The sequence below is a fragment of the Rhodococcus sp. H29-C3 genome, assembly GCF_030063405.1.
Classification (GTDB): Bacteria; Actinomycetota; Actinomycetes; order Mycobacteriales; family Mycobacteriaceae; genus Rhodococcoides.
This window is the reverse complement of record NZ_JASITC010000006.1, coordinates 57672-115208: the sequence shown is the minus strand read 5'-3', so window position 1 is coordinate 115208 and position 57537 is coordinate 57672. Positions and strand designations below refer to the sequence as shown.

Annotated in this window: 56 protein-coding genes (1 of these 56 cut by a window edge); 28 read left to right on the top strand and 28 right to left on the bottom strand. The window is 62.7% G+C overall.

Annotated elements, in window-relative coordinates:
• Positions 1–170: the 5' portion of a type VII secretion target gene (locus QMK32_RS15730; RefSeq protein WP_283475990.1), read on the bottom strand. The gene continues 130 nt to the left of window position 1, outside the view; 170 of the gene's 300 nt are visible here — the first part of the coding sequence; the start codon lies at positions 168–170; the stop codon falls past the left edge of the window.
• A gap of 97 nt (positions 171–267) precedes the next feature.
• Here QMK32_RS15730 and upp point away from each other — a divergent pair, with 97 nt between their 5' ends.
• Entirely contained in the window at positions 268–891 is a 624-nt protein-coding gene (upp, locus tag QMK32_RS15725) for a uracil phosphoribosyltransferase (RefSeq protein WP_269303131.1), read from the top strand.
• 92 nt (positions 892–983) lie between these two features.
• A complete protein-coding gene (locus QMK32_RS15720) occupies positions 984–1790 on the top strand; it encodes a DUF2797 domain-containing protein (protein ID WP_283475987.1) in 807 nt (268 codons plus the stop codon).
• Positions 1791–1797: 7 nt separating this feature from the next.
• Here QMK32_RS15720 and QMK32_RS15715 read toward each other — a convergent pair whose 3' ends face one another.
• A complete protein-coding gene (locus QMK32_RS15715) occupies positions 1798–3387 on the bottom strand; it encodes a phospho-sugar mutase (protein ID WP_502943644.1) in 1590 nt (529 codons plus the stop codon).
• Positions 3388–3395: 8 nt separating this feature from the next.
• The gene (locus QMK32_RS15710) at positions 3396–4223 is read right to left on the bottom strand and encodes a purine-nucleoside phosphorylase (protein ID WP_283475985.1); all 828 of its coding nucleotides are present in this window, start codon (positions 4221–4223) and stop codon (positions 3396–3398) included.
• A gap of 130 nt (positions 4224–4353) precedes the next feature.
• On the opposite strand from QMK32_RS15710, the gene QMK32_RS15705 reads away from it, so the two are divergent.
• Genes QMK32_RS15705 through QMK32_RS15695 form a run of 3 tightly spaced genes read left to right on the top strand, consistent with a single transcriptional unit; the run spans position 4354 to position 7440 of the window.
• Positions 4354–5070, top strand: coding sequence for an enoyl-CoA hydratase/isomerase family protein (locus tag QMK32_RS15705; protein ID WP_283475984.1), 717 nt, complete (start codon positions 4354–4356; stop codon positions 5068–5070).
• A gap of 37 nt (positions 5071–5107) precedes the next feature.
• On the top strand, positions 5108–6280 hold the full coding sequence (locus QMK32_RS15700) for a M20 family metallopeptidase (RefSeq protein WP_283475983.1): 1173 nt from the start codon (positions 5108–5110) through the stop codon (positions 6278–6280).
• Between the two features lie 5 nt (positions 6281–6285).
• Entirely contained in the window at positions 6286–7440 is a 1155-nt protein-coding gene (locus tag QMK32_RS15695; protein ID WP_283476140.1) for a M20 family metallopeptidase, read from the top strand.
• A gap of 3 nt (positions 7441–7443) precedes the next feature.
• Here the strand turns inward: QMK32_RS15695 and QMK32_RS15690 are convergent, their stop codons facing one another.
• Positions 7444–7908, bottom strand: coding sequence for a gamma-glutamylcyclotransferase family protein (locus QMK32_RS15690; protein ID WP_269303140.1), 465 nt, complete (start codon positions 7906–7908; stop codon positions 7444–7446).
• A 172-nt stretch (positions 7909–8080) separates the two neighbouring features.
• Between QMK32_RS15690 and QMK32_RS15685 the strand changes: the two genes are divergently transcribed.
• Entirely contained in the window at positions 8081–9484 is a 1404-nt protein-coding gene (locus tag QMK32_RS15685; RefSeq protein ID WP_084346808.1) for an NAD(P)H-quinone dehydrogenase, read from the top strand.
• A 161-nt stretch (positions 9485–9645) separates the two neighbouring features.
• Positions 9646–10827 carry an aminotransferase-like domain-containing protein gene (locus QMK32_RS15680; protein WP_283475981.1) on the top strand — a complete coding sequence of 394 codons (1182 nt, stop codon included), beginning with the start codon at positions 9646–9648 and terminating at the stop codon, positions 10825–10827.
• Here QMK32_RS15680 and glpK read toward each other — a convergent pair.
• Positions 10812–12317, bottom strand: coding sequence for a glycerol kinase GlpK (gene glpK, locus QMK32_RS15675; RefSeq protein WP_283476139.1), 1506 nt, complete (start codon positions 12315–12317; stop codon positions 10812–10814). The two genes, QMK32_RS15680 and glpK, sit on opposite strands and share 16 nt — an antisense overlap.
• A 98-nt stretch (positions 12318–12415) precedes the next feature.
• Here glpK and glpD point away from each other — a divergent pair, with 98 nt between their 5' ends.
• The gene (gene glpD, locus QMK32_RS15670) at positions 12416–14173 is read left to right on the top strand and encodes a glycerol-3-phosphate dehydrogenase (RefSeq protein WP_283475980.1); all 1758 of its coding nucleotides are present in this window, start codon (positions 12416–12418) and stop codon (positions 14171–14173) included.
• A 43-nt stretch (positions 14174–14216) separates the two neighbouring features.
• Here glpD and QMK32_RS15665 read toward each other — a convergent pair whose 3' ends face one another.
• The 5 genes from QMK32_RS15665 to QMK32_RS15645 all read right to left on the bottom strand — a co-directional run bounded on the left by QMK32_RS15665 (position 14217) and on the right by QMK32_RS15645 (position 23019).
• On the bottom strand, positions 14217–15461 hold the full coding sequence (locus tag QMK32_RS15665; protein WP_283475978.1) for a cytochrome P450: 1245 nt from the start codon (positions 15459–15461) through the stop codon (positions 14217–14219).
• Between the two features lie 64 nt (positions 15462–15525).
• Entirely contained in the window at positions 15526–16803 is a 1278-nt protein-coding gene (locus tag QMK32_RS15660) for a helix-turn-helix domain-containing protein (RefSeq protein WP_283475977.1), read from the bottom strand.
• Positions 16804–17017: 214 nt separating this feature from the next.
• On the bottom strand, positions 17018–17560 hold the full coding sequence (locus QMK32_RS15655; RefSeq protein ID WP_283475976.1) for a hypothetical protein: 543 nt from the start codon (positions 17558–17560) through the stop codon (positions 17018–17020).
• A gap of 118 nt (positions 17561–17678) precedes the next feature.
• On the bottom strand, positions 17679–18461 hold the full coding sequence (locus tag QMK32_RS15650) for a DNA-formamidopyrimidine glycosylase family protein (protein ID WP_283475975.1): 783 nt from the start codon (positions 18459–18461) through the stop codon (positions 17679–17681).
• Positions 18454–23019, bottom strand: a complete 4566-nt coding sequence (locus QMK32_RS15645; RefSeq protein WP_283475974.1) for an ATP-dependent helicase — start codon at positions 23017–23019, stop codon at positions 18454–18456. Before QMK32_RS15645 ends, QMK32_RS15650 begins: the two co-directional genes overlap by 8 nt.
• A 64-nt stretch (positions 23020–23083) precedes the next feature.
• Here QMK32_RS15645 and QMK32_RS15640 point away from each other — a divergent pair, with 64 nt between their 5' ends.
• A complete protein-coding gene (locus QMK32_RS15640; protein ID WP_269303154.1) occupies positions 23084–23368 on the top strand; it encodes a modification methylase HgiDII in 285 nt (94 codons plus the stop codon).
• Positions 23369–23426: 58 nt separating this feature from the next.
• Here QMK32_RS15640 and QMK32_RS15635 read toward each other — a convergent pair whose 3' ends face one another.
• Positions 23427–24032 carry a ribulose 1,5-bisphosphate carboxylase large subunit gene (locus QMK32_RS15635; RefSeq protein WP_283475973.1) on the bottom strand — a complete coding sequence of 202 codons (606 nt, stop codon included), beginning with the start codon at positions 24030–24032 and terminating at the stop codon, positions 23427–23429.
• Positions 24033–24109: 77 nt separating this feature from the next.
• Here QMK32_RS15635 and QMK32_RS15630 point away from each other — a divergent pair, with 77 nt between their 5' ends.
• The 7 genes from QMK32_RS15630 (at position 24110) to QMK32_RS15600 (ending at position 29488) form a co-directional block, all read left to right on the top strand.
• Complete coding sequence (locus tag QMK32_RS15630) at positions 24110–25294, top strand: NAD(P)H-binding protein (RefSeq protein ID WP_283475972.1); 1185 nt, start codon at positions 24110–24112, stop codon at positions 25292–25294.
• Positions 25294–26004 carry a CPBP family intramembrane glutamic endopeptidase gene (locus tag QMK32_RS15625; RefSeq protein WP_269303160.1) on the top strand — a complete coding sequence of 237 codons (711 nt, stop codon included), beginning with the start codon at positions 25294–25296 and terminating at the stop codon, positions 26002–26004. The genes QMK32_RS15630 and QMK32_RS15625 overlap by 1 nt, the downstream gene beginning before the upstream one ends.
• Positions 26005–26087: 83 nt before the next feature.
• Positions 26088–26525: an Lrp/AsnC family transcriptional regulator gene (locus QMK32_RS15620; RefSeq protein ID WP_084346818.1), complete on the top strand. Its 438-nt coding sequence runs from the start codon at positions 26088–26090 to the stop codon at positions 26523–26525.
• Positions 26522–27595 carry a lysylphosphatidylglycerol synthase transmembrane domain-containing protein gene (locus tag QMK32_RS15615; protein WP_283475970.1) on the top strand — a complete coding sequence of 358 codons (1074 nt, stop codon included), beginning with the start codon at positions 26522–26524 and terminating at the stop codon, positions 27593–27595. The genes QMK32_RS15620 and QMK32_RS15615 overlap by 4 nt, the downstream gene beginning before the upstream one ends.
• A gap of 34 nt (positions 27596–27629) precedes the next feature.
• Positions 27630–28259, top strand: a complete 630-nt coding sequence (locus tag QMK32_RS15610; RefSeq protein WP_283475969.1) for a DUF2461 domain-containing protein — start codon at positions 27630–27632, stop codon at positions 28257–28259.
• Positions 28260–28268: 9 nt separating this feature from the next.
• Positions 28269–28808: a nucleotidyltransferase family protein gene (locus QMK32_RS15605; RefSeq protein WP_283476138.1), complete on the top strand. Its 540-nt coding sequence runs from the start codon at positions 28269–28271 to the stop codon at positions 28806–28808.
• Between the two features lie 41 nt (positions 28809–28849).
• Positions 28850–29488, top strand: coding sequence for a class I SAM-dependent DNA methyltransferase (locus tag QMK32_RS15600; RefSeq protein ID WP_283475968.1), 639 nt, complete (start codon positions 28850–28852; stop codon positions 29486–29488).
• 66 nt (positions 29489–29554) lie between these two features.
• On the opposite strand, the gene QMK32_RS15595 is transcribed toward QMK32_RS15600, so the two are convergent.
• A complete protein-coding gene (locus tag QMK32_RS15595; RefSeq protein WP_269303168.1) occupies positions 29555–30595 on the bottom strand; it encodes a baeRF11 domain-containing protein in 1041 nt (346 codons plus the stop codon).
• Positions 30596–31132: 537 nt separating this feature from the next.
• On the opposite strand from QMK32_RS15595, the gene QMK32_RS15590 reads away from it, so the two are divergent.
• On the top strand, positions 31133–32110 hold the full coding sequence (locus QMK32_RS15590; RefSeq protein WP_283475967.1) for a TIGR00341 family protein: 978 nt from the start codon (positions 31133–31135) through the stop codon (positions 32108–32110).
• A 39-nt stretch (positions 32111–32149) separates the two neighbouring features.
• Here QMK32_RS15590 and QMK32_RS15585 read toward each other — a convergent pair whose 3' ends face one another.
• The 10 genes from QMK32_RS15585 to QMK32_RS15540 all read right to left on the bottom strand — a co-directional run bounded on the left by QMK32_RS15585 (position 32150) and on the right by QMK32_RS15540 (position 41088).
• A complete protein-coding gene (locus tag QMK32_RS15585; protein ID WP_283475966.1) occupies positions 32150–32854 on the bottom strand; it encodes a haloacid dehalogenase type II in 705 nt (234 codons plus the stop codon).
• Positions 32851–33279 (bottom strand): DUF1707 SHOCT-like domain-containing protein, encoded by a 429-nt coding sequence (locus QMK32_RS15580; RefSeq protein ID WP_283475965.1) that lies wholly within the window; start codon positions 33277–33279, stop codon positions 32851–32853. Before QMK32_RS15580 ends, QMK32_RS15585 begins: the two co-directional genes overlap by 4 nt.
• 36 nt (positions 33280–33315) lie before the next feature.
• The gene (locus QMK32_RS15575; RefSeq protein ID WP_283475964.1) at positions 33316–35109 is read right to left on the bottom strand and encodes an acetyl/propionyl/methylcrotonyl-CoA carboxylase subunit alpha; all 1794 of its coding nucleotides are present in this window, start codon (positions 35107–35109) and stop codon (positions 33316–33318) included.
• A 147-nt stretch (positions 35110–35256) separates the two neighbouring features.
• A complete protein-coding gene (locus QMK32_RS15570; protein ID WP_283475963.1) occupies positions 35257–36732 on the bottom strand; it encodes a condensation domain-containing protein in 1476 nt (491 codons plus the stop codon).
• 165 nt (positions 36733–36897) lie between these two features.
• Positions 36898–37311 carry a SufE family protein gene (locus tag QMK32_RS15565; RefSeq protein WP_283475962.1) on the bottom strand — a complete coding sequence of 138 codons (414 nt, stop codon included), beginning with the start codon at positions 37309–37311 and terminating at the stop codon, positions 36898–36900.
• A gap of 2 nt (positions 37312–37313) precedes the next feature.
• Positions 37314–38210, bottom strand: coding sequence for a sulfurtransferase (locus QMK32_RS15560; RefSeq protein WP_283475961.1), 897 nt, complete (start codon positions 38208–38210; stop codon positions 37314–37316).
• Positions 38211–38258: 48 nt separating this feature from the next.
• Complete coding sequence (locus tag QMK32_RS15555; protein ID WP_283475960.1) at positions 38259–38432, bottom strand: hypothetical protein; 174 nt, start codon at positions 38430–38432, stop codon at positions 38259–38261.
• Positions 38433–38529: 97 nt separating this feature from the next.
• On the bottom strand, positions 38530–39156 hold the full coding sequence (locus tag QMK32_RS15550) for a Maf family protein (RefSeq protein WP_283475959.1): 627 nt from the start codon (positions 39154–39156) through the stop codon (positions 38530–38532).
• A gap of 1 nt (position 39157) precedes the next feature.
• A complete protein-coding gene (locus QMK32_RS15545; RefSeq protein WP_269303187.1) occupies positions 39158–39451 on the bottom strand; it encodes an acyl-CoA carboxylase subunit epsilon in 294 nt (97 codons plus the stop codon).
• Complete coding sequence (locus QMK32_RS15540) at positions 39448–41088, bottom strand: acyl-CoA carboxylase subunit beta (protein WP_269303189.1); 1641 nt, start codon at positions 41086–41088, stop codon at positions 39448–39450. Before QMK32_RS15540 ends, QMK32_RS15545 begins: the two co-directional genes overlap by 4 nt.
• Positions 41089–41215: 127 nt before the next feature.
• Here QMK32_RS15540 and QMK32_RS15535 point away from each other — a divergent pair, with 127 nt between their 5' ends.
• From QMK32_RS15535 to QMK32_RS15515, 5 genes are all read left to right on the top strand, one after another.
• Entirely contained in the window at positions 41216–42040 is an 825-nt protein-coding gene (locus tag QMK32_RS15535) for a biotin--[acetyl-CoA-carboxylase] ligase (RefSeq protein ID WP_283475958.1), read from the top strand.
• A 93-nt stretch (positions 42041–42133) separates the two neighbouring features.
• The gene (locus QMK32_RS15530) at positions 42134–43363 is read left to right on the top strand and encodes an AI-2E family transporter (protein WP_269303193.1); all 1230 of its coding nucleotides are present in this window, start codon (positions 42134–42136) and stop codon (positions 43361–43363) included.
• A gap of 5 nt (positions 43364–43368) precedes the next feature.
• A complete protein-coding gene (locus QMK32_RS15525; protein WP_283475957.1) occupies positions 43369–43965 on the top strand; it encodes a PH domain-containing protein in 597 nt (198 codons plus the stop codon).
• A gap of 40 nt (positions 43966–44005) precedes the next feature.
• Entirely contained in the window at positions 44006–44686 is a 681-nt protein-coding gene (locus QMK32_RS15520) for a response regulator transcription factor (RefSeq protein WP_269303196.1), read from the top strand.
• A 3-nt stretch (positions 44687–44689) separates the two neighbouring features.
• Complete coding sequence (locus QMK32_RS15515; protein ID WP_283475956.1) at positions 44690–46015, top strand: sensor histidine kinase; 1326 nt, start codon at positions 44690–44692, stop codon at positions 46013–46015.
• 13 nt (positions 46016–46028) lie between these two features.
• On the opposite strand, the gene QMK32_RS15510 is transcribed toward QMK32_RS15515, so the two are convergent.
• The gene (locus QMK32_RS15510; protein ID WP_283475955.1) at positions 46029–46592 is read right to left on the bottom strand and encodes a GtrA family protein; all 564 of its coding nucleotides are present in this window, start codon (positions 46590–46592) and stop codon (positions 46029–46031) included.
• Between the two features lie 164 nt (positions 46593–46756).
• Between QMK32_RS15510 and QMK32_RS15505 the strand changes: the two genes are divergently transcribed.
• Genes QMK32_RS15505 through QMK32_RS15495 form a run of 3 tightly spaced genes read left to right on the top strand, consistent with a single transcriptional unit; the run spans position 46757 to position 48926 of the window.
• Positions 46757–48025, top strand: coding sequence for a 5-(carboxyamino)imidazole ribonucleotide synthase (locus tag QMK32_RS15505; RefSeq protein WP_283475953.1), 1269 nt, complete (start codon positions 46757–46759; stop codon positions 48023–48025).
• Positions 48022–48531: a 5-(carboxyamino)imidazole ribonucleotide mutase gene (gene purE, locus QMK32_RS15500; protein WP_283475952.1), complete on the top strand. Its 510-nt coding sequence runs from the start codon at positions 48022–48024 to the stop codon at positions 48529–48531. Before QMK32_RS15505 ends, purE begins: the two co-directional genes overlap by 4 nt.
• Before the next feature lie 14 nt (positions 48532–48545).
• On the top strand, positions 48546–48926 hold the full coding sequence (locus tag QMK32_RS15495) for a hypothetical protein (protein WP_502943643.1): 381 nt from the start codon (positions 48546–48548) through the stop codon (positions 48924–48926).
• Here the strand turns inward: QMK32_RS15495 and QMK32_RS15490 are convergent.
• Both QMK32_RS15490 and QMK32_RS15485 read right to left on the bottom strand, forming a co-directional pair.
• Positions 48923–49630: a TIGR03089 family protein gene (locus tag QMK32_RS15490; protein WP_283475950.1), complete on the bottom strand. Its 708-nt coding sequence runs from the start codon at positions 49628–49630 to the stop codon at positions 48923–48925. The genes QMK32_RS15495 and QMK32_RS15490 overlap by 4 nt on opposite strands.
• Before the next feature lie 20 nt (positions 49631–49650).
• Positions 49651–51102: an LCP family protein gene (locus tag QMK32_RS15485; protein ID WP_283476136.1), complete on the bottom strand. Its 1452-nt coding sequence runs from the start codon at positions 51100–51102 to the stop codon at positions 49651–49653.
• Positions 51103–51399: 297 nt separating this feature from the next.
• On the opposite strand from QMK32_RS15485, the gene rfbD reads away from it, so the two are divergent.
• Genes rfbD through manB form a run of 3 tightly spaced genes read left to right on the top strand, consistent with a single transcriptional unit; the run spans position 51400 to position 54278 of the window.
• Positions 51400–52272, top strand: coding sequence for a dTDP-4-dehydrorhamnose reductase (gene rfbD / locus QMK32_RS15480; protein WP_283475949.1), 873 nt, complete (start codon positions 51400–51402; stop codon positions 52270–52272).
• Positions 52273–52306: 34 nt separating this feature from the next.
• On the top strand, positions 52307–53203 hold the full coding sequence (locus tag QMK32_RS15475) for a glycosyltransferase family 2 protein (RefSeq protein ID WP_283475948.1): 897 nt from the start codon (positions 52307–52309) through the stop codon (positions 53201–53203).
• Positions 53193–54278: a mannose-1-phosphate guanylyltransferase gene (gene manB / locus QMK32_RS15470; RefSeq protein ID WP_283475947.1), complete on the top strand. Its 1086-nt coding sequence runs from the start codon at positions 53193–53195 to the stop codon at positions 54276–54278. Before QMK32_RS15475 ends, manB begins: the two co-directional genes overlap by 11 nt.
• Before the next feature lie 5 nt (positions 54279–54283).
• On the opposite strand, the gene QMK32_RS15465 is transcribed toward manB, so the two are convergent.
• The 3 genes from QMK32_RS15465 to cofD are packed head-to-tail and all read right to left on the bottom strand — an operon-like array spanning position 54284 to position 57154.
• Positions 54284–54832 (bottom strand): NUDIX hydrolase, encoded by a 549-nt coding sequence (locus QMK32_RS15465; protein WP_283475945.1) that lies wholly within the window; start codon positions 54830–54832, stop codon positions 54284–54286.
• Between the two features lies 1 nt (position 54833).
• Positions 54834–56189 carry a coenzyme F420-0:L-glutamate ligase gene (locus QMK32_RS15460; protein WP_283475944.1) on the bottom strand — a complete coding sequence of 452 codons (1356 nt, stop codon included), beginning with the start codon at positions 56187–56189 and terminating at the stop codon, positions 54834–54836.
• Positions 56186–57154: a 2-phospho-L-lactate transferase gene (gene cofD, locus QMK32_RS15455; protein ID WP_283475942.1), complete on the bottom strand. Its 969-nt coding sequence runs from the start codon at positions 57152–57154 to the stop codon at positions 56186–56188. Before cofD ends, QMK32_RS15460 begins: the two co-directional genes overlap by 4 nt.
• Between the last annotated feature and the right edge of the window lie 383 nt (positions 57155–57537).

Sequence of the window (57537 nt, the reverse complement as noted above, 5' to 3'; positions counted from 1 at the left end):
CCGGTGAATGCGGCGAGGAACTCGGTACCGATCGCCCCGAACACCGGCGTCAGGACGGCTGGACCGCAGGCTGTGGCCGCTGCGGCGGCGCTCGTCACGTGCGCGGACATCGTCCCGGCCGTCGCGGAATACGCGAGTATTCCAGCCGCTGTTGCCGATACTTCTGCCATCGGTGTTCCCCTCGGGACTGTTCTGCATCTGAAATGGATCTACACAGGTTTTGACGCAAGTGAGGCCCGATCGGTTCCCGCACTTATCCTTCTTCTCATGGATACACATGTCGTCGAACATCCCTTGGCTGCTGCCCTACTGACGACGATGCGCGACGAGCGCAGCGACAACGCAACTTTTCGGTCGGCGCTGCGCCAGCTCACCCACATGTTGGTGTACGAGGCCACCAGGGACGCCGCGATCACCACGTTCGAGGTGAAGACGCCGGTCGCTCTCACGCAGGGCACCCGTCTGGCGCGGCCGCCGCTGCTCGTGCCGGTCCTGCGTGCCGGGCTCGGCATGGTCGAGAAGGCGAGCGGCTTGATTCCTCAGTCCCGCGTCGGCTTCGTCGGAATGGCGCGCGACGAGAAGACCCATGAGCCGGTGCCGTACATGGAGTCGCTGCCCGAGGATCTCTCCAGCACCCCGGTCTACGTTCTCGATCCGATGCTCGCCACGGGTGGGTCGATGGTGCGCACCATCGAGTTATTGGTGGAGCGAGGCGCGGCAGATGTCACTGCAATTTGCGTGGTGGTTGCCCCCGAGGGGGTCACTGCACTCGAGAACTCGGGCCTACCGGTTCGGCTCGTCACCGCCAGTATCGACGATCGACTCAACGACGATGCCTTCATCGTTCCGGGTCTCGGTGATGCGGGCGACCGCCAGTTCGGTCCGCGCTGAGCACGTCACTCGTCCTCGGCGTCACTTGGCCGGCCAGTGAAGGCGACCCGCGATTACGCGTCGTAGATGTCCTCTCGCGTGAGGTCGATTACGTGGAACTGCGCGGCGGTCGTGTCGGGTTCGAGGCACTCGGGCCGCAGCGGTGGTGCACGGGACGGATCGCATTCCGTAAAGGGGCGCCCTCCGAGTACGTTCCGTGCCCCGAGCAGTTGCCGGTCGAGACAGGTTCGCAGTGCGAAGGGTGCGAGTCGAAGGACTCGTTTCGCTTCGTCCACATGATCCATCGCGGAGGCTTCGTCTCCCGTGAGCTCGAAGCCCATGTGATGCAGCCACATTGGTTGTACATCGCGACCTTTGCGAACGGGGTGCACAAGGTCGGCACTGCGGCCGACGCCCGCAAATGGGGCAGGCTTGCCGAACAAGGGGCAATGTGCGCTCGCTATGTCGCGTGGGCAGCGGACGGAAAGGTAGTTCGGGTCCTCGAAGATCGGGTGACCGAGCAACTACAGGTGCGGCAGTCCGTGCGATCCTCGGTCAAAGCTGCGGCCCTCGCACTGCCCGTCGACACCGCCCGTCTCGACGCTGCGACGGCAGCTCTGGCCGATCGAGTGCGGGACTCCATTGCGCCGCCGATCGGTGACGACACCTATCGCACGGTGGACGAATCATGGCGGGTAGCCGGATTCCGTGAGCTCGCGACAGGCAACCGCGTCTCCTATCCGGCCGATCTCACGATCGGCTCGCACGGCTTCATGGTGCGCGCGTGCATCGGACAAGCTGCGGTGGTGGACGTCGACGGCGCTTCCTACGTGGTGGACCTGCACGAGTTGAAGGGGCGTCGGGTTCGGTTCGGTGATTACAGATCCACGTTGCCTGCGGTTCAGTCCGCACTGTTCTAGGTCAGGGTCACAGGCTGGTCGCGAACTTTCGCAACGTGGCGAGCACAGCGTCGGCTTCGGCGCGCACGGCCGACAAGTCTGCGCGGTCGTGGACCGGGAGCACGACCTCGAGGTACGCCTTGACCTTCGGTTCGGTTCCCGAGGGACGAACGATGACGCGGATGCCATCTCCTGCCAATTCGACGGCATCGGTCCGCAGCGGACCTGCCTCGGCGAGTAGGTCGGTGACCGTGATGGAGGTGCCCGCCAGTTCGGTAGGTGGCTCCGCGCGGAGTCGTTCCATCATGGTCGCGATCTCGGCGAGATCATCCACTCGGGTGGAGACCTGCGCTCCGGCGTGAACACCGAATTCGAGCGCCAGGTCGTCGAGGACATCGCCCAGTGTGCGGTTCTCGGCCGCGAGCAGGGCAACGAGGTCTGCGAGGACGACAGCTGCCGAGATCCCGTCCTTGTCGTTGACGAACGACGGGTCGACGCAGTGGCCGATTGCTTCCTCGTAGGCATAGACCAGACCTCGGCCGGCGCGAACCAGCCACTTGAATCCGGTCAACGTACGCGCGTAGCGCGCGCCACGAGCAGGGGCGAGGACGGAGAGGAGTCGAGAGGAAACGATGGTGTTCGCAACCAGCGAGTTCGGTGGCGCGGTGTGGAGTATGTGGTTGGCCAGCAGTGCTCCGGTTTCGTCTCCGCTGAGCATTCGCCACCCCGACGGCCCCGGCACGCCTATCGCGCATCGATCTGCGTCGGGATCGAGTGCAATCGCGAGATCTGCCGTCACCTCCGCGGCAAGGGACAACAGTTTTTCCGCTGCACCGGGCTCTTCCGGGTTGGGAAAGGTGACGGTCGGAAACTCCGGATCGGGCTCGAATTGGTCGGCCACAACATGGACGTCTCGGAATCCGAGGCCGCGTAGCGCAGTGAGCGCGACGTCGCCCCCGACGCCGTGCAGGGGCGTCATAGCAATCCGAATGTTCCGCTTCTGTGAACGGACCAGCGCGGGAAGTCGGTCCAGATATTGTGCGGTGACGCTCGATCCACCCGGTGAGACGAAGGTACGAGGCACGTCCACTGCAGGACCGACCGCGGCGATCTCGGCCTCGATTTCTTTGTCGACCGGCGGGATGATTTGTGCACCACTGCGGAGGTAAACCTTGTAACCGTTGTCGGCAGCAGGGTTGTGCGAGGCGGTGATCTGGACACCGAGGTCGGCATCGAGCGAGCGGACCGCGAATGCCAGTACCGGCGTAGGGAGTGGTCGAGGTAGTAGAACTACAGAAAAATCCTGTGCAGCAAAGGTTTCCGCGGCTGCAGTGGCGAAGGCGTCCGATCCGTGCCGTGCATCACGACCCACGACGACGGTCGATCCGCCCAGACCCTGCTTCTGCAGCCACGCGGCAATCCCCATCGAGGTGCGCACCACGACGGCGACATTCATCCCGTTGGGACCGGCTCGAACCTCGCCGCGCAGACCCGCCGTGCCGAAGCTCAACGGAGCGCGAAACCTCTCGCGTAGTTCGTCTTCCGGCAGTGAAGCCAATTCCGCACGCGTCGACGGGTCGGGATCACCTGTGATCCAATCCGCGACCTGATGCGCCAACTCGGCCGTCACAGCGTCGACACCAGCTGGTGCAAAAATTCACCCATGCGCGAAGCTGCTGTCTTCCCTGCTGCGAGCACCTCTTTGTGGTCGAGGTGGTCACCGGTTATTCCTGCGGCAAGATTGGTGACGAGAGACAGCCCGAGAACCCTCGCTCCGAGGGCCCGCGCTGCGATCGTCTCGTGGACGGTGGACATACCGACCAGATCGGCACCCATGGTGCGCAACATTCGAATCTCGGCGGGCGTTTCGTAATGTGGCCCTGGCAGCCCCGCGTACACGCCCTCTTTCAGCGAAGAATCGATGCGGCGCGCCAGTGCGCGAAGTTCCGGAGAGTAGGCGTCGACCAGGTCGACGAACTCGGCACCCGTCAACGGCGAGCGTGCGGTGAGATTGAGATGGTCGGAGATGAGAACCGGTTGGCCGACGTGCATTCCATCTCGGATTCCACCCGCGGCGTTGGTGAGAACGACCGTGGTAGCTCCGGCCGCAATGGCCGTCCGCACGGGATGCACGACTCGGGCCAAGTCGTGCCCTTCGTATGCGTGAGTACGCCCCTGCAACAGCAGCGTATGTGTGCCGTCGACGCTCACCGAGGTGACGGTTCCAGAGTGTCCGGATGCGGAGGGGGGAGTGAAGCCCGGAAGGTCGGCCATGGCGATGGTCGCAGTCGGGGAACCGAAACGATCCGCTGCGGCCTGCCAGCCGGATCCCAGCACGATCGCCACCGCATGAGAGGCGACGCCGGTGGCCTCCGCGATCGCTGCTGCAGCGCGTGCCGCGGCGCCCTGAGGATCGAGGGTCGGATCTGCTGCATCGCTGTTCGTTGTTCCCACGGGGAGCAACCCTAGGAGATGTGCGACCGTTTCTGCAGCAGGCCATGCATTGCCGTCGCCGGCGGCTCGGGATCGAGCTCGGTCGGGCAGACCTTCACCGGCTGAAGTTACCGCCGGGTAGTATCTGGCCATGCCTTATCTCGAACATGACGGTGACGTGCACATCCTGTACCTCGGTGCTCAGGACTCAGCTCAGAACCCGGAGAATCGGTTTCATCCGGACTGGATCGAGGGCGTGCACGCTCTTCTCGACGAGGTCGAATCGATATCCGGACCAGGCGCACTCGTGACTACCGCGACCGGAAAATTCTTCACCAACGGTCTCGACACCGACTGGCTATTCGCCAACCTCGACAAGATCACCGGCTACCTCGACCGGGTACACACGCTCTACACCCGGCTGCTCACGTTCCCGATGGCGACGGTTGCAGCTGTGCAAGGCCACGCATTCGGCGCGGGTGCCATGTTCGCGACGGCTCACGATTTCCGGGTCGTCCGCGTCGACCGCGGCTTCTACTGCCTGCCCGAGGTGAACCTGAACATGCCGTTCACCGTAGGCATGTCATCCCTGATCACCAGCAGGCTCCCCAAGCAGACGGCCGTCGAGGCAATGACCACGGGTCGACGCTTCGGCGGAGCAGACGCCGTCGCAGCCGGCATCGCCGACGTCGCTGTCGCCGAGGACTCCGTGTTGTCCTCGGCTGTCGAGCGGGCCACGGCGTTGACGAGCACGCGCGGTGACAACCTCGCAGGAATCAAGCGCGCTATCCACGGCGATCTTCTTGCCGCGCTGAACACCCCGACCGAAGAGAGTAATTTCGCCTTCGGTAGTAATCGGCCGCGCTGAATTCAGCTGCGGAGAGCACTAGTGACAGACTGAGCCGGTGATCGCCGAGACCGATGCTGGTGTGCAGCGTGCTGCACCCGACCTGCTTGCGTTGTCGCACTCGATTCACTCCGAGCCGGAACTCGCGTTCGAAGAGCACCGCAGTGCAGCGAAGGTATGCGACCTTCTTCGCGATCGTGGCTTCGCCGTCACCACCGGCGTCGCTGACCTGCCGACCGCATTCACCGCGACATACGGCAGTGGCGAGCTGGTCATCGTCCTCTGCGCTGAATACGACGCATTGCCGGAGATCGGCCACGCCTGCGGTCACAACATCATCGCCGCATCCGCAGCCGGCGCGGCGATAGCGTTGGCACCGCTCGCCGAGCGGCTCGGCATCACCATTCGAGTACTCGGAACTCCCGCCGAGGAAAGCGGTGGGGGAAAAGTGCTGATGCTCGAACGCGGCATCTTCGACGGTGTGGGCGCGGCGCTGATGGTCCACCCCGGGCCGATCGACATCGTGGACGCAACGTCACTCGCGTTGTCCGACATAGCCGTATCGTTCACCGGCCGCGCCGCACACGCATCTGCGGCCCCCGAATGGGGAATCAATGCCGGTGATGCGGTCACCGTCAGTCAAGTAGCAATCGGCCTGCTGCGTCAGCATCTGGCGCCGGGGCAGCAGTTGCACGGGATCGTGACCGCGGGTGGTCTCGCGCCCAACATCGTGCCCGGGTACGCCGAACTTGCCTACTACCTGCGGGCGAACACCTCGGAATCATTGGCTGCGTTGACGTCCAAGGCGCATGCGTGTTTCCAGGCCGGTGCGATCGCTACCGGTTGCACCCATCAGATTCGCACGGTATCTCCGATCTACACCGAGCTGACACCCGATCCGTGGCTCACCGCCACCTATCGAGATGAGGTCGAGTCGATCGGCCGCACACCCCTGGCACCCGAGTTGGAAGGATTCCGCCCTCTGGGCAGCACCGATATGGGAAATGTGACGAAGGTTCTGCCCGGGATCCACCCGGTGATCGGTCTCGACTCGGGCGGCGCAGTCACGCACCAACCGGAGTTCGCCGCAGCGTGCATCACCGAGTCGGCGGACACCGCCGTACTCGACGGCGCCCGATTGCTTGCACGAACGGTGGTCCGTACGGCCCTCGACGCAGACACGCGGGGCCGGTTGCTCGAAGGCGTCGAAGCACGGATGACGGCTCGATGACCGATCTGCATGCCGCGGTCGACGCCTGGATTCTCGACCACACCGCCGAATTGTCGTTGTGGCGACGCCACATTCACGCGCATCCAGAGTTGGCACGTCAGGAATTCGCAACAACTGCGTTCGTCGTCGGGCACTTGGAGGCCGCCGGGCTGTCGCCGAAGCTTCTCCCCGGTGGAACAGGTTTGACCTGTGATATCGGACCGAGCGGACCACGGGTGGGTTTGCGGGCGGACATGGATGCGCTCCCGTTGCAAGAATTCACCGGTGCAACCTATGGCTCGACCGTTCCCGGGGTTTCCCATGCATGCGGCCACGACGCTCACACGACGGTGCTGCTCGGAACTGCGTTGGCCTTGGCGTCGCTGCCCGATCTGCCGTTCGGTGTTCGGTTGATCTTTCAGCCGGCCGAGGAGGTCATGCCGGGTGGGGCTTTGGATGTCGTGGCGGCCGGTGCGCTCGAGGGCGTATCGAAGATCTTCGCCCTGCATTGCGATCCTCGGCTCGAGGTGGGCAAGGTCGGTGTGCGGGTAGGTGCCATCACGTCGGCGGCCGACACCGTCGAACTTCGTCTGGACTCACCCGGTGGCCATACTTCGCGACCGCACCTGACCACCGACCTCGTCTATGCACTCGGCACGGTCATCACCGGCCTGCCTGGAATGCTCAGCCGCCGAATCGATCCGCGGACGAGCACAGTGATGGTGTGGGGTGCAGTCGTGGCAGGTCAGGCGCCCAACGCTATTCCGCAGAGCGGCATGCTCACCGGCACCGTACGCACCGGTGATCACGAGACCTGGGCTTTGCTCGAGCCCCTGGTCGGCGAGATCGTGGCTGGTCTACTTGCACCGACAGGGGTGCGTTACGAATTGCACTACAAACGTGGGGTGCCGCCCGTGGTCAACGACCCGGCGGTGACGCGGACATTCGAGAACGCTATTCGACGCGTCGGACCGGCGGCGTTGGCCGATACCGCTCAGTCCGGTGGTGGCGAGGACTTCTCGTGGTATCTCGAAGACATTCCGGGAGCGATGGCTCGGCTCGGCGTGTGGTCCGGTACTGGCCCGCAGCTCGATATTCACCAGGCCACGTTCGATCTCGACGAGCGAGCGCTCGCCGTCGGTGTGAAGGTGATGACCGGCATCGCACTCGAACCGAACTGAAGTTCAGCTGGAAGTGCCGGGCCCTACGTTGCGACTGTTCCGTGTGCGCAGTCCACGGACGTACTCCGCGGGAGCACCGGCGATTTCGGCTGCTTCGGCCATGACTCCCAGGTAGCGCGCCGACGGCAAGCCGCCCTCGTAGGCGTCGAGTACGTAAAGCCAAGCCAGTACCGGGCCGTCCACGGTATCGATGCGCAGTCGGACCTTGCGATGTATGCCGAGTTCGGACCCCTCCCAGCGGTCGAGCCTCTCCTCGTCCTCTTCCGAGACGTCGTACAGCACCACGAACACCTTCGAATCGGCGTCGGGTGCGACCGTTGCCAGTGCACCTTCCCAGCCGATGTCACCGCCGCCGAAGGTCAATCGCCAGGCGTGTAGCCAGCCCGTTCCCGACGACGGGGAATGGGGGCAGCGCTGAAGCATTTGCTCCGGATGCATGTTCGACCCGTAGGCGGCATAGATTGGCACGTCGGCAAGCCTAAACCGTCCGGTGAATCGGCGGGGCGGCGGAAGGCCCGAGCGGCATGTTTCAGCAGGTGATGCAGATGTTAACTAAACCTTACCGATGCAAGGGGATGCCGACTGGAATAGCGTTGATTCATAACTGTGCACTTTTTGCGACCAATGTGGAAGAGGACAAATGACCCGGATCGTGATCATCGGTGGCGGACCCGCAGGGTATGAAGCAGCACTGGTGGCAGCACAGCACGGGGGGACTGTGACCTTGGTCGATTCGGACGGCATCGGGGGTGCCTGCGTTCTGTGGGACTGCGTACCGTCGAAGACGTTCATTGCCTCGACAGGTATCAGGACCGAGATGCGACGAGCGAACGATCTGGGCATCGCGATGGATCCATCGCAGGCGACGGTCGCACTGCCGCAGATCCACGAGCGCGTCAAAGCGCTGGCGCAGGCGCAGTCCTCCGATATTGCAGCGCGGGTGCGCTCGGTCGGCGTCGAGCTGATCTCCGGCCGCGCCGAAATGATCGATTCGCATGTCGGTATGGCTGCGCATCAGATTCGAGCGACTTCGGCGGACGGTTCGGAGCGTGTACTCGACGCGGATGTCGTCCTGGTGGCGACCGGCGCGAGCCCACGGATCCTTCCGGGTGCGGAGCCCGACGGTGACCGCATCTTGAATTGGCGTCAGCTCTACGATCTCGAGGCGCTTCCCGAGCATCTGATCGTGGTCGGGTCCGGTGTGACCGGCGCCGAGTTCGTCTCGGCCTACACCGAGATGGGCGTCAAGGTGACAGCGGTCTCCAGCCGTGACCGTGTGCTGCCGCACGAGGACGAGGATGCCGCGCTCGTGCTCGAGGATGCGTTCAACGAGAGAGGCGTCACTCTGGTCAAGCATGCGCGAGCAGAATCCGTCCAGCGGACCGAGAGTGGCGTGATCGTCCGCCTCGCCGACGGACGTACCGTCGAAGGTTCTCACGCGCTGATGACTGTCGGTTCCATTCCCAACACCTCCGGGCTCGGACTCGAAAAGGTAGGAATCGAACTGGATCGTGGCGGCTACCTACGCGTCGATCGAGTATCGCGGACCTCGGTTTCGGGCATTTATGCCGCGGGTGACTGCACGGGTCTGCTGCCTCTCGCTTCCGTCGCTGCGATGCAGGGACGTATCGCGATGTACCACGCTCTCGGCGAAGGCGTCACCCCGATCAAGCTGAAAACTGTTGCCTCAGCGGTGTTCACGCGTCCCGAGATCGCGTCGGTCGGGGTGAGCCAGTCGGCCATCGACAACGGCGACGTGCCGGCACGTACCGTCATGTTGCCCCTTGCCACCAACCCGCGAGCAAAGATGTCGGGCCTCAAGCGCGGTTTCGTGAAGATCTTCTGCCGACCGGCGACCGGCGTCGTGATCGGTGGCGTGGTTGTCGCTCCGACGGCGTCCGAGTTGATTCTGCCCATCGCCATGGCGGTGCAGAACAACCTGTCGGTCAATGATCTGGCAGCGACGTTCTCGATCTACCCATCGCTGACGGGATCGATCACCGAGGCGGCACGGCAACTGATGCGCCACGACGATCTGGACTGATACGCAGGGTCAGTGTCAAATTTCTCATGATGTGAGAACTGAGTGTCATTCCTCGAGCTGGAGTGGCACAGTGAAGTGAGCCGACCACCACCCGGCTCACTTCATGCCCCAGCGGATCCTCGGGTACTTCGCAATCCGTACTCGATCCTTGGGGAAAATCAATGACTTCCGCTCTGCCCTCGTTTGCCCGGCGTCTCGATTCGTTGCAGAGTTCTGCGATTCGAGACCTGCTCGCTCTGACTGCGCGAGAGGACGTGATAAGTCTTGCCGGCGGTCTTCCGGCGACGGAGCTGATTCCCGCGCACCGCATTCGGCAAGCAGCGGAGGCAGTGCTGAGGACACCGTCCTCGGTGCAGTACGGCGAAACCTCCGGTTGGCGCCCGCTCCGTGAGATCATCGCAACCCGTGAATCATGCTCGGTAGCAAGAGAAGTCACCTCCGGCGAGGTGGTAGTCACGCACGGTTCGCAGCAAGCGCTCACCCTCCTCGCTCAGGCACTGCTCGATCCCGGTGCCGTGGTCGTCGTCGATGAGCCTGCCTATGCCGGTGCGCTGCAGGTTTTCTCGATAGCAGGGGCCGATATCCACGCAATCCCAATCGGTGATGCGGGAATGGACATCGATGAACTGGCTCGCAGGTTGGAGGCCGGCCTTCGGCCCGCACTCGTCCACACCGTGAGCAACTTTCACAATCCGCGCGGCGTGACGATGTCGGATCTCGGCCGCAAAGAGCTTGCCGCGCTCGCCGATCGCTACGGGTTCTGGGTCCTCGAGGACGACCCGTATGGCGAGTTGTGGTTCGGTGTGCAACCCCCGAAGTCCATAGCCACATACTCCGACCGCGTGGTTCGGCTCTCCAGTGCGTCGAAGATCATCGCTCCTGCGCTTCGGGTCGGCTGGCTGACCGCACCGGTGGCTGTCTGCCAGGCCGTCGAACTACTCAAGCAGGGCGCCGACCTGTGCGGGTCGTCGATGACCCAGCAGATGGCCGCCGATATGCTCGACGACGCCGCGTGGCTCGAGCGCCACCTCGGGGTCCTGCGCTCGCAGTACAGTGCACGCGCACACGCCCTCGAGGGTGCACTGAAAGGCACCTTCGGTGACCGACTGGTGCTATCACCCGCGAACGGCGGAATGTTCCTGTGGGTGGAGTTTCAGGACGGCACCGACACCACAGCGTTGCTGCCGCGAGCGCTCGATCACGGCGTTGCCTTCGTGCCCGGCCGTGCCTTCGCGGATTCTCCCCAGTACTCGGGCGCGGCCCGTTTATGTTTCGCGAGTTCGTCTCCGGACCTTCTCCGCGAGGCCGTGCGGCGGTTGTCGGCCGCTCATACACTGTCGTAGGTGCGTTCCACAGCGCGATTCCACTTGTCGTACATTGCCTCTCGGGCATCGGATGCCAGATCGGGCTCCCAGGTCTTGTCCGCGGCCCAGTTCGCCACGATCTCGTCCTCGCCACTCCAGTAACCGACGGCGAGGCCCGCAGCGTAGGCCGCACCCAGGGCAGTGGTTTCGTTGACGACCGGCCGGACCACAGGGACGCCGAGAACGTCGGACTGGAACTGCATGAGGAGCTCGTTGACGACCATGCCACCGTCCACCTTCAAGGTCGTCAGCGTCACCTCGGAATCTGCGTACATCGCGTCGATGACTTCTCGTGTTTGAAATGCCGTCGCTTCCAACGCTGCTCGGGCTATGTGGCCCTTGTTGGCAAAACGCGTCAGACCCGAGATGACTCCACGCGCATCGGGCCGCCATCGAGGCGCGAACAGACCGGAAAACGCGGGAACGAAGTACACGCCGCCGTTGTCCTCGACCCCTCCAGCGAGGCGTTCGATATCGGCGGTGCGCTCGATGATGCCGAGGTTGTCGCGCAGCCACTGCACTAGGGAGCCGGTGACGGCCACCGAGCCCTCGAGCGCGTAGACAGCATCCTTCTCACCGAGCTTGTAACAGACGGTGGTGAGCAGTCCATGTTTACTGTGTACCGGCGTCGTTCCGGTGTTGAGCAGCAGGAAGTTTCCGGTGCCGTACGTATTCTTGGCCTCACCTGGCGACAGGCACGCCTGTCCGAACGTAGCGGCCTGTTGGTCGCCCAGAATTCCACATATCGGGACTCCAGCGAGCACACCCCGAGGACGAACCTCGGCATACACCTCGGAGGAAGTGCGGATCTCGGGCAGCATCGACATCGGAATCGCGAAGTCGGCGCAGATGTCCTCACGCCAGGACAGTGTTTCGAGATCCATCAACAGCGTGCGAGACGCGTTGGTCACGTCGGTGATGTGCTTGCCGCCGTCGGCTCCGCCGGTGAGGTTCCACAACACCCAGGAATCCATCGTCCCGAAGCAAAGTTCGCCGGCTTCGGCACGTTCACGAACGCCTTCGACATTGTCGAGAATCCAACGAATCTTCGGCCCGGCGAAATACGTGGACAGCGGCAGGCCGGTGATCCGCTGATAGCGGTCGGCTCCGTGGTCCCCGGCCAGCTCCCGACACAATTCGTCGGTGCGAGTGTCCTGCCAGACGATTGCGTTGTAGACCGGTTTACCGGTGGTTCGATCCCAGACCAGCGTCGTTTCTCGCTGGTTGGTGATACCGACAGCTGCGATGTCCTGCGCTTTGACATCGGCGTTCCCTAGCGCGGCGCCGACGACTTCGCGAACGTTGACCCAGATCTCCTCGGCGTCGTGTTCTACCCAGCCGGCGCGCGGGAAGATCTGACGGTGCTCCTTCTGCGCCGAGCCGACCGGCTTACCGTCGTGGCCGAAAATGATGCAGCGAGAAGACGTCGTGCCCTGATCGATCGAGGCGATGAAGGTGCCGGAGGTCACGTCGGTGCTGGTGTCGGAGGTCACTACGTTCCTTTGTTCGACTCGGAGGTGACGCGGGTATCGACCTCGAACGGTAGCCTGCAAGGGCGGTCAGGGAAATGGTCTATGTGGGGAGCGAGCTCGTGAGTAATCGATCGAACACCACTTTGCTTGGGCCTCAGGCGCGAGTCGATGCCTGGGAGCGGCTCGGATCCGAGTACTTCGACGTCATCATCATCGGCGGTGGCGTCGTCGGAGCAGGTGCTGCGCTCGACGCTGCGACTCGCGGTTTGAAGGTTGCTCTCGTCGAAGCTCGTGACTTCGCATCGGGAACCTCCAGTCGGTCCTCGAAGATGTTCCACGGTGGTCTGCGATACCTCGAGCAGCTCGAGTTCGGTCTGGTACGTGAAGCTCTGCACGAGCGCGAGCTGTCGCTGTCGACGTTGGCGCCGCACCTCGTCAAGCCGCTGAAGTTCCTTTTCCCGCTGACGCATCGCGTCTGGGAACGTCCCTACATCGCTGCGGGAATCTTTCTCTACGACAGGATGGGCGGCGCGAAGTCCGTTCCGGCGCAAAAGCACCTCACCCGATCGGGTGCGTTGCGGATGACACCGGGCCTCAAGCACAAATCCCTCATCGGCGGAATCCGCTACTACGACACCGTCGTCGACGACGCACGCCACACGATGAGTGTTGCTCGCACCGCGGCACATTACGGGGCCGTCGTTCGCACGTCGACGCAGGTCGTTGGATTTCTGCGTGAGGCCGATCGAGTTTCCGGTGTGCGCGTGCGTGATTCGGAAAACGGAGCCACCGCCGAGGTACGCGGAAGCGTGGTCATCAACGCCACCGGTGTGTGGACCGACGAAATCCAGGCGTTGTCCTCGCAGCGCGGACGGTTTCGTGTACGCGCATCGAAGGGCGTACACATCGTGGTGCCGCGCGACCGCATCGTCAGCGAGGCCGCGATCATTCTGCGCACCGAGAAGTCGGTGCTCTTCATCATTCCGTGGGGTGCACATTGGATCATCGGCACCACCGACACCGACTGGAAGCTCGACCTGGCGCATCCCGCTGCCACGAAAGCCGATATCGACTACATCCTCGGTGAGGTCAACACAGTGCTGGTGACACCACTGACGCACGAGGACATCGATGGCGTCTACGCCGGCCTGCGTCCACTGCTGGCCGGTGAAAGCGACGAGACGTCGAAGCTGTCCCGGGAACACGCCGTCGCTCGCGTCGCGCCCGGCCTCGTGGCGATCGCGGGCGGCAAATACACCACCTACCGCGTGATGGCCGAGGACGCCGTCGATCTAGCCGCCGAGGACATCCCTGCCAGGGTCGCGTCGTCGATCACGGAGAAAGTGCCGCTCGTCGGTGCCGACGGCTACTTCGCCCTGGTCAACCAGACGCATCATCTCGCGAAGATGTACGGCTTGCATCCCTACCGGGTGACCCACCTTCTCGATCGGTACGGCTCGTTGATCGACGAGGTGCTCGACATGGCGAAGAACAAGCCCGAACTCTTGCAGCCGATCACCGACGCGCCCAGCTACCTCCAGGTCGAGGTCGTATACGCCGCTGCCGCCGAAGGTGCGCTCCACTTGGAGGACATCCTCGCTCGCCGAACGCGCATTTCGATCGAATACTCCCATCGTGGAGTCCATTGCGCAGGACAGGTCGCGGCTTTGGCTGCGCCCATTCTCGGATGGGACTCCGCGGCGGTCGATCGTGAGGTCGAGACGTACACCGCGCGTGTCGAGGCGGAGATCAAGTCGCAGATGCAACCCGACGACGAGTCCGCCGATGCACTACGCGTCGTCGCGCCGGAGGCCCGTCAGGAAATTCTGGAGCCGGTGCAGCCGAGCAAGTAGGGCAGCAGGCTCGCGCCTGCTGCCAACGGTGCGCGACTGGAGCTCAGTGTTCGACCGGGCAGCGACCTCCGTAGTCGACCTCGAACTCCTTGATGCCATTGAGCCAACCAGATCGAAGTCGCTTCGGATCGCCCAGCTTGGTGATGTCGGGCATGTGGTCAGCGATCGCGTTGAAGATCAGATCGATCTCTAGACGCGCCAAATTTGCGCCGACGCAGAAGTGAGCCCCGGTTCCACCGAAACTCAAGTGCCGGTTCGGGTCCCGCATGATATCGAATTTGTTCGGATCGTCGAAGACATCCTCGTCGAAGTTCGCCGAGGCATAGAACATCGCAACTCGGTCACCCTTTCTGATCTTCTGACCACCAAGCGTGGTGTCAGCAAGCGCTGTCCGCTGAAACGCGGTAATGGGGGTCGCCCAGCGAATAATCTCGTCGACCGCGGTGCTTGGTCGCTCGTTCTTGTAGAGCTCCCACTGATCGGGGTTCTCGAGGAAGCCGATCATTCCGTGCGTGATGGCGTTTCGGGTGGTCTCGTTGCCCGCAACAGCGAGCAGTATGACGAAGAAGCCGAACTCTTCGGGGCGCAGTTCATCACCATCGATTTCGGCATTCAGCAGCTGGGTGAGGATGTCATCGGCGGGACACTTCTTACGCTCTTCTGCCATTTGGTAGGCGTACCCGAGGAGCTCCATCGACGCGACCTGGGGGTTACCCTCGAATTCCGGGTCGTCGTAACCGGTCATCTGATTGGACCAATCGAAGACCTTTCCACGATCTTGTTGCGGGATGCCGATGAGCTCCGCAATCGCCTGAAGTGGCAGCTCGGTCGCGACCTGGGTGACAAAATTGCCTGCCCCTAGGGTCAGGGCTTCTTCGACAATCGTCGACGCACGCTCAGACAGGGCGTCCTCGAGGCTGGCCACTGCGCGTGGGGTGAAGCCGCGAGCAATGATCTTTCGCAGCTTGGTGTGCTCTGGGGCGTCTTTGAACAGTAGAATGTGGCGCTGTAGTTCGATGGCCTCGCGAGGGATGTCGTCGTCGAACCGGACGATCGCGGTGTTTTCCCACGTGGAATATACGTCGTTGCGCGAGACCTCCCTGACGTCCTGATGCCGAGTAACAACCCAGTACCCGTCGTCGTGAAATCCGCCGACGGTGGGTGGTTGTGGACACCACCAGACGGGTGCTGTCTTGCGTAGCTCAGCGAACTCCGCGTGCGGAATATGAGTGGCGTAGATGTCTGGATCAGTGGGGTCGAAACCTTCGGCAATTTTCGGTGTGGGCACTTCGCACTCCTCATTGGGGCTGATAGCAGTCAGCCTTCCAGTGATACGACTACTGCGGATTGGCTTACTTGGCCAAGGTTCCTGGATCTTTTTGTTCGGAGGGTACATATGTGGTTGCGTTCGCGCCGAAGGTGTCGAAGCAATCGAGTGCCAGTTTGAGGTGAAGCGAGCGGGAGGTGATCCGCTGGCCGATGCGCTCCTCGATCTGTTGGATGCGGTATCGCACAGTGTTTTTGTGCACGGCGAGCTGGCTAGCGGCGGCCTCGAGGTTTCCCGGGCATGACAGCACCGCGCGTAGCGTCTTCCGGAGTCGCGCGGACAGCTCGTCGTCCACCAAGAGCCCAGGCAATTCGCGTTCGATGAGGGTGTTCATGGCATCGGGACGAGATACGAGCATCGAGACGAGTTCGATGTCTCGATAGCTGGTGACGGGTATTCGCTGTTGCGCCCGCATAGCGATTTCTTGCGCAGCCAGAGCCTCCCTGTGAGCTCGCCGGAACCCGTCGATGCCCTGTCCCGGCCTGCCCACCGCGACGCGCACCCCGGGTGGCACAAGCGCCGAGTCGATCGTGGGTTCTTCGTCATGCCCGGCCACCATCCAAACCCACAACCCCCGGGCCCCGGACGGGATGCAGAGGATCTCCGTCGCTGATGCTGACCGCGCCAGCCGCGATGCCAATGGTTCGAAGATCCGCGAGTCGATCGAGATTGCGTGGTCGGTGGTCCATAACACCAAGGCAGTATTGACGCGATGGACCGGGTAGCTCAGCTGTACCGATGCGACCTCAGCGTTGTTCAATGCGCCGTCCAGAATTTCGCGGACCGTGTTCACCCGCATCGAGAATGTGCCGCTGAGCAGACGTTCTCGTTCGCACGTGTATGTGGCGGCAAGTTCCTCGAGCATCGAATTCATGATCTCGCTCGTCTGCTTCCACATCATGACGACGAGTTCCACCTTGAAATCCTCCGGTACAGCGGCATTGCTGACGAAATCCGCCACAAACCGCCATACCGCTCGGTGACCGGCGTGGTATAGATGGGAGAGAACTCGCAATTCGAGTCCCCGGCGCGCGATGGTTCGGGCAAGAGAATGAGCTTCCGCAGCTACCGGAGCATCCCACAGGGCAGCGTTGTCGGACTGCCGAGCGGCAAGAATGTTGCGGAATTGGCTGCGAACAGCCAACTGTAAGTCCCTCCGAACATCTGCGTCTGTAGATAGCTCCGGGACGTCTGACCCCATGGATTGCGCGCCATAGTCGACGAACCGTGCGATATCTGCGTGGGAGAGACTTTCGGCGACGTAACTGCGCATCCACTCTTCGGCCCGTGTTGCACTCGCCATTTTCAGCGCTCCCTCTGGACAATTGGGCCCCGATACTGCCGGCCTGCCCCCAGCATAAGGACTACTCGGGCTTGGGTAGGGACCCATTTTCGAAGGCAGTCATCGGGGCGGATCAACCCTCGGAATCCGTAAATGGCACTGTGCGTCAGAAAATTCTGGAGCCGGTGCAGCCGAGCACGTAGCGTGCTGTCTGTCCGGTCAATGGGTCAATGGGTCAATGGGTCAGTAACAACTTGAGTGCGACCACCGCAGTGGCGACCAGCGCGAGCACGATGGATCCAAGAAATGTTCCACGAGTCGGCTTCTCGCCGCGGAGTCGACCTACGACGAAGTTGGTCGACGCAATTCTAGCGATGACTGTTATTTCGGCCACGATCTGACCGACCCCTGGATCCAGCAACCCTGCCCAACCGATCGCCAGGAGCCCCGCTGGGAGGACGGCCGCGCTCAACACCGGAACGGAATCCCGAAGTTGTTCGATGCGGGTAACCCTCGAGAGTTTGGCCCCAGTTCGCACGGTTTCACCGACGCCCTCGGCGAATGCGTGCGCTACGAACGTGGACAGCGCTGTGCCGAGCACGATTGCCACACCTTGAAAGGTGTGTTCGTCCGGTGATGTCAGCGGAATGAGAGCCACGAGTATCAAGACATTGCCGTACACGTAGGCACTGATTCGACTGGCGGCATTGCCGGGACTCAGCGGGCTGCTATGTGAGAGCAGCGGTCTGTGCAGGAGGTCTCGCAGGTTCGGTGCCATGCCAATTGACAGTAGTCACTACCGGCGAGTGAACGGATAATTCCGATGCCGACTCACCGAAAGTCATAGTCACGATCCTGGCGGGCGGACCTGTGAATCAGCTGGGCCGACCTATGAATCAGCTGGGCGGGGGCTGGCAATACGGACAAAAATATATCTGGCGTTCCTCCAGCGGGTTGTCGCCGAGCAATCCGAACTGCACGGTTGTGCCGCAGCGCCGACATGGCTTGCTCTCCCGCCCGTATACCCAGAAATGGCGTCCCGGCCGTCGATCACCGGTGGTCACCCGTTGATTGCGATCCTTGTTGGCCATGATTGTGCGGAACGACAGGTCGACGATCTTGCGTAGATCGCCTGCAGAACCGACTGGGGTCCGCGGATCGATACCGCGGAGAAAACAGATTTCGTTGCGATACACGTTGCCCAGACCTGCCAGTATCCGTTGATCGAGCAACGCGGTTCCGATAGGCCGGGTCGGGTCGGTGCCCAGATTGGTGATCGCGACGGCCGCATCCCAATCCGATCCGAGCAGATCGGGCCCGAGGTACCCGACGACCTCGTCTTCGTCCTCCACGACGTCCAGTACACCCAGTTCGAAACCCACCGCGGAAGCACTGTCGTTCGTCAGGATCGCGCGAGCTTGGAACGCAGGCTTGCGCCACCTTTCACCGGGGGCATAGACCTGCCATGTTCCTTCCATCTTCAAATGGCTGTGGATCGTATATCCGCCGACCCGAATGAGGAGATGCTTGCCACGTGATTCCACCGAGTCCACCGTCCGCCCCGTGAAATCGACTGTCGCGTAGCGAGGTACACGAATATCGCAACCCGTCAGCACCCGCCCGACGAGCGCGTCCCTCAGCTTGTTCGCCGCCCGATAGACGGTGTCTCCCTCAGGCATGAAGCTGCCCCCGCAGACGCAAGCCCCGGGGGGTCGCGGAGAAGCCTGCCTCGGTCAAGGTCTTGGCAAATGCCGTCCCGTGGATGTCGTGACCATCCACCCGTTCGACCAACAACTTCTCTACCCCGCCCCTCTTCACAGTCGCAGCGAGCGCACGGGCCGACACTTCGATGACAGCTTCGTCATCGAAGAATGTCAACACGGTCTTGCCACCCCGTTCGACGTACAGAGCAAGGTCGCCCTCATGGAGTACGACGAGTGCCCCTGCTTTCCGTCCTGGTCGATGTCGAGGCGAATCATCTTTCTCGTCGGGCTTCGGCCAGGTGAGCGCGGCACCGTAGGGGTTGGCCGGGTCGCAGGCTGCCAGGACCATTGCGCCGGTCTTTTCTCGTTCGTCGTACGTGCGCAATCTATCGACGACATCGGAAGTGGAGAACTGCGCGCCACCGAGCGAGTCGACGAAGTACCCGCGGCGGCTGCGGCCGGAATCCTCGAAGGTGGTGAGCACCTTGTACATCATTGCGAATCCGCCGGGCACCCCTTCGTTCATCACCGCACCTCGCGTGACCACGCCATAGCGCTCGAGCAGCATGTCGGCGGTCGCGTGTGCCCGCACTGTGGGATCCGGTTCGAGCTCTGGGAGTCTGGACCAGCGCCCTCCTGCGGTAGGAGGCCCGGTCCGGGTCGGCAGCGCGGGCCGTTCGAATCGACGGTACGAGCGCAACCGCGGTGTCTTCCTCGGCGCTCGGTGGCTCGGCGCCGCGCGGGTAGTCGCGTTGAGGAGTGCGCGCAAGGGTGCGAACGTGTCGTTACTGAGCCGGCTGGCCCATACGAGTTCCCAGAGTGCGGCGTGCAGACTGTCGTCGTCGGTACTGCCTACCGTGTCCGAGAGCTGCCGGAAGAAATATGCGCCTCCAGCTGCGACCGCGTCCAACACTCGCAGTTGTAGTTCGGACAGATCCGATTCGGCGGGCGGAGCGAGAGTCAACGGGGCTGTCTCGGCCATGTGTAGACAGACCCAACCGTCCTTCGAGGTGATGGATCCGTGTCCGGACCAGAGCACCTCGCCGGTGGAGGTCAATTCGTCGAGCATCGCGGGGGAGTAGTTGCGGACTCTCGAAGCGAAAATGAGCGGCTCCCAGGCCGATGCGGGGATCGGTACCCCGGCAAGCTGCTCGACAACTGTTGCAACACCGTCGATTCCGTTGAGTTGCCTACTGCCCACGTGTTGCCACGCGGGGAGGAATCGGCCGAGGGTTGCGGTGCCGACCGGCTCGACCTCATGACGCGCCGCAGCGAGCGACCGTCTGCGCAGACGGCGTAGGACCTCGTTGTCGCACCATTCGCTGCCCGTCGTATCGGGTCGGAACTCTCCTTCGACGACTCTCTTGTCGGCACCGAGCGTGGTGAGAACACCGCGAGCGACCGCAATCCCGATCCCGAACCTGGCTGCGAGGTCGGTGACCGAGAATGGGCCGTGGGTGCGCGCATACCGGCTCACGAGGTCGGTCAGCGGGTCTTCCACCGGTTCGATGAAGGCTGCCGGTGTGCCGATGGGCAGTGGAACACCGAGGGCGTCGCGCAACCGGCCCGCGTCTTCGATGGCTGTCCACCACGTCCGACCTGCGAAGCTCACCTCCATCGCGCGCTTGGCGGCCCCGAGCTCGATGAGCCACTGTAGAGACTCGTTTCCTCTCGTGCGCTCGGCCACCTCCTCGGCGGTCAGCGGTCCCAGCATTCGGAGTAGATCCGCGACGCCCTCGATGTCCTTGGCAGCTCGGTCTTCTGCGATTCGCTGCAGTTCGAGTTCGGTCGTCTGAATCACGGACAGATCCAAGAGCTCACGCAGCTCGACGCGCCCCAGCAGTTCGGCGAGCAGTGTCGAATCCAGCGACAAGGCTTGCGCGCGACGTTCCGCCAAGGGGCTGTCGCCTTCGTACATGAACGCGCCCACGTAGTTGAACAGCAGGGAATTCGCGAAAGGAGACGGCGATGCCGTTTCTATCTCGACGATGCGGATCTGCCGTCGGCTGATCTGCGCGAGAATCTCTTCCAGCGCAGGCAAGTCGTAGACGTCCTGTAGACATTCGCGCACCGTCTCGAGCAGAATCGGGAATGTCGGATACTTGCGCGCGACGTCGAGAAGTTGGGCAGACCGTTGTCTCTGCTGCCACAACGGTGCGCGTTTTCCGGGGTTGCGGCGGGGGAGAAGTAGTGCGCGAGCGGCACATTCGCGGAATCTCGATGCGAAAAGTGCCGAACCGCCGACCTGCTCGGTGACGATGTCGGCAATTTCGTCACGTTCGAACACGAACAAGTCGGCACCGGGTGGTCGATCCTCGGTGTCCGGTAGTCGCACGATGATCCCGTCGTCGGACGCGGTCGGGGCAGCGTCGATGCCGTATCTCTCGATGAGACGGGCGCCGATCGCCAGGGCCCACGGCGCGTGCACCTGCTGGCCGTACGTCGAATGCAGAACGAGTCGCCAGTCGCCCAGCTCGTCGCGGAATCGTTCGACGATCATCGTTCGGTCGGTGGGGAGCTGGCCCGTCGCGTCCTTCTGTTCGTCGAGAAGCGCGACAAGGTTGTTGACCGCGTTGACATCGAGGCCGCTTCCGGTCAGCCGCTCGGACAACCCTTCGCGTTCAGCAGTGCTGCGGAGGAATTCGCCCAAGGCCCTGCCCAGTTCCGCGGGGCGGCCGAGCCCGTCGCCGTGCCAGAATGGCAGCCGCCCGGGCTGACCGTATGCAGGGCTCACCAGGACTCGATCGTGGGTGATCTCTTCGATCCGCCAGCTGGTGGCGCCGAGGGCGAAGACATCACCCACGCGTGACTCGTACACCATCTCTTCGTCGAGTTCACCTACCCGAGATGCCTTCTCACCGACCATGTACACCGTGAACAACCCGCGGTCCGGGATCGACCCACCAGAGGTCACGGCCAGTCGCTGTGCGCCCGGACGGCCGGTGAGGGTGCCGGCATCGCGGTCCCATACCAATCTCGGTCTCAGTTCGGCGAATTCGTCCGATGGGTAGCGGCCCGAGAGTAGATCCAGTGTCGACTCGTATGCGGAGCGGGGCAGAGTTGCGAAACTGCCGGTGCGCCTGACCGCGTCGAACCAGTCCTGGGCGTCGATCGCTTCCAGCGCGCACGCTGCGACGGTCTGCTGAGCCAGGATGTCGAGTGGATTGGCAGGAACGAAGAGCGACTCGATCTTTCCCGTCTTCATGCGCTCGACCGTCACAGCGCAGTGGATCAAGTCGGTTCGGTGCTTCGGGAAGAGCACTCCCTTGGAAATCTCACCGACCTGGTGGCCTGCACGACCCACTCGTTGCAACCCGCTGGCCACCGAGGGCGGGGCCTCGACCTGGACCACCAAATCCACTGCACCCATATCGATCCCGAGCTCGAGGCTGCTGGTGGCGACGACGCATCGAAGCCGACCGGATTTGAGATCATCCTCGATGAGTGCTCGTTGATCCTTGCTGACGCTTCCGTGGTGAGCCCGGGCCAACAACGTCTCGGCGCCATGGTTCACCTCTGCGGGAGTGCCCATCTGGGACGCGGGTTTATGCGCTGTTTCGACAGCGTCACCCATTCGTTCGGCATATATTTCGTTGAGCCGAGCGGTCAGTTTCTCGGAGAGACGCCGAGAGTTTGCGAAGACGATGCTCGACTTGTGTTCGAGGATGAGGTCGACGATCTTCTCCTCGACGTGCGGCCAGATGGACCCCTGCTGTGGTGCCGCCGACGCGGAACCGTCCGCGGGTTCGGTGACACCGAGTTCGGTCATGTCCTCCACCGGTACCTGAACTGCGAGGTCGAACATCTTGGGCGACGGCGGCGCAACGATCTCGATGGGCGCGATACCGGTGAGGAATCGACCGACTTCCTCGTGCGGGCGGACAGTCGCCGAGAGACCGATACGTTGAGCGGGCTTCGGAAGCATCAGATCGAGGCGCTCGAGAGACAGTGCCAAGTGGGACCCGCGTTTGGTCCCGGCGACCGCGTGAACCTCGTCGACGATGACGGTGTCGACTCCGACGAGTGACTCCCGGGCCGCCGAGGTGAGCATCAGGAAGAGAGATTCCGGCGTGGTGATCAAGATGTCGGGCGGGGTCTTGATCAGACTGCGTCGATCCGCGGGGCTCGTATCACCGGACCGAACGCCCACGGAAATATCGGGTGGTTCGAGCCCGAGGCGCTTCGCCGTCTGAGTGATGCCGACCAGCGGAGCCCGGAGGTTGCGCTCGACGTCGACGGCCAGCGCTTTGAGCGGCGAGATGTACAGAACTTTCGTGGTGCGGTCGCTCTGCGACGCTCGCCCGGCGAGCTGATCGATCGACCAGAGGAACGCGGAGAGCGTCTTGCCGGATCCGGTGGGGGCTACGACGAGGGTATGGCGACCACTAGAGATTGCCTCCCACGCTCCGGCCTGGGCTGCGGTCGGACTATGGAACGCGCCGGCGAACCACTCCTGGGTGGGCGCGGAAAACTTCGCGAGAGCAGGATTGCCCGACTTCGGCGTCCCGGGCTGAGGAGAAGCTTTTCTGACCACTCGCCCATGATGCCCCCAGACACCGACAAGCAACCATCACCATGGCCCGGTCGACTATCGAGGTGTGAAGTCGACCGGGTACGGGTACGGGAGGTTGATGACCGACGACCAAGAGACAATGCAGATCATTTCCGCAAAACTCGATGCTCGACTCGGCGAACGCACCAATGGCCTGCAGAACGAGGTGCCGCCAGGGGCCAGCGCGCAGGCCGACGACGAGGACGGCGAACGAGGACCACTCGGGCACGACTATCGCCTCGCGATCAAGTACGCCGAGGCCCTCGCTATCGGTGAACCGCAGTTGATCGACCGGTCAGAGTTCGACCGGCTCGTCGCCGAGCACGGCTGAGCCGACTGCCGCCTGGTGGTGCCGCTTCGTGCACTCGGGGGTCGAGCGGAGGGGGGAATCAGTGGCCTTCCTCCTCGGCTTCCTCTGCCAGTTTCTCCTCGCCCCTTTTGCGTAGGAATTTGAACCCTGGGATTCCGATGACGGCGCGTCGGACATCCTTTGTCACGTTGAGCAATTCGTGAATTTCCGGCGATACCGTATCGAGTGTGGCCAAGATCGGAAGGACGGCTTTCATATGTTCGACGATTTCGGGAAGTTGGTCGACCATCGCGATGGTGGCGTCGACTTCTTGCTCGGACAGGTGGTCGACGAACTTTTGCGCAAACGGTGCCGCCTGTTGCGCCATCGGCTCGAACAGCTCGACCAACTCGAGTGCGGTCGCCGAAGTTTTCGATGCCGTGTCGACGACGCCTTCGGCCGAGCGAGTAGTGACCGCGGCCTCGATGACGACGAGTTGTGCGGCGGTGACAACCTCGTCGATTCGAGCCATGAGCGTCGTCACCTCGTCGAGCAACGTCTCGACACGACCGGGAAGCTCCCACGCGAAGGTGGCGGTATCGCGGGCCCAACGCGCGCTCGACAGCGCCACATCTCGACCGAATTTTGCCGCAGTCAGACCCCCGAAGGGGACGGGAAGCCGAACGCCCGCCAGTACCAGTGCCATCACCCGACAATGCCACAGGTAGGCCGTCAGGCCCCGCTGCTGCGGCGGCGCCGATCCGATGTCGTTAGCCTCGAGTCATGAGAGTTCTCGTTACCGGTGCGAGTGGATACATAGGCTCGAGGTTGGTCGCATCCTTGCTGAAGGCGGGCGACGAGGTCTGTGCGGCGTCGAGGCAACCCCAGACACTGACGAGATTCGACTGGTGGCACGACGTCGACACCTGCGCGCTCGACGCGGGTGACCCACTCTCGCTTCGCGAGGGTTTCGAGCAAGCGGGCGACGTCGAGGTGGCGTACTACTTGGTCCACGCGATCGGGCAAGCCGACTACCGTAGCCAAGATTTGACCTCGGCCCGGCAGTTCGCCGAAGCTGCTGCAGCCGCCGGTGTGCGCCGGATCGTCTACCTGGGCGGGTTCGTGCCGGAGGGCGAAGAGTTGTCGGAGCATCTGGCGAGCCGAGCAGACGTCGGGGAGGCGCTCTCGGTCGACGGCGTCGAGGTCGTATGGCTTCGTGCAGCGATCGTGATCGGCGCCGGATCCACCTCCTACGAGATGCTGCGCTATCTCGCCGACAGGCTCCCGGTGTTGCCGCTGCCGAGCTGGCTGAGCCACCCGGTGCAGCCCATCGCCGTCGACGACGTCCTGTTCTATCTTTTGGCGGCTCGCTCCACTGTTCCGCCCGGCTCGTACGACATCGGCGGCCCGGACACTGTGCCGTACCAAGATTTGTTGTTCGCGTACGTGGAAGCGGCAGGACTGACCCGGGTCGGGTTGCGCACCCCAGGCGTTCCTACTGGGCTGGCCGGGCGTGTCATCGGCAAGATCATCCCCATTCCGGATGCGCTCGCCGAAGACCTGGTCGGGTCACTGCACAACACTATGACGACGTCGGAGGAGCGGATCGTCGATGTCGCCGGTGAACCCGAAAGCGGTAGAACCACGATCGCGGATGCGATGCGTCGCAGTGTGCAGGGCCGCGTCGGCACCCCGCCCGGAGTGAGTGAACTCAAGGATCCACTACGACTTGCGGTCACCGATGCGGCGTGGAGCGGAGGCGACGCGTCGGTGATCCGCCGCTACGGCGTGGCGGCCTCGTCGAAACCGACGTGGGACCTGTTCGAGTCCCTCGGCGCGCGTTCATTGTTGTACTCGTGGCCCGTCGCAGCGGTGGTGCGCACGAACCTCGATGTGGTCGACAGTGTTTCCGGCCGGACAAGATCGGCAATACGACGGCTGTTCGACGACAGAAATAGGGAGGCTTGATGGCGACGTGGCAGACGAGCGTGGTCGACGTTGTGAAGTCGGCCCTTGTAGAAAAGGTCGACCGGGACCACGAGGAAACCGACAAGGCATTTATGCGACGCCGGATCGTGGTGGTGATCACGCTCGTAGTCGGGGCAACGCTGCTGGGTCTGTCGCTGTCGGTCGAGCCTGGTGACAGTGCGTTCTATGCGCTGACGCTCGGACTTGCCGCGGCCTGGATCGTCGGCGGCTTCGCCTCGGGCCCCTTGCATCTCGGTCGGATCCGATTCAACGGCTCGATGCGACGGCCGATCGTCACCCCAATTCTCACCGGGCTTGCTGCAAGCGCTGTTTTCGTCGTCGGCGCATTGATCGTGCGCCAGATCCCACCACTGGCAGACTTCACCGAGAATGTGCTGGCGCATGCGCGGTTCGGATCACTGGCTTTGATCGTGTTCATCACCCTGCTCAATGGGGTCGCCGAGGAGATCTTCTTTCGAGGCGCCTTGTTCGCGGCGATCGGTCGTCGAAAGCCAGTGTTGATTTCGACCATCATCTACACGGTGGTCACCCTGGCGAGCGGGAACCCGATGCTGGCGTTCGCTGCAATCACACTCGGTTTCGTTCTCGCCCTGCAACGGCGCGCTTCCGGTGGCATCTTGGCGCCGATCCTGACCCATGTGATCTGGTCCACCGTGATGATATTCGCGCTGCCGCCTCTGTTCGCCTGACTCGAACACATTTCGTCAAGTTTCAGCGGCCTTCTGTGCTGTCCAGTGGGTCGAGTCGGGTCGCACTGAGCTAGATTGCGCAGGTGAGCGAAAACCTCGACCGGATAGACCGGTTGATCATCGACGAACTGGTGGCCGACGGCCGCGCGACTCTGGCCACTCTTGCAGAGAAGGCCACCCTCTCGGTGTCCGCTGTGCAATCTCGTGTCCGACGCCTCGAGGCCCGTCGAGTCATCCGCGGGTACACCGCACAGGTGGATCCGGATGCGCTGGGACGCCCGCTGTCTGCGTTCGTCGCCATCACGCCCATCGATCCCGCTCAGCCCGACGACGCACCTGCGCGCCTTCGCCACATCACCGCCATCGAATCGTGCCATTCGGTGGCGGGGGAAGAGAGTTACGTTCTTCTCGTTCGAGTGGAATCACCGCGCAGCCTCGAGGGCTTACTGCAAGAGATTCGCGCAACGGCGAATGTTCGGACTCGAAGCACGATCATTCTGCAGACCTTCTACGACCGATGACGCCCAGCCCTGTCCGTAAGGTCGCTTCTGCCGTCCTGTCGTATGGGGTGGTAGGTCTCGTCATGTGGCTGCTCTACCGCACGGTCGGGAATTCGGGTGCGGTATCGGATGCGCTGAGTTCGATTTCGGTGGGCGACGTTCTCATCGTGAGTGTTTTCGGGCTGCTCTATCTGGCGTCGATGTTGTGGCCGATGGTCTATACGTTGCCCGGCCTGACCATCGCGCAGGCCGGCGTTGCACGGACGGCATCGCTTGCGCTGGCGAACACGGTTCCTGAGGGCGGCACGGTCGCAACGGGTTTGACGTTCGGAATGTACCGATCCTGGGGTTTCACGTTGGCGGACAGTTCGACCTCGATTATCGCTATCGGCATCTGGACCAATCTGTCGCGGTATGTGTTGATGTCGGCCGCTCTCGTAATTCTCGTATTGTTCGGGACCGCAACGGGGTCGGAGGTCTGGATTGCCGTCGGCACGTGCGTTGTCGTCACCGCGATCTGCCTACTCGTCGCGCTCGTGATCACCAACGATGCCATTGCTCGTCGCGTCGGCCGAGCGCTCACACATGGCCGAAATGTGTTGGCACGACGGTTCGAGCGCATCGCTCCACGAGACATGGAGGAAGTCGTCGCCGACTTCCGCGAGCATCTGCTCGCCCGGGTACGGACCTGTTGGCGGTCGTTGACTGCGACGATGTTGCTCTCGCAAGTGCTCGGGGCACTCACGCTCGGCGTGGCCCTTCGGCTGATGGGTACGAGCAGTGACGAAGTGGGCTGGGATCGGATCGTGGTCGCCTTCGGTGCCATGTCGTTGGCAGTGCTTCTCGCCCCCACCCCTGGCGGTCTCGGGGTTGCCGATGCCGTTCTGATCGCGGTGCTCGGAGTCGGCATGACCACGGCTCAACAGGGAGAACTGGTTGCGGCCGTGATGTTGTTCCGGATGGCTACGTGGCTGGTCCCGATTCCGCTCGGTCTGATCGCATACCTTTATTGGCGATCGACGAAGAACTGGCGTGTCATCGTCAGTCGGCCTTCGAGCGATCCCCAGCCGTCGAGTGATCCCCGGTCATGACGACTCCGTTGGCTTTCCTCCTAGGATGACGAATATGGCTTTCACCGGTATTCCTTTTGCTGCGCTGGACTTCTACGAGGACCTCGAAGCGGACAACAGCAAGACGTGGTGGGCTGCTCATAAATCCGTCTATGACGAGTCGGTCAAAGCACCCATGACCGCGTTGCTCGCAGAGCTGGAAGCGGAGTTCGGTGAAGGGAAGGTATTCCGTCCGTATCGAGACGTGCGATTCTCCAAGGACAAGACGCCGTACAAGACGCATCAAGGCGGGTTCGTGGCGCGCGGCCAAAGCCTCGGCTTCTACGTACAGATCGATCCGGCCGGGCTCTTCGTCGCAGGCGGGTTCTATGGTTCGACCACCGACGGCATTGCCCGCTATCGAGAAGCGGTGGACAACGACGTGCGCGGGGTAGAACTCGACAAATTGGTGACGACCTTGACCGCGGCCGGGTTCGAGATCGGTGGTGACCAGCTGAAAACCAAGCCGCGTGGCTACGAGCTCGACCATCCTCGAATCGGCCTGCTCAGACACAAATCCTTGACGGCGTCGAAACACTTCGGATCACCGGACTGGCTCGAGACGTCCGCCGCGTCGCTGCATGTGCGAGATACGTGGCGTGAACTCGTACCCCTGATCGAGTGGGCGAGAGCGGTGATGGGCTAAGTGAAACTGTTGACGGGCGATGCTATCGGGGTGCTGTTGGCCGCAGGTGCCGGCACCCGCTACGGATTACCGAAAGTACTCGCCGACGAAGGCCGGTGGCTCGACATCGCCGTGCGCGCTCTGCTCGAAGGTGGATGCGAGAAGGTGATCGTGGTACTGGGTGCCGCAGGCAGTGCGATGCCGGACGGGGCGATCGCTGTGCATGCTCACGATTGGCTCGTCGGTATGAGTGCCTCGCTGAAGGCTGGGCTGTCCGCGGCCGAGGGCTTCTCGTACGCGGTCGTCCACGTCGTCGACACGCCCGATGTGGGTCCCGAGGTTGTGCGCGCTGTCCTCGATGCCGCCCGGGTTTCGCCGTCGAATCTGGCTCGTGCGGTATTCGACGGCACTCCAGGCCACCCCGTGGTATTCGGTCGTGAGCATTGGGAGGAAGTGATCGACACTTCGAGTGGAGATGCGGGTGCACGGGCGTTTCTGCGCAGTAGATTCGATGTCGTCGCCGTCGAGTGTGCTCGATGGGCGACGGGCATCGATCACGACTACCGCTAGTACGGTGTCGGCATTGGAGATTCTGTTGCGAGAGGGGCGGCATGGGTATCGACGATCTGGATATGACCAGGACGGCCTATGATGCCGTAGCGCACAGTTACACCGAACTACTGCGAGATGAGCTCTCGCACAAGCCACTCGATCGGCGATTGTTGGATACGTTCGCGGACATGGTGAGTGCCGAGGGGGGCACGCGCGTCCTCGACGCCGGGTGTGGACCCGGCCGGATTTCCGAGTACCTCCACGGCCACGGGCTCACTACAATCGGGATCGATGTGTCTCCGAAGATGATCGACATCGCCCGAAGGGGCTATCCTGCAATGCAATTCGACGTCGGATCGATACTCGATGTGAACCTCGCCGACGGAAGTGTCGAGGGGGTTCTCGCATGGTATTCGATAATTCATACCCCGCCGAAGCTCCTGACCGTAGTTTTCGCGGAGTTCTGGCGGGTCCTTGCCCCGGGCGGCTTGCTTCTACTCTCGTTTCAGGTCGGCGACGAGCGAGTGCGGCTGGAGCACGCTTACGGTCATGCCGTCGCGTACGACGTCTACCGCCTGTCTCCTGAAAAAATCTTGAATCTGTTGTGCAAGAGGGGGTTTTGGGTGGCGATTCGATTAGTCCGTCCGCCGATGGGATCTGAGCTTCAACCACAGGCATATATTCTGGCGCGTAAGTAGAAGCGAACGAAGGCCAGCTCGACGCAGGGTGAAGAGTTCCCGCCCGCGAACGGGCGGGAATCCGGATCAGCTCTTGTACCGCAGGATTGCCGCGATCTGTGCGCCGTCGGGCATGTCTTCACTTCGAACGGCGGTCACCGTCGCGCCGGACAGCAATGCGCGCCGGGTTATCTCGTCCACCACGCCGTAGACCTTCGAGTCGTCGGCATCCGTGAAGTGCACGTCACCGGTGCCTGGATCGACGGTACCCGGAACGATGCTCTCGATGTCGACCAGTACCGTGCTGATCGCGCCGTACGTGGCGGCTTTCGCGACGTCCGCAACATCGGTCAGTCCGCGGCCTTGCGACTTACGCTCGTCGAAGAGCTGACGCAGGTCGACCAGCTGGTCGCGGTAGTGATTGTCCAGCACGGTGCGGGCGGCGTCGGCCAAAGCGCCGTCGCTGAGCGCCTGAGGATTACCCTCGATGCCCTGCGGCAGCAGTCCCGGATAGGTAGTGGTGCCGCGATAGATCGATGCGATGGGGTCGGCCGCAGCGAGGATCAAAGGAATGCCGCGACCGATCAAAGTGGTGCGCAGAGCCTGGTCGACGATACGGGTGAATTGCCGAATACGGGTCATACGACTGTCCGGGTTGTGGGGCCTTCCACCGGGGCCGTATCCGCTGCGCTCAGGCTTGCCGAGTTCGGACTCGAGGTCCGTCGGCAAGCCGGGCACGCTTACCTCCGCAGGCGGTTGGTCAGCGGAGATGTCGACCAATCGCACGCCACCCTCGGCCAACGCCAGGACGAACGCAGTCTGCGGGAACGATGTGGTGCGGAGCATGGGCTTGAGGTAGAAGCGGTCGCCGGCGAACGTCACGGCCGAAAGGCGGTTGGGCAGACGATAACTACGGATGCGTTCGGTGGTTGCGTGCACCACAAGGGTGCGCGATTGGTATCGCCAGAACTCCGACCATTCGGTGAGCGCCTCGAATGACTGCTCGATAGTTGCTCGCTCGTCGGAGTCTTCGATCTGCGCTAGTGCCGTGCGCACCTGGCCGGCAAATTCACGCTGGACGCGATCATGATCTCGCACCGTGTCTGCGGTCGGGGTGTAGATCGACACGCAAGTTCTTCCCTCGGTGGAAGCTAGGTCGATGATCTCTGCCTGGCTTGGTATGTCTGTGTGTAGCATCTTTAGCCCTTCTCTTGGAGAGAACTGACCGCCGGAAAGCTGTGTCCATCCCGACCGATGCGCAGATGCGTGTTCGCGAACTGTGTGCAGCAGGTGGGGCTGTGTACCGGCTTGTCCTTCGTGAGTGTCCCACACTCGGTCTCGAACTGGGGCTTTGTGACTACGTCGGAACGAAAATCTGACCACCAGGTCAGGATGCTTTCGTTGAGCTCCGTAACCCAGAACAAAATTGGGACTCCACTTTCGGTGCGGCCGAAAGTGACCACCGGCGTTGGGCGTTCGTCCCGCAGGAAGGAACCCGATCGTGCAGGGTGGATCTCGACAGCGCAGTGAGTGGAGGAGAGGCCCGAATGGTTCTCCTTCACCGGGCAGACACGTTCGGTGTGCTCGGTTTACGGTACGCACTCGCCGAAAGCGGGCTACCGTGAAATCGCGATCGCTGGCTTCCGAGTTTCGAAAGGCTGGGAGATGCTTGCATTTTTGGTCCCGGACAGTCAGCGTCGAAGTCTCGACGAACTCGACGAGCGGTTGGATCTCGCTGTCGGGGACACTGGTGCAAAGCGGTCGGCATTCTGGATCATGCTCACCCTTTCCGGAATCATCGCTGTCGCGGGAGTGGTTGCAGACTCGACGGCCACCGTCATCGGGGCGATGATCGTAGCTCCGTTGTCGACACCGATTCTCGGTGCCGGCCTCGGGATTGCCACCGGTCGTGGATCACTCGTGTTCAGGAGTGCTCTACATGTTCTGTTGGGGCTCGTGTTGGTCGTGGCGTTCGGATACCTGTTCGCGCAGGTCTTGCTCAACCCGACCAATGTGCTGACTAATTCTCAGGTTCTCGGACGCACCTCCCCGACACTGGCCGACCTCATGGCTGCGATTGCCACTGGCTTCGCCGGATCCATTGCGATCACTCGCCGTGACGTCGGTGATGTGCTTCCCGGCGTGGCCATTGCAATTTCATTGGTCCCACCACTTGCGGTAGTCGGTGTCTGCCTCGGATCCGGAGCGCCCTCGCTTGCGCTCGGCGCTCTGGTCTTGTTCGCCTCGAATGTGGTTGCCATGGTGATCACCTCCACCCTGGTACTGGTTGTCGCCGGCTACGCCCGAGAAAGCCGCACCACAGAGTCGCCGCGACATGCTCGCGTATTTCTTCTGTTGGCATCAGCGCTGGTAGTCGTGGCCATTCCCATGGTGATCAATTCGCTTACCTCACTCTGGGTGCGTCAGATTCACGACGCGGCAGAGCAATGGCTCGCCTCAGTTCCAGATGCTCAGGTCGGATCCGTCACCTGGCAGGCCGACACCGCGGTGATCGAAGTACTAGGCCCTCAGTATCTTCCGCCGATCGGCGAGCTCGAAAAATCGATCGACGCCCTGGTGCCGTGGAATCCGCAGATCGTTGTCGTCCATGCAGTCGGTAGTCGTATCGAGGCTACCGAATAGGGCGACATTTTCAATGGCCGAGAAGAGCTGACGTAGATCTCAGCAGTGCAGAGCCGTGGCGAGTTCGGCGATCGAGTGCACGCTGTACGTCCAGTCCGACTCCGGAGCAACATCTTTCGTTTGCGAGGGCCCGTATTCCCGCGGTCGGGAAACGAAAGCTGTACGAAATCCGCACTCTCTGGCCGCCATCAGATCACCGTTGTGAGCCGCGACCATCATGCACTGCTCGGGACGTAGGCCGAGAATGTCGGCGGTGCGGAGATATGCCTCGGGCAACGGTTTGTACGCGCGCGCCGGCTCCGCGCCGAGGATTGCATCCCAAGCAAGACCGGCGTTCTTCGCCATGTCCAACAGAAGCGAAATGTTGCCGTTGGACAGCGGCGCAACGATGAACTTCGACTGTAGACGGCCGATGCCTTCCACCGAATCCGGCCACGGGTCCAAGCGGTGCCACGCGAGATTCAGGGCGACAATCGAGGGTTCGGGAATTCGAACATCGAACTCCGAGAGAACTATTCGAAGACTCTCCAGGTGCAGAACATCGAGTCTGGTGAAGGCGCGCGCGCCGGACCGCACCTGTTCCATCGCCGGCTGATAGAGGCTACGCCACCGATCAGCGAAAGCGAGTGAATCTACCTGAGCAGCTGTGGCCGCGGCGACCTCGCGGGCAACGCTCGTACGCCAATCCACCACGGTGCCGAACACATCGAGCAACAGTGCTCTCGGGGGATCGGTCGCAGTCACCGATCGCGCCGCCTGGCCCGATTTCCACCCGCGAGGAGTGCACCAACCAGTGGGATGAGCAGCAAGAACAACCAACTGTGGGGGACGGGGACGATGAAGAACAGGATCAGAGCAACGATCGGGGTCACCGCGATCGCTGTCTTGCGCCAGTCCCACCCGTCGGCACCGTCGTACTCGTCCGTGTGTGCGGGAGGGGTGGACTCTCTCCGGTCCAACGGAGCTGAGGCGCTTGGATTCAGGGAGGGCGAAGGAAGGTCGGTGAACACCGAATCCAGCTGCCCGCGTGTGTTGGCGGACGCAACCACGGCGCTTCGCTCGTCGAATTCGGGGAGGGTGAGCTTCCCATCGCTGAAATGCCGGCTCAAAGCTGAAAGCGCCTGTTCACGCTCGGCCGTACCTACACGAACGTCCGGGTTATCTGCCATGAGAACAGACTAACCCGGACGTCGGTGTGGATCGTGTTACTTCAGTTCGGCGAGTACGGTGCCCTGAGTGATGGCCGATCCCGGCTGCACGGACAGACCGGTGACGACACCCGCCTTGTGGGCGTTGACCGGGTTCTCCATCTTCATCGCCTCGAGGACAGCGATAAGATCGCCTTCGGCGACTTCCTGGCCCTCTTCGACGGCAACCTTGACGACAGTGCCTTGCATCGGAGCGGTGACAGCGTCACCCGATGCGGCGCCGCCTCCCGAGCCACCTCGCTTGCGAGCCTTCGGCTTACGACGGATCGCACCGTCGGTCGCGGCGCCACCGCCACCGAGTGAGAACTGGCCGGGGAGCGAGACCTCGACGCGACGGCCACCGACCTCGAGAACGACGGACTGGCGGGGCAGTGCCTCGTCCTCGTCCAGAGGCTCACCGGCGGTGAACGGTTCGACCTGGTTGTCCCACTCGGTCTCGATCCAGCGCGTGTGGACGTCGAACTTCGTGCCGTCTCCGATGAAGGCGGGATCGGATACCACAGCTGCGTGGAACGGGATGACGGTCGCCAGGCCCTCGACCTTGAACTCGGCCAGCGCGCGACGCGAGCGTGCGAGGGCTTCTTCGCGGGTGGCGCCGGTGACGATGAGCTTGGCGAGCATGGAGTCGAACTGGCCGCCGATCACGGAACCGGATTCGACACCGGAGTCCACGCGCACGCCGGGGCCCGAGGGGGCGACGAAGGTGGTGACCGGTCCGGGGGCCGGTAGGAAGCCGCGGCCGGCATCCTCGCCGTTGATGCGGAACTCGAAGGAGTGTCCGCGCGGTGTGGGGTCTTCGGTGATGGAGAGTTCTTCGCCGTTTGCGATGCGGAACTGCTGCAACACCAGGTCGATGCCGGAGGTCTCCTCGGTGACGGGGTGCTCTACCTGCAGGCGGGTGTTGACCTCCAGGAACGAGACGAGTCCGTCCTGGCCGACGAGGTATTCGACGGTACCTGCGCCGTAGTAACCGGCTTCGCGGCAGATCGCTTTCGCGGAGGAATGGATCTCGGCGCGCTGGGCGTCGGTGAGGAACGGCGCAGGCGCTTCCTCGACGAGCTTCTGGAAACGGCGCTGCAGACTGCAGTCGCGGGTGCCGGCGACGACGACGTTGCCGTGCTGGTCGGCGATGACCTGAGCTTCGACGTGGCGCGGTTTGTCCAGGTAGCGCTCGACGAAGCACTCTCCGCGACCGAAGGCTGAGACAGCTTCGCGGGTGGCAGAGTCGAACAACTCTGGGATCTCTTCGCGGGTGCGGGCAACTTTCATGCCACGTCCGCCGCCACCGAAGGCAGCCTTGATGGCGATCGGTAGACCGTGCTCGTCGACGAAAGCGAGGATTTCGGCTGCGTCTTTGACCGGCTCCGAGGTGCCGGGCACTGAAGGGGCTTTGGCGCGGGCGGCGATGTGGCGGGCCGTGACCTTGTCGCCGAGATCGCGAATCGACTGCGGTGACGGTCCGATCCAGATCAACCCGGCGTCGATGACGGCCTGGGCGAATTCGGCGTTTTCGGACAGGAATCCGTAGCCGGGGTGAATGGCGTCGGCGCCGGACTTCTTGGCGGCGTCGAGGATCTTGTCGATTACCAGGTAGGACTCGGCAGATGTCTGTCCACCGAGAGCGAAGGCTTCATCGGCAAGCCGCACGAACGGAGCATCGGCGTCAGGTTCGGCGTATACCGCGACACTGGTCAGGCCGGCATCCGCTGCTGCTCGTATCACCCGAACTGCGATCTCGCCGCGATTGGCGACAAGCACCTTGGTGATATGCGCGCTGGCGTGGCTGGGCACTGAGCCTCCTGTGGTTTCAAGTGTTCCGTGCGCGGCGTTTTTCCGCCGCTCGGTTACGGGCGTCTCTTCGGAGTGTAAGCACAGTGGCCGGCACATCCGAAACTGGATGGTGGTTACAGGGAACAGACCCAAAAAAGCCGGAGGTCCCTACTGATTGGTAGGTGTCGGAACGAAGGACGCGCTGTGCAATGCCGGGCCGCTGCTCACCATGGAGGGAAGCGACGCCGTTCCTGTGTCGACCACTTCGTCGAGGATTCGCCGCAGCGTGCCGACGTAGCGGTGAACGTGTGCGGTTGCGATGTCGTTGTTGGGGTACCGCGCCGAGATGTTCACTCCGCGCGGCGTGCGGTTGACCCAGATGTAGACGTCGTGGTCGTACTGCTTGCTGCGCAGTGCCCGTGCATTCCAGGCGTCCCACCGCTCGGCCATCGGCGCGAAACGGACATCCATGAACGACACCACGAAGCGCGGCTTCGCAGAGGCACCCAGCGCGCGAAAGACCCGGTCGAGTGGGACCCGGGCCACCGGCTTGGTCGCCGTGACCTGCTGAGTAGCCCGCGCAACGATCGCGCCGAACGATTCCGCATCCGCGATATCGAACGAGAGCGGGCACAATCCGACGAACCACCCGAGTGACGACGCCCAGTGCGGTTGATCCCGAGTGTGTACGGGTGTGATGGTCCGGAACTCGGTCCGGCCGGTCAGCTCCGCCCCGGCCACTGCCAAGGCGGCCAGCAGTCCGGCGAACATACTGTTGCCGGTCTTGCGGCACGCGACAGAGAAGGAATCGGCCCGTTCGGCATCGAAGATCCAGTCGGTCAACCCGCCTTGCGGGGTGTCACCGCTCCCCGGCGGACCGATATCGAGAGGAAAGGCCGGTAGCCGACCATTGTCGGCGTCGAGGAATCGGCGCCAGGTCACCACGGCATCGTGAGTGTGCTCGAGTTCGGCGTGCATCCGGCGCTCGGACATCCCGAAGTCCAGGTAGCTACCAGCCTCGAACAGCGCGGCGGCAGTGCCGTCGACTGCCTCGGCGTACAACGCGGATATCTCGTGGGCAACCAGAACGGTGGACAGGCCGTCGATTATGGAGTGGTCGGCGGCGAAAAAGACGGTGACCTTTCCCGTGTCCAACGTTTCCAGTGGCTCAACTGTCACGAACGCATACGCGGGCCAGGCAAGAGGTGAGGTGTATTCGTCGAACAAGTACTGCAGATGGTCCAACACCTCGCTGGAGAGCTCACAGCGCTCCTGCTCGACCTGCCAGACATCGACGGTGCCTTCAGCGGCGGTGACCCGGCTGAGCTCTCCGTCGACGACGTCGATGGCCGCGTGTGAACGCATAGACTCGTGGCGATCGATCCACGCGAGCACGGCGCGTCGGAACGCACGCTTGTCGAGCGGGCCGTCGATATCGAACGCCGCGCCCAACCAACTCTCCCGACCCTGACGCGGACTCTTCAGGCTGTCGCGCAGGTGCGCCTCGTGGACATACGACGTTGGGCGGTCGTCCGGCTGCCAACCGGCCAGGACCGGGGTGCTTGCGTGGGGACCGACACTGGGAATCCACTCCGTGATGGTGCCTGCGGGTATGGCGTAGTCCGCCAACTCGGTGAACTCCATTCGACAGCAACCAACTCTCCACGCGGGATGAACAAACAGCCACGGTGAGCGCACCGAAGAACTATCGAATCGCATACACCGTGTCCAGTTTTGACTGTACCGACCGGCAAGTGTATCGATCAAGACGACCTCGACCAGCAGGTCGAGGTCGCCTCTATTCGAGTTTCATCTCACATGTCGCTTGATGCGCGACAGCATCGCCGACATCCCGCGCAGTCGCAGAGGACTCACAGCTGCTCCGAGACCGAGCGCAAGGTAGAAATCATCCGGAACAGCGAGAATGTCCTGCGCTGAATGTCCGTCGAGACCCTGGTGAAGTATCGAGGCGAAACCCCTCGTCGTCGGCGCTTCCGGCGGCGCACTGAAATACAGCTTGACTGAGTCACGATCCACACTGTCCACGGAAAGAAACAGCGGTGACTGGCATTCGGGCACCGGCTCCATAGCTGCCTGCTCCAAATGCCCGGGCAACTCAGGGAGCTCACGACTGAACTCGAGGAGCAACTGAAGCTTGTCCTGGCCCTCGACCGCGGCGAAATCCTCGACGATCTCGGAGAGCGACTCCGGCAACTCGGACATGATCAGGCCTTCACGGGTACGGAGCCAGGCTCCTCGCCGCGTGCAATCGGAACCCGAACAGCATTGCCCCATTCGGTCCACGAGCCGTCGTAGTTACGGACCGATTCGTGACCGAGAAGGTGAGTCAGCACGAACCAGGTGTGGCTCGATCGCTCGCCGATTCGGCAGTACGCGATCACCTTCTCACTTGCGACGTAGTCGGCGTAGATTTCGTCGAGCTCTGCTCTGGTACGGAAGCGACCGTCGGGGGCCGCAGCCTTGGCCCAGGGGATGCTGACCGCGGTCGGTATGTGGCCGCCGCGCAGTGCCCCTTCCTCCGGATAGTCGGGCATGTGGGTACGTTCCCCGGTGTATTCGGCTGGTGAGCGCACGTCGATGAGAGGAATCGTGCCAAGGCTTGTGAGGACGTCCGCAGCGAATGCTCGTATCGGTGCGTCGTTTCGCTCCACCACTGGGTATTCCGTGGTCGGGTACTCGGGGACGTCGAGGGTTGTTTCGCGGTTCTCGGCCAGCCACGCGTCGCGGCCACCGTCGAGCAGTCGGACATCCTTGTGACCGAACAAGGTGAATACCCACAGTGCGTAGGCGGCCCACCAATTGCTCTTGTCGCCGTAGATCACGATGGTGTCGTCGCGAGAGATGCCCTTGCGGCCGAGCAGGGCCGCGAACTGATCTCCATCGATGTAGTCCCGCGTGACGGGGTCGTTGAGATCGACATGCCAATCGATCTTCACCGCACCCGGGATGTGGCCGACGTCGTAGAGAAGCACATCCTCATCCGATTCGACGACCCGGAGGCCGGGAGTGCCGAGATGTGCGGACAGCCATTGAGTGGACACCAGTCGATCTGGGTGCGCATAGTCGGAAAACGTGGGCGTGGGGTCTGCTGCTACGGGCACTTCTTCTTCGCTCCTAGGAGTGATCGAATCGATCTGTCTCTGTCGATCCTAGGCGGTCGGCGAGTCGAGGGAGCTGTGCTCGGAGAGCAGAGCCACCCGTGGACACCCGTCGTGCCCACGGAAAGCAGGTGGGATCCGACCCTCACTGCTGGTGAGGCTGTTCTCACGTACCGATTCTTTCGGTGGCCCGCGAGGAAAAGTTGCGAGAAGTGGAGTGGACATGGCAGTGATCGTGTTGTTCGGTTCGGAGACCGGTACAGCCGAGGAGGTTGCGGACAAGATCGCCGAGGTGATGACCGGGGCCCGAGACATCACAGCTCTATTGGTTCCCTGAATCGGCCCACAGCTCGGACAACGACGTGCCGACATCGGCTAGAAGTCGACGGACGAGCGGTAGACCGATCCCGATGACGCTGGACGGATCTCCCTCGATGCGGTCGACGAACCACCCACCGAGGCCGTCCAGCGTGAAGGCGCCGGCCACCGACAACGGCTCTCCCGATGCGAGATATGCCTCGAGGTCTGCAGACGAGGGTTCACTGAAATGAATCCTCGTCGAACTGCACCCGACTGCGACCGCGACCGATCTCCCGCCCACGACTCGAACGACGGCGTGGCCGGTCAGAAGATCACCTGATGTCCCGGCCATCGCAGCCCATCTACGCCGTGCCACATCGACGCTGTGAGGCTTGCCCTGGAGCTCGTCGCCGATTGACAACATCGAATCGCATCCGACCACCACTGCGTCGTCGAACTCGGTGAGGACTGCTTCGGCCTTTGCGCGCGCCAAGGCTACGACCACATCCTCGGGTACCGGATCGGATCCGAGTGCAGCGGTGAGCGCGTCCTCGTCCACCCCGGACACCCGCACGACTGGATCGATTCCCGCTTTGCGTAGAACTTCGAGCCGCGCAGGCGACGCTGAGGCGAGAACGAAACGAGGCACTCTAGTAACGCTGCGAAGCGCCGTACGAGTACGGCGAATAAGGCGCGAACGTCCGATGCTTCGAGGCGTGTGAACCCCACAGCTCCGATGGACGTGAGTCACCGGTCGAGCCGGTCGAACCTGCTGCTGCAGTGAGAACCACGACGAGTGCCGCGATGTCCTGGTCCGACGGATTGCCCTTCACCACTCGGATCGCATCGTGGATTGCCGAGACCGCCGATGCGTCTTCCAATCCTGCAGACTCGATCAGATCCGTGGCTTCGGTGATGTCGGATTCCTTTGCCGGTGCACTCATAGTGGGATGTTTCCGTGCTTCTTCGGCGGCAGCGTCACCATTTTTCGCTCGAGAAGCCGTAGCGCAGCCACGATCTGTCCACGCGTATGGCTCGGCGGGATGACAGCGTCGAGGTAGCCGCGCTCGGCCGCGATGTACGGGTTGACGAGTGTGTCCTCGTACTCCTGCTGCAACTTCAACCGCAATGCGTCGACATCCTCGCCATTTTTCGCAGCCTCGAGCAGTTGCTTGCGGTAGACGAATCCGACGGCACCGGATGCACCCATAACGGCGATCTGAGCGGTCGGCCACGCGAGGTTGACGTCGGCACCCATGTGCTTGGAGCCCATGACGTCGTACGCGCCACCGTAGGCCTTGCGGGTGATGACGGTGATCTTGCCGACCGTCGCCTCGCCGTAGGCGTAGAGCAACTTCGCGCCGCGACGAATGATGCCGTTGAATTCCTGCTCGGTTCCGGGAAGGAAGCCCGGAACGTCGACGAGGGTGATGATCGGAACGTTGAAGCAGTCGCAGGTCCGCACGAAGCGAGCCGCCTTCTCGGAGGCGTCGATGTCGAGAGTGCCGGCGAACTGGGTGGGCTGGTTGGCCACGATGCCCACCGAGCGACCGTCGACACGTCCGAAGCCGACGATGATATTGCGAGCGCGGCCTTCCTGGACTTCGAGGAACTCGTCGTCATCGAGGATCCGGCGGATGACCTCGTGCATGTCGTACGGGGTGTTCGGTGAATCGGGGATCAGGGTGTCCAGTTCGAGGTCCTCTGCAGTGAGGCTTTCCTCGATGCCACCGATGATCGGATCCGACGGCGCCAGGCGGGGTGCGTCGGCGCGGTTGTTGCTCGGCAGGTACGACAGCAGATCGCGGACGTAGTCCAACGCGTCCTGCTCGCCGGAGGCGACGTAGTGCGCGACACCGGACTTCTCCATGTGGGTGTGTGCGCCACCGAGTTCTTCCATGGTGACGTTTTCGCCGGTGACGGTTTTGATGACGTCGGGGCCCGTGACGAACATCTGCGAGGTGCCGTCGACCATGACGACGAAATCGGTCAGTGCGGGGGAGTAGACGTGCCCACCGGCAGCTGGCCCCATGATGAGCGAGATCTGCGGGATGACTCCGGAGGCCTGAACATTGCGGTGGAAGATTTCGCCGTAGAGGCCCAGGGAGACGACGCCCTCCTGGATGCGAGCGCCCGCGCCTTCGTTGATGCCGACCAGCGGGCGGCCGGTCTTGATCGCCAGGTCCATGACCTTGACGATCTTTTCGCCGTAGATCTCACCGAGAGAACCGCCGAAGACGGTGGCGTCCTGGGAGAAAACGCAGATGTCGCGCCCGTCGATGGTGCCGTAACCGGTGACTACGCCGTCGCCGAAGGGGCGGTTGTCGGCCATCCCGAAGTTGACGGACCGGTGACGAGCGAGCGCGTCCAGCTCGACGAACGAACCTTCGTCGAGAAGCGCTGTGATGCGCTCCCGGGCGGTCAGCTTTCCTTTCGCGTGCACCTTCTCCACCGCAGCTTCACCACTGGGGAGCATCGCGGCTTCCCGGCGACTTCTGAGATCGGCGAGTTTTCCCGCTGTGGTGTGGATATCGGGCTTGGCGGCCGAACCCTGTGCAGTTGCGTCCTGAACACTGGTCATGGGGGATCACTTTAACCACGACTGAGATGGCTGTCCCGACCGAGGTGCGACAAGCACAGTCGACAAAGAAGCCTACTGGCCGGTACATCGTCGAGGCCTGTTCGGTAGGGCCATATGCTCATGGGTCATGTGGACCAATCTCGACCGCCCCCCGCTCGATGTCGCGGCTCTTCGTCGAGCACTTGTCGATGGACCGCAAGCGTCCTGGTCGAGGCTCGACGTGGTCGAGCAAACGGGCTCGACCAACGCTGACCTCATTGCACGAGCCGACGGGCTCGCCGATCGCACTGCGCTCGTCGCCGAGCATCAGGACAGCGGACGTGGCCGTCATTCACGCCCGTTCTCCGGCGCGCCTCGATCACAGATCCTGTTGTCGGTGCTGATGAAATTTCCAGGAATTGATCCGGCCGTCCTGGGGTGGCTACCGCTCCTGACCGGAGTCGCCGTAGTCGACACGCTGCGAACGGTGGCAGCCGTCGATGCGGCTCTGAAATGGCCGAACGACGTCTTGATCGAGGGGCGAAAGGTCGCTGGAATTCTCGCCGAGGTGGCTACCTACGGTCCGCATCCGGTCGTGGTGGTCGGTATCGGGCTGAACGTGTCGATGACGACGGAGGAACTTCCTGTCCCGACGGCGTCATCGCTGGTGCTAGAAAATGCGGTCGTGACCGATCGTGACACTATTCTGCGCGCAATGCTGCGTGGAATCGGTGCCGAAGTGGATTCCTGGAAGAACTCCGGTTGGAACACCGAGCATCTCGCTCAGCGATATCGCGAGCGGTGCGACACGGTGGGCCGAAGAGTTCGCGTCGAGATGCCTGGGGATCGAGTGTTGGTGGGTGAGGCGACCGACGTCGATATTCACGGCCGCATCGTCGTTCGTGACGATGACACCGGGCAATCGGTCGCCGTGGCGGCCGGTGACGTCACGCACCTACGCGCGTTGGAGTAATCGGAGAAGCCACATCATCCGCGACGGATGATGTGGCTTCGACAGTTGCGATGGGATCGTTCTGAGCAGATGAATACCTGCGGAGGGGCACTCATGGAACCGCGACATGCATCGGATGCGACGCCGTCGAGCGTGTCGGAATCGTGGTCGCTCCCACGTGGGGTGATCGTGTTGCTGGGGCTGGCCTCACTCGTCGTCTGCGTCGCCGGAACACGCGCGTTCTCCGGCGTGGTCGGGCCGACGTTTCTTGCCTTGATGCTGACGGTAGCGGTGCATCCGTTTCCAGAGTGGCTGCGACGCAAGGGGTTTGCGGCGTGGATCGCAACGATCATCGCGATTGTCGTGGTGTACTCCATCCTTCTCGTGTTGGTATTGGCACTCGTCGTATCGACCGCCCGACTTGCGACGCTGTTGCCGACCTACGCCGATGAATTCGACAGTCTTGTCGACAGCGTTCGGACTCTTTTGGCGAACAACGGAATTGGGCAAGACCAGATTCAAGGTTTGATGTCGAAAGTCGACGCAGGCACGGTGTTCGGTGTGATCGACAGTCTTCTCGTGGACGTCCTGGGTATTTTCTCCAACTTGGTTTTCGTCCTCGTGCTGCTGTTGTTCATGGCGGTCGACGGAAGTTCGTTCACCACTCGGATGTCGACATTGGTCGGTACCCGGCCCGATATCGCAGGCGCATTCGTGTCCTTCTCTACGGGAACTCGTACTTATCTGGTCGTCTCGACGATCTTCGGCTTGATCGTTGCCGTCATCGACGCAGGTGCGCTGTGGGCGATGGGTATCCCGCTTCCCGTGTTGTGGGGGCTGTTGTCGTTCATCACGAACTACATTCCCAACATCGGCTTCGTTCTCGGACTGGTTCCGCCCGCCCTGTTGGCGCTGTTGCAGGGCGGGCCCACGCTGATGATCGCGGTGATCGTCGTCTACAGCGTCGTCAACGTAATCATCCAGTCGATCATTCAGCCGAAGTTCGTCGGTGACGCCGTGGGATTGTCGGTCACTCTGACCTTTCTCTCGCTCGTGTTCTGGTCCTGGGTTCTCGGTCCGCTCGGAGCAGTCCTCGCCATCCCATTGACCTTGATGGCCAAGGCGCTGCTGGTGGACATCGATCCAGCAACCAGATGGGCGGACATTCTGATGTCCGGTGGTGACGGCCCTGCCCCCGATGCGGCAGCGGAACCCACCGATCCTGAGGCTGCCGATTCCGCCAGTGAGGAGGATGTCGGTGGCGCCGCCGATTCGGATGGCGAGGAGGACGCAGCTCTCGTGGCAGGATCGCCTCGTACGAATAAGGATCCGGCCGAGGAGTGAGTCGTATGGGGTACCCGGAAGATGCGTTGGCAGACGAGGAAGAACTGCTTCTGCATCATCACCCGCATTGGAAGATGCTGGTGTTGCCTGCGTTGTCATTCATCCTGGTCACCGCTGTCGCAGGTTTCCTGATCGGCCTGATTTCGGTAAAGCTCGACGGCTCGAGTTCCACCGTCGCATCGATAGTCACTGCAGTTCTGTGGGCGATCATCGTCGCTTGGCGGTGCATAGCCCCCCTCATCGGCTGGAGATGCACGCACTTCATCGTCACCGACCGCCGAGTGCTCATCCGGCAGGGCGTCATCACCCACTCGGGAATCGACATCCCGATGGGCCGTATTTCCAACGTCCAGTTTCGGCACGGACTGATCGATCGCATGCTCGGTACCGGAACCCTCATCATCGCCTCGGCGTCGGACGACCCGTTGGAATTCGACGACATTCCCCGCGTCCAGCGGGTTCATTCGCTTCTCTACCAGCAGGTATTCGACGCGCTGGAGATTCGCCGGGACGACCGTCCGCGGATCGACGACGGAGAAGTCTCGTATGAGGATTCTCCGGACACGGCAAAAAGAGGATGGCGTGCGGGGAAACGCTGGTAAACGAAGCGTTCTCACAGAAACGAACCGTAGGGTTGCGCGGGTGACCGAAGTGCTGCTTGCAGAAGACGACGAAGCAATTGCTGCCCCGCTCTCGCGAGCCCTGGGGCGTGAGGGGTACACGGTGACGGTCGAGCAGACCGGGCCGGCTGCCCTTCAGCGGGCCCTCGACGGGAACTACGACCTGCTGATTCTCGACCTCGGCCTGCCGGGAATGGACGGCCTGGAAGTCTGTCGGCAAGTCCGCGCCAACAGCTCCGAACTTGCCGTCCTGATGTTGACGGCGCGGACGGACGAGGTGGACTTCGTGGTCGGGCTCGACGCCGGCGCCGATGATTACGTCGGTAAGCCGTTTCGACTCGCCGAGCTGATGGCCCGCGTCCGGGCACTGCTTCGGCGGCGCGGTCCCGGTGAGGACACCCCGATCGAGGTCGGCGGGATCAGGTTGGAGCCAGCCGCCAGGCGAGTGCTGGTGAACGGAACCGAGATCGCATTGGCGAACAAGGAATACGAACTGCTCAAAGTGCTCCTCGACCATGCTGGGCAAGTCGTTTCCCGCGAGACGATTCTCCGGGAGGTATGGGGCGACGCGGAACTCCGTGGATCCAAGACACTCGACATGCACATGTCATGGCTGCGCAGGAAGATCGGTGACGAGGGATCGGTTTCCGAGCGCCGCATCGCCACTGTGCGCGGAGTCGGGTTCCGGATCAACAGCGACTGATCGATGCGCCGCCGCATACTGCAATCCATCCTTGCCGTCGTCCTGCTGACCGCTCTACTGCTCGGTCTGCCCCTCGTGTACACCGCCTGGCTATGGGTGGAGGATTTCACTCGCGACGACCTTCAACGGCGGCTCGATCGGATGGCATCGGAAATCCTGTCGCAAGAGGGAGAGCGAGGCATCGTGGAGGGTGTCCTCGACATCGGCTCGCTCAGGTTGGCCGTCCCAGAAGGTGGACGTCTCGTCGTGGTGTTTCCGACACCGCAAGATGCCGCGTCGAGGGTGGACATCGGTGAAAGCTTCGTGCCCGCCCCGTTGGTGGAATCGCTGTCGATGGGAACTGCGGGATCGCTACGGCTCGAAGTGCCGTCTCACGATATGAGAACCCTGCAGAAACAAGCCGTCGGTGCGGTCGCTCTCGTGGTGTTGGCCTCGATTCTCATCGGGACTGCGGTGGCCGTCTTGACCGCCAATCGGCTGGCCGATCCGCTCCGCGACGTCGCACGACGAGCGCAGCGACTCGCCGACGGAGACTTTCGTCCCGATCCGCGACGGCACGGAATTGCCGAGCTCGATCGGGTCTCGGAAGTCCTCGATTCGGCGACGGTCGAGATCGCGGGCCGACTGCAACGCGAGCATGCGCTGGTCGCCGACGTATCGCACCAGCTGCGCAGTCGGCTGACGGCCGTCCGACTTCGGCTCGACGAATTGTCGACGCATCCCGATCCCGACGTAGTTGCCGAAGCAGATGAAGCAATGGCACAGGTGGACCGGTTGACCCTGGCGATCGACGAGTTGGTGCGCTCGTCCCGTAGCGACGGGGCGGCAGGTGCCGAGGACGTAGCTGTCATCGCGGAGCTCAGCGGGGTCGTCGGGGAGTGGCAACGAAACTTCGAGGATGCCGGCCGAACACTGGAGCTCGAGGGTGGGCCGGGACTCAAAGCGTCGGTGACGGGTTCGAGATTGCGCGAGGCTGTGGCGGTCTTGGTGGACAACGCGCTCTCGCACGGCGGCGGAAAGTGCACGGTGGCAGTGCGACTGATTCCTGCGCTCGACACGGCCGAGCGACGGCGCGAGCCACTGGTATGCATCGAGGTTTCGGACGAGGGCAGCGGCGTCAGCAACGAGTTGGCTCCGCACATATTCGATCGAGGGTTCTCCGGCGCCGGATCGACCGGCGTGGGTCTTGCTCTCGCCCGAGCACTCGTCGAGGCGGACGGTGGGAGGCTCGAACTGCAGCGACGCAAGCCTGCTTTGTTCTCGGTATTTCTGCCTGCGTCACGTGAAGAAGCCGGTACCTCGTCTCCACGGGCTCGAGAGCCACGCTGAGCGCGCAGAAAGGTCAGCTGTGGCCGAGTTGTTCCTCGGCAGCTTCTGCGGGCGTCGGATCGTAATCGGTCGAGCCTGCCGCAGCGCCCCGCGCGTTTTCGTCGGGGAACGCAAACTTTCGTAGCGCCCAGAACCTGAATGCCATCTGTAGAAGATTGCCGATGATGTAGTTCAGGACGAAGTCGAGAATCAACACCATCGTCAGGCTGTTGTGCCCTTCGCGGATGTCGAACAAGTTGTTCGCCACCCACAGCGGGGCAGCCGCCAGAACGACACCGATCCCGCTGATCGTGAAGAACAGCAAAGCCTCGTGATGGCGCTCGCGGCCACCACGATTCTTGAAGGCCCACTCACGGTTGAGGATGTAGCTCAAAATGGTGGCCATCACGCCTGAGATGATCTTCGCGACGACAGGCTTGGGCTCGAGGATGGTCAGACTGAGCGAATAGAAAATCACCAGGTCGAACACCATCGTGGTCCCGCCGACGATTGCAAATTTGATCAGCTCGGTATGACGAATCGCCAGTACCCGTAGTGGACCGGGAAGGCGATGAATCAAACTGTCGATCGAGGGCACAACGAAGGAGTCTACGAAACGAGGTGCCTGATCGACTAACCGGCGCGCAGATCATCAGCGATTTCTCAGTGAAGTAATTGGGACTTCGCAGTGAAGGAATTGGACAGGACGCTCGAATTCATTCGTCATCAGAGGGGGTCTGCTTGCGGTGGAATCTGTCTCGCATGACACGATATGAAGCCGTGACAGGTCTATCTCCGCGCCCCACCACCCCCCGTAGCTCGTCCACCGGAATGCCGGTAGTGGCGATGATCGGCGGAGGCCAGTTGGCGCGAATGACGCATCAAGCCGCAATTGCGCTCGGCCAAACCCTACGAGTCCTCTCCGCAGGTTCCGATGAGCCGGCCGCGCAGGTCAGCGCCGATGTCGTACTCGGACACCACGACGACCTGAACGCCCTCCGCACGGTCGCTACGGGATCCAACGTCGTCACGTTCGACCACGAGCAAGTCCCGACCGAGCATCTCGAAGTCCTCGTTTCGGAAGGGGTCAACGTACAGCCACCGCCGTCGGCCCTGATCTACGCGCAGGACAAACTGAAGATGCGTCGGAAACTGGAAGAGCTCGGGATCCCGATCCCGAAATTCGCCGAGGTCACCTGGGTGGGAGACGTCACAGCTTTCGGAGACACCCACGGGTGGCCGGTGGTAGTCAAATCGATCCGTGGTGGATACGACGGACGTGGTGTGTGGATGCCGAAGGATGCGGACGAGGCAGAAGACATCGTGGCGCGTCAGCTCGATCTCGGCGTCGCACTGATGGTCGAGGAGAAGGTCGAACTGCGGCGCGAGCTCTCCGTCATGGTCGGGAGGTCTCCTTTCGGACAGGGTGCGGCGTGGCCCGTAGTCGAAACGGTGCAGCGCGACGGGCAATGCGCGGTGGTCATCGCACCGGCGGGCTCGCTCGACGACGATGTGGCGATCGACGCGGAAAGAATGGCTCTGGCGCTTGCTGCCGAGCTCGGAGTCGTCGGCGCCATGGCGGTCGAGCTGTTCGAGACCATCGACGGCGCCATCCTCGTGAACGAACTCGCGATGCGTCCGCACAACTCCGGGCATTGGAGCATGGACGGATGCCGAACTTCGCAGTTCGAGCAGCATGTTCGCGCGGTACTCGACTACCCACTGGGTGATACGACGCCGTTGGCTCCGGTCACGGTCATGGCCAATATTCTCGGAGCATCAGAGGCCCCGACGATGACGATGGACGAACGGCTTCATCACCTCTTCGCGCGGATGCCGGACGCCAAGGTTCATCTCTACGGCAAGGGCGAGCGCGAAGCCCGCAAGATCGGCCATGTCAACGTACTCGGATCACCGAACGGGCAAGCATCGGACGAGGCGTACGTAGCCGCTGTCCGGGAGAAAGCCGAACGCGCGGCACACTGGATGTCGCACGCAGAATGGACCGACGGATGGGACCCGCACCAATGACCGAACCACTGGGGCCTCAGGTCGGCCTCATCATGGGCAGCGACTCCGACTGGCCGACGATGGAGGCCGCAGCGGACGCATTGGCCGAATTCGGCATTCGCTTCGAGGTCGGTGTCGTCTCGGCGCACCGCACACCCAAGCGCATGCTCGATTACGCGACGAGCGCGGCCGAGCGGGGGCTCAGCGTGATCATCGCCGGAGCCGGTGGAGCAGCTCATCTGCCAGGCATGGTCGCTTCGGCGACGCCGCTGCCGGTCATCGGTGTACCTGTTCCCTTGAAGTACTTGGACGGTATGGATTCACTGCTGTCGATCGTGCAGATGCCCGCCGGGATACCGGTTGCCACGGTGTCGATCGGTGGTGCTCGCAACGCAGGGCTCCTCGCGGTTCGCATTCTGGGCGCCTCGGACCCCGAGCTCCGGTCGCGAATCGAGAAGTTTCAACAAGACCTAGAGGCAATGGTGCTCGACAAGGACGCGGCACTGCGCGCCAAGCTCCTCGGGTAGTGCGTTTCGCTCCGGTGTCCGCATGGTCGATCCGGCGGCCGGACACCTGTACTCGGGGGCGCACGGTAGCCGTCGTCACCTACCTTGCGCTCGTCTATGCGACGTTGTGGCGGGCCGAGATCGTCTTCGACGACGAGTATCGGCTCTTCATCTGTCGGGGAATGCGTGCGGGTTTCGGTCGCGGCGGAACGACCATCGGTGCCGCTTACCTCACCCGCGCCAACATCTCGCGCAGTGTTCTGCGCCATGAGGCGGTGCACGCAGACCAGTGGGCGAGGTACGGGCCACTGTTCGCGGTTCGCTATCTGGTGGAGGAACTACGGAATCCGGGCGCGCGGAATCGCTTCGAGATCGAAGCAGGCCTCGACGACGGTGGATACGTCGGCAGGTCCTAACCGAGCGTCTTGGTGACCTTTTCGGTAGTGCTGCGACGGTCGGTCTTCGTCTCGTCTGGGTTGTTCACTTGCACGAGCGAGCTGCCGGAAACCAAAACCGACAGTAGTCCGTCGATCAATTCCTCGGTCGTACCCCATGGCAACGACGAGAGCACGCGGTCTCCAGTGTCCAACGAATGTGCCTGGGCTCGGCTACGTGCCTCCGCCAACACCTCCTCGATCGATCGTCCGTCGAGAGCAGCTCCCGCGCCGGTCGGCCGAAATTGGTCTCCGTGTACGCGTACCGAGGTGGCGTAGTCGGTCACTCCGATAGGAAGATCGGGAACCGGTTTGCCGAATGCATCGAGCGACAGGGCGAGTATTTCGGGTATGTCGCCGGCCTCGTCGATTCGAGAACCGTGCACGAGTGCGAGCTCTGCCGTGTCGTCCGCGACAAGGACGACCTCGGCACCTGCCCACCACGCACCGAGCAGGACGGCCACGGTCTGCCAGTGAGCGGGAAGCAGGATACTGACCTTGGCACCGGGTGCGAGTCCGAACTCGTCGCACAACAGGTTGGCGGTCTTTGCAGCCCAATTGGCGAGCGTGATCGTCGATACCTCGACCCGTTCACCCGTCCCGTCGTCGTAATACGTCACCCGCGGACCGGAGGGATCGGTCGCGAGTATCGGATCGAGCAGTTCCTGCGTCAACGTTGAGGCCACAGGCGCAACCCTAGCGGAGCTCAGTTGACGCAAGCAGGGCCCGCCGAGCCTGCGTCGATCGGCGGTGCAGGTGATTCGCCTGCACCGCTCGCGGCCGTACCGTTGGTAGTTGGGGATGCGGTTGTCGGTGATGCGGTGCTGCCGTCGGCCCCGGGGCCGGAGTAGTCGGAGGCCAGTACCACCCGAACGGTGTCGCGCGGCAGTGTGTCGTCGGAGGCCACTTCGAGCCCGCCGAGAGCAGCTGCCACCGACCTCGCTGCATCACTGTCCGGATCTGCCGCCTGAATCGTTGTGGCGGAGACCGACGCTCCCTCGTAGTTTCCGACCGAGCCGCTCGTGTATCCGAGCGATCCGAGCGACGCTGCCACACCGTTCGCGAGTCCGTCGATTCCGCTGTCGTTGGCGACGTCCACCGTGACCGAAGACGGGTCGACGGTGGGAGTGTCGGTCGCCGGTGCAGAGTCCTGGTCGTCGACGGACCCGTCGACAAGCCTCTCGACGTAGGTCTTCACCGCATCTGGATCGACCTCGACAATCGATTCGCCGTAATCGGTTACACCGTTGATGTCGACGGCGGGGATCGTCTCGAACTTGACCTTACCGCCGGCGAGATCCTGCAAACGGGTCGCGAATTGGAGTATGTCCCAATCGGAATCAAGAACAACCGAACGCTGGACTGCGGAGCTGAGCTGACTCAACTTGCTCGGGTTGCTCAACGTTTTCGCGCTCAGCACACTCCGCACGAGTGATGCCATGAATACCTGCTGACGCACGATTCGGTCGAGGTCGCCACGCGGAAGATCGTGTCGCTGCCGGACGAAACTCAACGCGTCGGCACCGGACAGTGTCTGCTCGCCGCCGGGGAAGTTCGCTCCGGACAGCGGCTCGTCCACCGGGGCGTTGAGGCACACGTTCACGCCGCCGACCGCATCGGTCAGCAGTACGAAACCGAGTAGACCCACCTCGGCGTAGTGATCAACGGTGACCCCCGTCAGATCGGCCACCGATTCGATGAGCGCCTCGCGTCCGGCTTCGGTCGACTGTGAGTCCGCGTCCGTGTCGGACACACCCTGCTCGACGAGTTCGAGGCGCTTGTTCTCCTTCGTTGCGCCGTAAGCCGCGTTGATCTTGGACTTTCCGAGTCCCGGAACCGCGACGTACGCATCACGGGGTATCGAGATCGCGGTTGCCGAAGAACCGTCGTTGGGTACGCGAATAAGGACGATCGTGTCCGTGTTCGATGCCACCTCGTCACCGGCATGCAGTGAATCGAGCTCGCTTTGCGTCAGGGCGTTGCCGTGCGCATCGGTGCGGCTGTCGGTGCCGACCATGAGGATGTCCACTGCGCCGTCGGATCCACCACCCAAACCGAGGCCACCTGCAGTAGCGATGTTCGAGCGAAGGTCGTCGACGCTTCGCCATGCGAAACCTGTCACGACCAGCACAAGAACGGACATGGCCGCGATCAGCATCCGAGGAATGCCTGGCCTGTCGGCCGGTAGTCCGTTTCCAGGTTTGCCGCCGGCACTCTCGTCCTCGCTGAGGCGGTCATTGCGGTGTGGCGCCCGAGTGCGCCCCCGGGCAGGGCGTTGCCCAGGGTCGCGACGGCGCGCCGAGGACCGCCGCGCGCCTCGCGATCCGTCAGACTCTCGTTGCACCTGGTGACCTCTCCACTCTTGTTCTACGCATTTCTCGCCCCGACCAGTCAGGTTACTTGTGAAGTGTCACCGTCTCGCTCAAGCACGGGCGGCGTGCCACACTTTGCAACTGTGGCGAAAATCCTTGTGACCGGAGCGGGCGGACAGCTCGGCCGGCAGATACTGCACCTTTCGAACAACAGCAACGGTGCGAGCAGCGTAACGACGCTCGGTGTGACCAGCGCAGAGCTGGACATCACCGACGCGAGGTCAGTTGCCGACGCCGTCGAGCCGGGCATGGTGGTGATCAACTGCGCCGCCTATACCGCGGTCGATGCTGCAGAATCGGACGAAGCAACGGCGTTGAAGGTAAACGCAGACGGTCCCGAGAACCTGGCGATTGCTTGTGCGCGCGTCGGTGCGCGCCTCGTGCACGTCTCGACCGACTATGTGTTCGACGGCACCGCGACTTTTCCGTACCTACCTCAATCCCCGACGGCCCCGCGCAGCGCTTACGGAAGAACCAAGCTAGCCGGTGAGCAGGCTGTCCTACGAGTGTTGCCGTCGGCAACGGTCGTGCGTACAGCCTGGGTCTACACCGGAACCGGGGCAGACTTCGTCTCGACGATGCTGCGCCTCGAGCGTGAGCGAGAGACCGTGTCGGTGGTGAACGATCAGATCGGATCTCCGACCTATTCCCGTGATCTCGCGTCCGGATTACTGGAACTCGCTGCTTCGCCGCCGAGCGGGCAGGCGATACTTAATCTGACAAATGCTGGGACCGCAAGCTGGTTCGAATTGGCACGTGCTGTTTTCGCCGGTGCGGGTGCAGACCCGGAACGTGTGTTGGCCTGCTCGAGTGCCGAGTTCGTGCGACCGGCCCCCAGGCCGTCGTACTCGGTGTTGTCCGCTGATGCCTGGACCGCTGCCGGCCTCACCCCACTACGGCCGTGGCGCGAAGCACTCACCGACGCGTTGGGTGAGGTTAGTGCCGGCGCGAGGTGAGGCAATACCGGCTTCGCCGGTTAGTCTGGCCCGCGTGAGTTCCAAGCTGGCCGTCGTCACGGTGACATATTCCCCCGGGAAGTATCTGGATCAATTCCTCTCCTCCCTCTCTTCGGCGACAGAGGAGGTGCCGCTCGTCATCATGGCCGACAATGGGTCGACCGACGGAAGCGTCGAGGCCGCGGATGCGCGCTACCCCCACGTGAGGTTGTTTCGAACCGGCGCCAATCTCGGCTACGGCGGGGCCGTGAACCGCGCGGTAGCCGAACTCGACGACGACATCGAGTTCGTTGTCGTCGCCAATCCCGATGTGCGGTGGCATCCCGGATCTCTCGACGGGTTGCTTGCCGCGGCCGAGCGATGGCCTCGTGCGGGTGCGCTCGGGCCTCTCATCCGCGAGCCCGACGGCACCAGGTACCCGTCTGCACGCGCAGTTCCGGACCTCACCTCAGGTGTCGGACATGCTGTCCTCGGCAAGATCTGGCCGGGCAATCCGTGGACGCAACGTTATCGGCAGGACAACGAGGCGGTTGCCGAACGCGCGGTCGGCTGGTTGTCCGGATCTTGCCTTTTGCTTCGTCGTGCCGCTTTCGATTCCGTCAACGGGTTCGATTCCCGTTACTTCATGTATATGGAGGATGTCGACTTGGGAGATCGGCTCGGAACCGCCGGATGGCTGAATGTCTACGTGCCCGACGTGGAAATCACCCACACCAAAGGTCATGCGGCAGGCCGACATCCAGAGTTGATGCTGCCCGCGCATCACACCAGTGCGTACAGGTTTCAGGCAGACCGGCACCCCCACCCGTGGCAGGCTCCCATACGATGGGTTCTGCGAGCGGGCCTTGCGGTGCGCTCGAAGGTGGTTGTGGCTGCGGCACTTCGACAGCGACAGATCGACGAGAATAGAGAGGCCGACCATGTCAGCTGAAACCCGCTCCAACACAGATGCCGTAATTCTTGTGGGCGGCAAAGGAACTCGCTTGCGGCCACTCACGCTGTCGGCTCCGAAGCCTATGCTGCCGACTGCCGGGCTGCCATTTCTGACACATTTGCTCGCACGTATCAAGGCAGCAGGCATCGATCACGTGGTGTTGGGAACATCGTTCAAAGCCGAGGTTTTCGAGGAGTACTTCGGTGACGGTTCGTCGCTCGGTATCGAACTCGAGTACGTCACCGAGACGGAGCCCATGGGCACCGGAGGCGGTATTCGCAACGTTCTACCGCGGTTGCGGGCGGACAACGTCGTCGTGTTCAACGGCGACGTCCTCGGCGGAACCGACTTGACCGCCGTCCTGGACACCCATGAGCGGACCGACGCGGATGTGACGCTGCATCTCGTGCGCGTCGGTGACCCTCGTGCATTCGGCTGTGTTCCAACTGATGCCGACGGGCGTGTGACAGCGTTCCTGGAGAAGGCTCAGGATCCGCCGACGGACCAGATCAATGCTGGTTGCTACGTATTCAAGCGTGAGATCATCGAGACCATTCCGCATGATCGGCCGGTATCGGTCGAGCGGGAAGTGTTTCCCTCCCTTCTCGCCGATGGTCGTCGGGTCTTCGGCCATGTGGACAGTGCCTATTGGCGTGATATGGGAACCCCGGAAGACTTCGTTCAGGGCTCGGCGGATCTCGTGCGCGGCATCGCTCCATCGCCGGCGTTGAACGGCACCCGAGGCGAATCCCTCGTCCATCCCAGCGCGGGCGTTGCTCCCGGTGCGCTGCTGATCGGTGGCACCGTCATCGGCCGTGGCGCGGAGATCGGCGCAGGCGCCCGTCTCGACGGCGCGGTCGTGTTCGACGGTGCGGTCGTCGAAGCGGGTGCAGTCGTCGAGCGTTCGATCCTGGGATTCGGTGTACGCATCGGACCGCGCGCACTGATCCGTGACGCCATCATCGGCGACGGAGCCGACATCGGTGCCCGCTGTGAACTGCTTCGCGGCGCCAGAGTGTGGCCGGGGGTCAAGTTGCCCGACGGCGGAGTCCGGTTCTCCACCGACGTCTGATGTCGCTAGCGCAGTAGCGCGAGCTCGACGAGATGGGTGATCGTGTCCTTCTCGGCGGTGTCGGGAAGTGCGTCGACGGGCCACCAGCGCAGGTCCGTGGATTCCGCACTGCGGACGGCCTGGGCCCCGACGGGGGCGCGCACCAAGAATCTCAGGTCGAGGTGCCGGGTGGGCTTGCCGAGCGAGCATGTGATCGGGTGTGTGTGCGCGGACAGCAGAGCCGGGTCGATGTCGAGATTGTCGATCCCGGACTCTTCCCGAGCTTCCCGCAACGCGGCGTCGACCACCGTGTCGTCGGATTCTTCGCAATGACCGCCCAGCTGGATCCAACGGCCCACCCGCGGGTGCAGGGTGAGAAGTACATTGCGGCCCTCCGCGTCGAGAACCAGCGAAGATGCCGTGAGGTGCCCTGCTTCGTTGGCTCGCATGCAGGCGTCGGCATTGCTGTCGACGAAGGCGAGCATCGTGTGACGGAGCGAATCTTCGTGCCACTGGCTCGTCCGCCACTGCTCCAGCACAGTAGTGGCGGAACGACGGAGCGTGCTCGAACTCATCTCACATCTCCAGTAGTTCGTCACCCAATGGGTGTGGTTTCCGCAGATCGACAGGGCTGTCCGGATGACCGATTGCGATGGCGCCCATGGCTCTCCAGTCGGTGGGCACGCCCAACTCGCTGCGCACCAGGTCAGCAGCGAAAATCGTCGAGCCGATCCAACAGCTACCGAGTCCTCGCACTGCAAGCGCCACGAGCAGGCCTTGCACCGCGGCGCCGACCGCAACGGTGAACATGGTTTCCTCGGCTCGGTTTCGGCGCTCGTCGGGATACGTGTGTGCGCCGTCGGGTACGCAGAAGGGGATCACGATTTCGGGCGCATCGAACAAGATGTCGCCTCGTGAAGTTCTGCGCTCTATCTGCTCGTCGGTGTATCCGTCCGAGCGGAGGTCCTCACTCCACTTTTCTTTCATCTTGTTCAACAGTTGGGTGCGTAGAGCCGGGGTGCGAACCCACACGAATCGAACCGGATGGGTGTGGTGCGGTGCGGGAGCAGTCAGTGCTTCGCCGACGGCGCCGCGTATTTCCTCTGGATCCACCGATTCACCGGTGAAGGAACGAACCGAGCGGCGAACGAGAAGCGCCTCCCGCCGCCCCCTGTCGATCGACTCGTTGGTACCGAGCCAGAAGAGGTCTTCCTCTCCGCTGCGCACCAAATCCCTTGCGCCGGTGCCATTGTCGATCGGCTTCAGGCCACGTACGACGGCAACCGGAACGGCGCCGAGCTTTCCCTTGACCAGATCGCCTGCAGCAGCGATCTCGTCGGCGACAGCGACTTCGGTCACGATCAACTCGTTACCCTGGCCGTCCTCGGCGCCGGCATAGCCATGGATCACGGCGAGACCGGCCGAGCCGATCGCGGCATCGATCTGTCCGATTCGCCACGCGCGCCCCATGGTGTCGGTGATGACGACGCCGACGTCGACACCGAGCGATGACGCCAGGGCCGCTCGTATGGCGGCAGCGCTTGCATCCGGATCTCGCGGGAGCAGTGCCAATTCGGCCCGATCGACGTTGGATCCATCGATTCCAGAGGCGGCCTGCACTATGCCGAGTCGATTCTCGGTGATCAGTGTTCGACCTTTGCGAGCAACGATCCGAACTGCTTCCTGCTCGACCAGCAGTCTTCGCGCGGCATCTCGTTCTTCTGGATCCAGTGGTGCGTCGACCAGTCGACCTTCGGCCTTGGACACGATCTTGCTGGTGACCACTAATATGTCGTCGTTGCGGATCCACGGTGCGCACGCGGCTATCGAGGACGCAACATCGTCGCCCGGCCGAAACTCCGGTAACCCGGTCACCGGGATGATCTCGATGCTGCCGCCAGGCGCATGGTCGGTCGGAATCGGCTCGGTCACAGCTCGAGTCCAGCCGAACGAAGTGCCGCTGCGGCCATCAGAGCGGTCGTTTCGGGGTCGGTCATCAGTAACGGCACGCTGTGTACATCAACGCCGGGAATGGTGGCCTGATCGGTCGAATGGATCAACCATGCGTCGAGGATTCCGGTGTCCGATCGTGCGCCGTAGTGACGGCCGACGGCCTCGGCGGACGTCTCGACACCGATGACGGTCAGACATTCGTCTGCCATCCCGCGCAACGGCTTTCCGTCCACTACCGGCGACAGACCGACAACCTTGGCCGACGTCGTACGTAGTGCACTGCGGATTCCGGGGACAGCGAGGATCGCGCCGACGCTCACCACCGGATTGGATGGAGCCAGGATCACGGCGTCGGCGTCGGCGAGGGCATCGAGGACCCCGGGTGCCGGAGTTGCTTGTTCGGCACCGATATTGGCGAAACTGTGTGTTGGAATCTGTGCTCGGTAGCGAACCCACCACTCCTGAAAGTGGATTGCTCGCTGAGTGTCCCCGTCCTTTTCGTCCGGGTCGGTGACGACGACGTGTGTCTCGCTCCGGTCGTCGGTCACCGGTAGCAGTCGCACGCCTGGCTTCCATCGGTTGCACAAGGCTTCGGTCACCGCCGAGAGTGGATATCCGGTCCTGAGCATCCGACTCCGGATGAGATGTGTGGCTATGTCTCTGTCGCCGAGCCCGAACCAATCCGGGTCGGCCCCGTACGCGGCGAGTTCGTCACGCGCGTGCCAAGTCTCCGCGATGCGTCCCCAACCACGCTCGGTATCGATGCCGTCGCCCAGGGTGTACATACATGTGTCGAGGTCGGGGCAGATGCGTAAACCGTGCATCCACACGTCGTCTCCGACATTGACGATCGCAGTAATCTCGTCGTCGTCCCCGAGCAGTGTTTTGAGGCCCTGAAGGAACCGGGCTCCGCCGACTCCACCGACCAAGACAGTCACTTTCACAGATTCAGAGCCTAGGCGCTCGGTCGAACCGACCGGTCGGCGCCCGCCATCTCGGCGGCGCTGGGACGGTGAAATCCGGACTCACTCCCGGTTTCGGTGCGTTTTTCGGGGCGCGACACGCCGATGACGGGCGATTATTCGGGGAGAGGGCTGATTCCGACCTGGAGATGGTATTGCAATATCCCGTATCGGCTTGACCGCAACCTACTTCGGCGTGTCTAATCACATTTATGTCATTACCCGGTCGTCAGGCGAGTTCGCTTGGAGTGACCCTTGATTCGAACACTCGTTCCCATGTGACGTCAAGTATGCCGGAGCATGTGTTGGAAGTCGATGGTTGGGGTATGGCTACGAATATCGGCGCGGGGCAAGGTGTTCGGAAC

Bases quoted from the DNA above. Each gene is read 5' to 3' on its own strand.
- QMK32_RS15630 (WP_283475972.1), top strand. From the start codon at position 24,110: ATGAGAGTTCTCGTTACCGGTGCGAGTGGATACATAGGCTCGAGGTTG.
- QMK32_RS15465 (WP_283475945.1), bottom strand. From the start codon at position 54,832: ATGAGTTCGAGCACGCTCCGTCGTTCCGCCACTACTGTGCTGGAGCAG.
- QMK32_RS15555 (WP_283475960.1), bottom strand. From the start codon at position 38,432: ATGTCCACTCCACTTCTCGCAACTTTTCCTCGCGGGCCACCGAAAGAA.
- QMK32_RS15615 (WP_283475970.1), top strand. From the start codon at position 26,522: ATGACGCCCAGCCCTGTCCGTAAGGTCGCTTCTGCCGTCCTGTCGTAT.
- QMK32_RS15565 (WP_283475962.1), bottom strand. From the start codon at position 37,311: ATGTCCGAGTTGCCGGAGTCGCTCTCCGAGATCGTCGAGGATTTCGCC.
- QMK32_RS15635 (WP_283475973.1), bottom strand. From the start codon at position 24,032: ATGGCACTGGTACTGGCGGGCGTTCGGCTTCCCGTCCCCTTCGGGGGT.
- purE (WP_283475952.1), top strand. From the start codon at position 48,022: ATGACCGAACCACTGGGGCCTCAGGTCGGCCTCATCATGGGCAGCGAC.
- QMK32_RS15685 (WP_084346808.1), top strand. From the start codon at position 8,081: ATGACCCGGATCGTGATCATCGGTGGCGGACCCGCAGGGTATGAAGCA.
- manB (WP_283475947.1), top strand. From the start codon at position 53,193: ATGTCAGCTGAAACCCGCTCCAACACAGATGCCGTAATTCTTGTGGGC.
- QMK32_RS15545 (WP_269303187.1), bottom strand. From the start codon at position 39,451: ATGAGTGCACCGGCAAAGGAATCCGACATCACCGAAGCCACGGATCTG.
- QMK32_RS15680 (WP_283475981.1), top strand. From the start codon at position 9,646: ATGACTTCCGCTCTGCCCTCGTTTGCCCGGCGTCTCGATTCGTTGCAG.
- QMK32_RS15485 (WP_283476136.1), bottom strand. From the start codon at position 51,102: ATGCTGATCGCGGCCATGTCCGTTCTTGTGCTGGTCGTGACAGGTTTC.
- QMK32_RS15515 (WP_283475956.1), top strand. From the start codon at position 44,690: ATGCGCCGCCGCATACTGCAATCCATCCTTGCCGTCGTCCTGCTGACC.
- upp (WP_269303131.1), top strand. From the start codon at position 268: ATGGATACACATGTCGTCGAACATCCCTTGGCTGCTGCCCTACTGACG.
- QMK32_RS15505 (WP_283475953.1), top strand. From the start codon at position 46,757: ATGACACGATATGAAGCCGTGACAGGTCTATCTCCGCGCCCCACCACC.
- QMK32_RS15540 (WP_269303189.1), bottom strand. From the start codon at position 41,088: ATGACCAGTGTTCAGGACGCAACTGCACAGGGTTCGGCCGCCAAGCCC.
- QMK32_RS15530 (WP_269303193.1), top strand. From the start codon at position 42,134: ATGGAACCGCGACATGCATCGGATGCGACGCCGTCGAGCGTGTCGGAA.
- QMK32_RS15655 (WP_283475976.1), bottom strand. From the start codon at position 17,560: ATGGCACCGAACCTGCGAGACCTCCTGCACAGACCGCTGCTCTCACAT.
- glpD (WP_283475980.1), top strand. From the start codon at position 12,416: ATGGTCTATGTGGGGAGCGAGCTCGTGAGTAATCGATCGAACACCACT.
- QMK32_RS15525 (WP_283475957.1), top strand. From the start codon at position 43,369: ATGGGGTACCCGGAAGATGCGTTGGCAGACGAGGAAGAACTGCTTCTG.
- QMK32_RS15610 (WP_283475969.1), top strand. From the start codon at position 27,630: ATGGCTTTCACCGGTATTCCTTTTGCTGCGCTGGACTTCTACGAGGAC.
- QMK32_RS15580 (WP_283475965.1), bottom strand. From the start codon at position 33,279: ATGGCAGATAACCCGGACGTTCGTGTAGGTACGGCCGAGCGTGAACAG.
- QMK32_RS15625 (WP_269303160.1), top strand. From the start codon at position 25,294: ATGGCGACGTGGCAGACGAGCGTGGTCGACGTTGTGAAGTCGGCCCTT.
- QMK32_RS15705 (WP_283475984.1), top strand. From the start codon at position 4,354: ATGCCTTATCTCGAACATGACGGTGACGTGCACATCCTGTACCTCGGT.
- QMK32_RS15535 (WP_283475958.1), top strand. From the start codon at position 41,216: ATGTGGACCAATCTCGACCGCCCCCCGCTCGATGTCGCGGCTCTTCGT.
- QMK32_RS15600 (WP_283475968.1), top strand. From the start codon at position 28,850: ATGGGTATCGACGATCTGGATATGACCAGGACGGCCTATGATGCCGTA.
- QMK32_RS15570 (WP_283475963.1), bottom strand. From the start codon at position 36,732: ATGGAGTTCACCGAGTTGGCGGACTACGCCATACCCGCAGGCACCATC.
- QMK32_RS15660 (WP_283475977.1), bottom strand. From the start codon at position 16,803: ATGGCGAGTGCAACACGGGCCGAAGAGTGGATGCGCAGTTACGTCGCC.
- QMK32_RS15650 (WP_283475975.1), bottom strand. From the start codon at position 18,461: ATGCCTGAGGGAGACACCGTCTATCGGGCGGCGAACAAGCTGAGGGAC.
- QMK32_RS15590 (WP_283475967.1), top strand. From the start codon at position 31,133: ATGCTTGCATTTTTGGTCCCGGACAGTCAGCGTCGAAGTCTCGACGAA.